Annotated in this window: 55 protein-coding genes (2 of these 55 cut by a window edge); all 55 read left to right on the forward strand. The window is 29.5% G+C overall.

Going from position 1 to position 57671, the window contains the following annotated elements; genetic code table 11:
• Positions 1 to 769: the 3' portion of a nucleotide sugar dehydrogenase gene (locus DMA14_RS09115; RefSeq protein ID WP_111424390.1), read on the forward strand. It extends 521 nt beyond the left edge of the window; 769 of the gene's 1290 nt are visible here — the last part of the coding sequence; its start codon lies off the left edge, out of view; the stop codon is at positions 767 to 769.
• Between the two features lie 32 nt (positions 770 to 801).
• On the forward strand, positions 802 to 1809 hold the full coding sequence (locus DMA14_RS09120) for a mannose-1-phosphate guanylyltransferase (protein WP_111424391.1): 1008 nt from the start codon (positions 802 to 804) through the stop codon (positions 1807 to 1809).
• A 16-nt stretch (positions 1810 to 1825) separates the two neighbouring features.
• Positions 1826 to 2872: a dTDP-glucose 4,6-dehydratase gene (rfbB, locus tag DMA14_RS09125; RefSeq protein ID WP_111424392.1), complete on the forward strand. Its 1047-nt coding sequence runs from the start codon at positions 1826 to 1828 to the stop codon at positions 2870 to 2872.
• Between the two features lie 49 nt (positions 2873 to 2921).
• A complete protein-coding gene (locus DMA14_RS09130) occupies positions 2922 to 5399 on the forward strand; it encodes an SLBB domain-containing protein (RefSeq protein ID WP_111424393.1) in 2478 nt (825 codons plus the stop codon).
• Positions 5400 to 5404: 5 nt separating this feature from the next.
• Positions 5405 to 6469, forward strand: coding sequence for a Wzz/FepE/Etk N-terminal domain-containing protein (locus DMA14_RS09135; protein ID WP_111424394.1), 1065 nt, complete (start codon positions 5405 to 5407; stop codon positions 6467 to 6469).
• 37 nt (positions 6470 to 6506) lie between these two features.
• Positions 6507 to 7337 (forward strand): NAD-dependent epimerase/dehydratase family protein, encoded by an 831-nt coding sequence (locus DMA14_RS09140; RefSeq protein ID WP_157957692.1) that lies wholly within the window; start codon positions 6507 to 6509, stop codon positions 7335 to 7337.
• Positions 7319 to 8293, forward strand: coding sequence for an ATP-grasp domain-containing protein (locus DMA14_RS09145; protein WP_111424396.1), 975 nt, complete (start codon positions 7319 to 7321; stop codon positions 8291 to 8293). Before DMA14_RS09140 ends, DMA14_RS09145 begins: the two co-directional genes overlap by 19 nt.
• Before the next feature lie 3 nt (positions 8294 to 8296).
• Positions 8297 to 8935: an HAD family hydrolase gene (locus DMA14_RS09150; RefSeq protein WP_111424397.1), complete on the forward strand. Its 639-nt coding sequence runs from the start codon at positions 8297 to 8299 to the stop codon at positions 8933 to 8935.
• The gene (locus tag DMA14_RS09155; RefSeq protein WP_111424398.1) at positions 8932 to 9561 is read left to right on the forward strand and encodes an acetyltransferase; all 630 of its coding nucleotides are present in this window, start codon (positions 8932 to 8934) and stop codon (positions 9559 to 9561) included. The genes DMA14_RS09150 and DMA14_RS09155 overlap by 4 nt, the downstream gene beginning before the upstream one ends.
• 97 nt (positions 9562 to 9658) lie before the next feature.
• Entirely contained in the window at positions 9659 to 10795 is a 1137-nt protein-coding gene (gene rffA, locus DMA14_RS09160; RefSeq protein ID WP_111424399.1) for a dTDP-4-amino-4,6-dideoxygalactose transaminase, read from the forward strand.
• The gene (locus DMA14_RS09165; protein ID WP_111424400.1) at positions 10788 to 12146 is read left to right on the forward strand and encodes a lipopolysaccharide biosynthesis protein; all 1359 of its coding nucleotides are present in this window, start codon (positions 10788 to 10790) and stop codon (positions 12144 to 12146) included. Before rffA ends, DMA14_RS09165 begins: the two co-directional genes overlap by 8 nt.
• On the forward strand, positions 12121 to 13431 hold the full coding sequence (locus DMA14_RS09170) for a glycosyltransferase (protein WP_111424401.1): 1311 nt from the start codon (positions 12121 to 12123) through the stop codon (positions 13429 to 13431). Before DMA14_RS09165 ends, DMA14_RS09170 begins: the two co-directional genes overlap by 26 nt.
• Positions 13432 to 13503: 72 nt before the next feature.
• Entirely contained in the window at positions 13504 to 14121 is a 618-nt protein-coding gene (locus DMA14_RS09175) for a DapH/DapD/GlmU-related protein (RefSeq protein ID WP_111424402.1), read from the forward strand.
• Between the two features lie 2 nt (positions 14122 to 14123).
• A complete protein-coding gene (locus DMA14_RS09180; RefSeq protein ID WP_111424403.1) occupies positions 14124 to 15227 on the forward strand; it encodes a glycosyltransferase WbsX family protein in 1104 nt (367 codons plus the stop codon).
• Positions 15228 to 15229: 2 nt separating this feature from the next.
• On the forward strand, positions 15230 to 16216 hold the full coding sequence (locus DMA14_RS09185) for a glycosyltransferase family 2 protein (RefSeq protein WP_111424404.1): 987 nt from the start codon (positions 15230 to 15232) through the stop codon (positions 16214 to 16216).
• Between the two features lie 17 nt (positions 16217 to 16233).
• The gene (locus DMA14_RS09190; RefSeq protein ID WP_111424405.1) at positions 16234 to 17595 is read left to right on the forward strand and encodes an O-antigen polymerase; all 1362 of its coding nucleotides are present in this window, start codon (positions 16234 to 16236) and stop codon (positions 17593 to 17595) included.
• Positions 17592 to 18668, forward strand: a complete 1077-nt coding sequence (locus tag DMA14_RS09195) for a glycosyltransferase family 4 protein (RefSeq protein ID WP_111424406.1) — start codon at positions 17592 to 17594, stop codon at positions 18666 to 18668. Before DMA14_RS09190 ends, DMA14_RS09195 begins: the two co-directional genes overlap by 4 nt.
• A gap of 38 nt (positions 18669 to 18706) precedes the next feature.
• A complete protein-coding gene (locus DMA14_RS09200; protein ID WP_111424407.1) occupies positions 18707 to 19783 on the forward strand; it encodes an acyltransferase family protein in 1077 nt (358 codons plus the stop codon).
• A gap of 117 nt (positions 19784 to 19900) precedes the next feature.
• Positions 19901 to 21034 carry a glycosyltransferase family 4 protein gene (locus DMA14_RS09205; RefSeq protein ID WP_111424408.1) on the forward strand — a complete coding sequence of 378 codons (1134 nt, stop codon included), beginning with the start codon at positions 19901 to 19903 and terminating at the stop codon, positions 21032 to 21034.
• 127 nt (positions 21035 to 21161) lie between these two features.
• Positions 21162 to 21920 (forward strand): glycosyltransferase, encoded by a 759-nt coding sequence (locus tag DMA14_RS09210; RefSeq protein WP_262510325.1) that lies wholly within the window; start codon positions 21162 to 21164, stop codon positions 21918 to 21920.
• A gap of 3 nt (positions 21921 to 21923) precedes the next feature.
• The gene (locus tag DMA14_RS09215; RefSeq protein ID WP_111424410.1) at positions 21924 to 22814 is read left to right on the forward strand and encodes an NAD-dependent epimerase/dehydratase family protein; all 891 of its coding nucleotides are present in this window, start codon (positions 21924 to 21926) and stop codon (positions 22812 to 22814) included.
• Positions 22815 to 22856: 42 nt separating this feature from the next.
• Positions 22857 to 23822, forward strand: a complete 966-nt coding sequence (locus tag DMA14_RS09220) for an MraY family glycosyltransferase (protein WP_111424411.1) — start codon at positions 22857 to 22859, stop codon at positions 23820 to 23822.
• Positions 23819 to 24244: a cupin domain-containing protein gene (locus tag DMA14_RS09225; RefSeq protein ID WP_111424412.1), complete on the forward strand. Its 426-nt coding sequence runs from the start codon at positions 23819 to 23821 to the stop codon at positions 24242 to 24244. Before DMA14_RS09220 ends, DMA14_RS09225 begins: the two co-directional genes overlap by 4 nt.
• A complete protein-coding gene (locus tag DMA14_RS09230; RefSeq protein ID WP_111424413.1) occupies positions 24237 to 25382 on the forward strand; it encodes a DegT/DnrJ/EryC1/StrS family aminotransferase in 1146 nt (381 codons plus the stop codon). Before DMA14_RS09225 ends, DMA14_RS09230 begins: the two co-directional genes overlap by 8 nt.
• Before the next feature lie 21 nt (positions 25383 to 25403).
• Positions 25404 to 25952: a dTDP-4-dehydrorhamnose 3,5-epimerase gene (gene rfbC, locus DMA14_RS09235; protein WP_111424414.1), complete on the forward strand. Its 549-nt coding sequence runs from the start codon at positions 25404 to 25406 to the stop codon at positions 25950 to 25952.
• Positions 25952 to 26797: a dTDP-4-dehydrorhamnose reductase gene (gene rfbD / locus DMA14_RS09240; RefSeq protein ID WP_111424415.1), complete on the forward strand. Its 846-nt coding sequence runs from the start codon at positions 25952 to 25954 to the stop codon at positions 26795 to 26797. The genes rfbC and rfbD overlap by 1 nt, the downstream gene beginning before the upstream one ends.
• 47 nt (positions 26798 to 26844) lie before the next feature.
• Complete coding sequence (gene rfbA / locus DMA14_RS09245) at positions 26845 to 27729, forward strand: glucose-1-phosphate thymidylyltransferase RfbA (protein WP_111424416.1); 885 nt, start codon at positions 26845 to 26847, stop codon at positions 27727 to 27729.
• Positions 27730 to 27837: 108 nt separating this feature from the next.
• On the forward strand, positions 27838 to 29781 hold the full coding sequence (locus DMA14_RS09250; RefSeq protein WP_394336013.1) for a polysaccharide biosynthesis protein: 1944 nt from the start codon (positions 27838 to 27840) through the stop codon (positions 29779 to 29781).
• A gap of 192 nt (positions 29782 to 29973) precedes the next feature.
• Positions 29974 to 30819, forward strand: coding sequence for an ABC transporter permease (locus DMA14_RS09255; protein ID WP_111424418.1), 846 nt, complete (start codon positions 29974 to 29976; stop codon positions 30817 to 30819).
• 2 nt (positions 30820 to 30821) lie between these two features.
• Positions 30822 to 32006, forward strand: coding sequence for an ABC transporter ATP-binding protein (locus DMA14_RS09260; RefSeq protein ID WP_111424419.1), 1185 nt, complete (start codon positions 30822 to 30824; stop codon positions 32004 to 32006).
• A gap of 5 nt (positions 32007 to 32011) precedes the next feature.
• Positions 32012 to 33436: a class I SAM-dependent methyltransferase gene (locus DMA14_RS09265; RefSeq protein WP_111424420.1), complete on the forward strand. Its 1425-nt coding sequence runs from the start codon at positions 32012 to 32014 to the stop codon at positions 33434 to 33436.
• Positions 33426 to 34490 (forward strand): polysialyltransferase family glycosyltransferase, encoded by a 1065-nt coding sequence (locus tag DMA14_RS09270; protein WP_157957694.1) that lies wholly within the window; start codon positions 33426 to 33428, stop codon positions 34488 to 34490. The genes DMA14_RS09265 and DMA14_RS09270 overlap by 11 nt, the downstream gene beginning before the upstream one ends.
• A 3-nt stretch (positions 34491 to 34493) precedes the next feature.
• Positions 34494 to 35627, forward strand: coding sequence for a glycosyltransferase (locus DMA14_RS09275; protein WP_111424422.1), 1134 nt, complete (start codon positions 34494 to 34496; stop codon positions 35625 to 35627).
• Positions 35628 to 35639: 12 nt separating this feature from the next.
• On the forward strand, positions 35640 to 36614 hold the full coding sequence (locus DMA14_RS09280) for a glycosyltransferase family A protein (RefSeq protein ID WP_111424423.1): 975 nt from the start codon (positions 35640 to 35642) through the stop codon (positions 36612 to 36614).
• A complete protein-coding gene (locus DMA14_RS09285) occupies positions 36614 to 37471 on the forward strand; it encodes a glycosyltransferase (RefSeq protein ID WP_111424424.1) in 858 nt (285 codons plus the stop codon). Before DMA14_RS09280 ends, DMA14_RS09285 begins: the two co-directional genes overlap by 1 nt.
• Positions 37459 to 38373, forward strand: coding sequence for a glycosyltransferase family 2 protein (locus DMA14_RS09290; protein WP_111424425.1), 915 nt, complete (start codon positions 37459 to 37461; stop codon positions 38371 to 38373). Before DMA14_RS09285 ends, DMA14_RS09290 begins: the two co-directional genes overlap by 13 nt.
• Positions 38370 to 39353, forward strand: coding sequence for a glycosyltransferase family 2 protein (locus DMA14_RS09295; protein ID WP_111424426.1), 984 nt, complete (start codon positions 38370 to 38372; stop codon positions 39351 to 39353). Before DMA14_RS09290 ends, DMA14_RS09295 begins: the two co-directional genes overlap by 4 nt.
• 320 nt (positions 39354 to 39673) lie before the next feature.
• Positions 39674 to 40537, forward strand: coding sequence for a glycosyltransferase family 4 protein (locus DMA14_RS09300; RefSeq protein WP_203418276.1), 864 nt, complete (start codon positions 39674 to 39676; stop codon positions 40535 to 40537).
• Positions 40538 to 40542: 5 nt separating this feature from the next.
• Entirely contained in the window at positions 40543 to 41391 is an 849-nt protein-coding gene (locus DMA14_RS09305) for a glycosyltransferase family 2 protein (RefSeq protein ID WP_111424428.1), read from the forward strand.
• Positions 41388 to 42254: a glycosyltransferase family 2 protein gene (locus tag DMA14_RS09310; RefSeq protein ID WP_157957696.1), complete on the forward strand. Its 867-nt coding sequence runs from the start codon at positions 41388 to 41390 to the stop codon at positions 42252 to 42254. The genes DMA14_RS09305 and DMA14_RS09310 overlap by 4 nt, the downstream gene beginning before the upstream one ends.
• A gap of 102 nt (positions 42255 to 42356) precedes the next feature.
• On the forward strand, positions 42357 to 43241 hold the full coding sequence (locus DMA14_RS09315; protein WP_157957697.1) for an FkbM family methyltransferase: 885 nt from the start codon (positions 42357 to 42359) through the stop codon (positions 43239 to 43241).
• A gap of 3 nt (positions 43242 to 43244) precedes the next feature.
• On the forward strand, positions 43245 to 44186 hold the full coding sequence (locus tag DMA14_RS09320) for a beta-1,6-N-acetylglucosaminyltransferase (protein ID WP_111424431.1): 942 nt from the start codon (positions 43245 to 43247) through the stop codon (positions 44184 to 44186).
• 2 nt (positions 44187 to 44188) lie between these two features.
• Positions 44189 to 45202 carry a glycosyltransferase family A protein gene (locus DMA14_RS09325; RefSeq protein ID WP_111424432.1) on the forward strand — a complete coding sequence of 338 codons (1014 nt, stop codon included), beginning with the start codon at positions 44189 to 44191 and terminating at the stop codon, positions 45200 to 45202.
• Between the two features lies 1 nt (position 45203).
• Positions 45204 to 45836, forward strand: coding sequence for a CatB-related O-acetyltransferase (locus DMA14_RS09330; protein ID WP_111424433.1), 633 nt, complete (start codon positions 45204 to 45206; stop codon positions 45834 to 45836).
• Complete coding sequence (locus tag DMA14_RS09335) at positions 45829 to 46494, forward strand: acylneuraminate cytidylyltransferase family protein (protein WP_111424434.1); 666 nt, start codon at positions 45829 to 45831, stop codon at positions 46492 to 46494. The genes DMA14_RS09330 and DMA14_RS09335 overlap by 8 nt, the downstream gene beginning before the upstream one ends.
• A gap of 22 nt (positions 46495 to 46516) precedes the next feature.
• Complete coding sequence (locus DMA14_RS09340; protein WP_111424435.1) at positions 46517 to 47557, forward strand: N-acetylneuraminate synthase family protein; 1041 nt, start codon at positions 46517 to 46519, stop codon at positions 47555 to 47557.
• Positions 47550 to 48683: a UDP-N-acetylglucosamine 2-epimerase gene (gene neuC / locus DMA14_RS09345; protein ID WP_111424650.1), complete on the forward strand. Its 1134-nt coding sequence runs from the start codon at positions 47550 to 47552 to the stop codon at positions 48681 to 48683. Before DMA14_RS09340 ends, neuC begins: the two co-directional genes overlap by 8 nt.
• Before the next feature lie 35 nt (positions 48684 to 48718).
• Entirely contained in the window at positions 48719 to 50152 is a 1434-nt protein-coding gene (locus DMA14_RS09350; RefSeq protein WP_111424436.1) for an MBOAT family O-acyltransferase, read from the forward strand.
• The gene (locus tag DMA14_RS09355; RefSeq protein WP_111424437.1) at positions 50152 to 51036 is read left to right on the forward strand and encodes a hypothetical protein; all 885 of its coding nucleotides are present in this window, start codon (positions 50152 to 50154) and stop codon (positions 51034 to 51036) included. The genes DMA14_RS09350 and DMA14_RS09355 overlap by 1 nt, the downstream gene beginning before the upstream one ends.
• Before the next feature lies 1 nt (position 51037).
• Positions 51038 to 52438 (forward strand): MGDG synthase family glycosyltransferase, encoded by a 1401-nt coding sequence (locus tag DMA14_RS09360; protein WP_111424438.1) that lies wholly within the window; start codon positions 51038 to 51040, stop codon positions 52436 to 52438.
• Positions 52420 to 53577: a glycosyltransferase family 4 protein gene (locus DMA14_RS09365; RefSeq protein ID WP_111424439.1), complete on the forward strand. Its 1158-nt coding sequence runs from the start codon at positions 52420 to 52422 to the stop codon at positions 53575 to 53577. Before DMA14_RS09360 ends, DMA14_RS09365 begins: the two co-directional genes overlap by 19 nt.
• 13 nt (positions 53578 to 53590) lie before the next feature.
• Positions 53591 to 54145, forward strand: coding sequence for a serine O-acetyltransferase (locus tag DMA14_RS09370; protein WP_111424440.1), 555 nt, complete (start codon positions 53591 to 53593; stop codon positions 54143 to 54145).
• A gap of 194 nt (positions 54146 to 54339) precedes the next feature.
• Complete coding sequence (locus DMA14_RS09375) at positions 54340 to 55263, forward strand: glycosyltransferase (protein WP_317047250.1); 924 nt, start codon at positions 54340 to 54342, stop codon at positions 55261 to 55263.
• A complete protein-coding gene (locus tag DMA14_RS09380) occupies positions 55260 to 56369 on the forward strand; it encodes a glycosyltransferase family 4 protein (RefSeq protein WP_111424651.1) in 1110 nt (369 codons plus the stop codon). Before DMA14_RS09375 ends, DMA14_RS09380 begins: the two co-directional genes overlap by 4 nt.
• Positions 56366 to 57671: the 5' portion of an O-antigen ligase family protein gene (locus DMA14_RS09385; protein ID WP_111424442.1), read on the forward strand. The gene runs 35 nt beyond the window's last position; the window shows 1306 of its 1341 coding nt (coding positions 1–1306); the start codon lies at positions 56366 to 56368; its stop codon lies off the right edge, out of view. The genes DMA14_RS09380 and DMA14_RS09385 overlap by 4 nt, the downstream gene beginning before the upstream one ends.

Consider the following 57671-nt stretch of genomic DNA (forward strand, 5'->3'; position numbering starts at 1 on the left):
AAAAATCCTAAAAGTTACTTCTGGTTCAACCCCAGAAATTGGATTAAAAGTTGATGCTTTATACAAATCAGTAATTACAGCAGGAACACATTTAGCACCTACTATAAAAGTTGCAGAAGCCGCTAAAGTTATTGAAAATTCTCAAAGAGATATTAATATTGCTTTTGTTAATGAATTAGCAAAGATCTTCAATCTAATGAATATTGATACGCAAGAAGTGTTAACGGCGGCGGCGACAAAATGGAATTTTTTGCCTTTTAAACCTGGTCTTGTTGGAGGGCATTGTATAGGGGTAGATCCTTACTACTTGGCACAAAGAGCACAAGAGTTTGGGTATCATCCTGAAATAATTTTAGCAGGGAGACGTTTGAATGACAGTATGGGGGAATATGTAGCTTCGCAAATAGTGAAGCTAATGATTAAAAAAGGTATTTCTGTTAATGGAGCTGAGCTTTTGATGCTTGGAATTACTTTCAAAGAAAATTGCCCAGACGTAAGAAACACTAAAATTGTTGATGTTGTAAAGGCATTAAGAGAATACGGGATCTTGGTTACCATATTTGATCCACTTGCAAATACAGATGATGTAAAAAAAGAATATAATTTAGTAACATTTAACTCTATTCCAAATAATAAATTTGATGCAATAGTTTTAGGAGTTTCTCATGCTGAATTTCTAGAATTGGATTTTTCAAATTTTAAAAAAGAAAACGGTTTAATTTATGATGTAAAAGGAGTTTTAGGATCTTTAGCAGATAATAGGCTTTAGGAATAATTCTCCTTTTATTTATTTACAAATGTATGAATTCATATAAGAATATTACTCATGTTATACTTACAGGAGGAGTTGGAAGCCGTTTATGGCCACTTTCTCGTAAGAGTCGACCAAAACAATATCTTGAAATATTTGAAGGAAAATCATTATTTGAGATGACTGTTGAGCGAAATAGTCACTTAGCAAATAAAGTAATGGTTGTGGGGAATGTTGATAATTATCAATTAAGTGGTAAGGTGATGGACAAAACCAAAACATCTTATTTAAACCTTATTGAAGCAACACCAAGAAACACTGCCGCAGCTATAGCTTTCGCTGCATTCGCATCTGAACCAGATGATATTTTAATTATTACCCCATCGGATCATATTATAGATCAAATGGATAATTATAATCAAGCAATAAATGAAGCTGTAAATAAAGCTACTGAAGGATTTATAGTGACATTTGGTGTAATACCAACTAAACCAGAAACTGGTTATGGTTACATAGAAGCAAAAGGAGATAATGTAATTTCTTTCCGTGAAAAGCCAAACGAAACTACAGCAAAAGAATTTATTGCAAAAGGTAATTTCCTGTGGAATAGTGGAATGTTTTGTTTTAAAGCAAACGTCCTTTTAGAAGAGTTAAAGAAATTCCAGCCTGAAGTTTATGAAAAATCAAAAATAGTATGGGAAGAAAGTAAAGAAGGGTTTTTGGATTTAAATCTATCTATGCAAATTCCATCAATAAGTATAGATTACGCTGTTATGGAACGAAGTAAAAAGATTAAAGTTGTTCCTGCTTCTTTTTCTTGGTCGGATTTAGGGTCATTTGAATCCGTTTATGATTATTTATACTCAAAAGGCCATACAACAGATTCTAATGGTAATATGGTTATTGGATGTGATAAGCATACCACTTTCCTTGGTTTGAAAAATACTATTTTTGTTTATACAGAAACGGCTAATCTAATTTTGCAAAAAGAAAATTCGCAAGATGTGAAAGATATATATAACGAATTAGAAAAACAAAATTCAGATTTACTAAATTAATAAAAAGCATTTAAAAATGAAAAAAATTCTAATAACTGGCGGTGCTGGTTTTATAGGTTCTCATGTAGTAAGACGTTTTGTGAACAAATATCCAGAATATCAAATTTTCAACTTAGATGCATTAACATATGCAGGAAATCTTGAGAATATAAAAGATATTGAAAATAAAGAAAATTACACTTTCGTTAAAGGCGATATTGTTGATGAAAATTTTATTAATGAACTTTTTAAACTTCATGATTTTGATGGAGTTCTACATTTAGCAGCAGAATCGCATGTTGATCGTTCTATTGAAGATCCGCTTGCATTTGTTAAAACAAATGTTATTGGAACAATGAATTTGTTGAATGCAGCTAAAAATAGTTGGAAGAATAATTTTGAAGGAAAAAGATTTTACCATATAAGCACAGATGAGGTTTATGGTTCTCTAGGAGCCGAAGGCTTGTTTACTGAAAAGACTCCTTACGATCCGAATTCACCTTATTCAGCATCAAAAGCAAGTTCAGATCATTTTGTGAGAGCTTATGGAGAAACTTATGGATTGCCATACGTTTTGACTAACTGTTCAAATAATTATGGATCATATCACTTCCCAGAAAAATTAATTCCACTTTTTATAAATAACATTATAAATAACAAATCTCTTCCAGTTTACGGAGATGGAAATTATACCAGAGATTGGCTTTTTGTTGAAGATCATGCCATAGCTATAGACTTAGTTTTCCATGAAGGCAAAAATCACGAAACTTATAACATAGGTGGTTTTAACGAATGGAAAAACATTGATTTGGTTAAATTACTGTGTACAATAATGGATGGTAAATTAGAAAGAGAAAAAGGTACTTCTGAAAAGCTTATTACCTATGTAAAAGATAGACCAGGTCACGATTTACGTTATGCTATAGATGCTTCAAAAATTAATAAAGAACTAGGATGGAAACCTTCAGTTACTTTTGAAGAAGGTTTAGAAAAAACAATCAATTGGTATCTTAATAATCAAGAATGGCTTCAAAATGTTACTTCTGGTTCGTATAAAGATTATTACCAAAAACAATACTCGTAAATTAAAATATTTATAGTAAATATTTTTAAATAATTTTTCTTAAAATAATATGAAAAAGATTATATACGTTCTTACCCTATTTTTTACATTAATTACTTTTAATGCAACTGCACAAGATATAATAAAATCTAAAGATTTAAGCACAGTGAAAGTGGATTATTTATCGGATGATGATTTGGCAAAAATTAGTGCTCAGTTGAAAAGTAATAATGCAACTATTGATCAAGTTGAATCAATGGTACTTTCAAAAGGTATGAGTCAAACAGAGTTTAATAAACTCAGGATCAAGCTTAATGATTATGAAAGGAAAAATGCTAAAGGTGATGGAAAAAATAAAGGTAAGGATAGTAAATTAAAAGCAGGAGAGAAAACATCAGATTTTGGAAGGAAACAGGATGAAATAAAAAATGAGAAAGCAAAAGATTCTTTAAATGCATTAATTTTTGGGTCAGAATTATTTGATAATCCTACTTTAAATTTTGAGCCAGATTTGAATTTGGCTACTCCTATGAACTATATTCTTGGACCTGGTGATGAATTACAAGTAAGCGTTTATGGTGTTCAAGAATATAATGCGACTATACCTGTTAGTGTAGAAGGAAAAGTAAGTATTGATTATGTAGGACAAATATCTGTTTCTGGTATGTCTATTGAGGCTGCCACACAAAAGATTAGAGCGGCTATTGCTAAAGTTTATAGCACAGTTCGTTCAGGCCAATCCCAAGTAAGCATTAGCTTGGGAAAAATACGGACTATAAAAGTAACAATTGTTGGAGGAAAGCAACCAGGTAATTATTCAATTTCTTCGTTAGCAACTGTTTATAATGCTTTGCATTTAGCTGGTGGACCAGGAAAAAACGGCAGTTATAGAAATATTGAATTAATACGCAACAATAAGGTTTACAAAAATATTGATATTTATAGATTCTTAGTTAAAGGGGATCAATCCGATAATGTTTCTTTAAAGGAAAATGATGTAATTAGAATTCCTGCCTATAGTCAACGAGTTACGGTTGAAGGAGAAGTTAAGCGTCCAGGCATTTTTGAAATGAAAAAGGGTGAAAAGTTTTCTGACTTGTTAGCTTTTGCTTCTGGATTTAACGAATTTGCTTATACAGCTTCAGTAAATGTTTTGCAAAAGACTGGAAAAGAATTTAAAATCCACGATATAAATGAAAGTGAATACAATTCCTATCAACCTCAATCTGGTGATGTTTTTAGAGTTACCAAGATTCTAAATCGATTTGAAAATCGTATCAAAATTGAAGGAGCTGTTTTTAGACCAGATTATTATTCTTTTACCGAAGGAATGAGAATTTCAGATCTTATTATAAGGGCAGAAGGATTAAAGGAAGATGCTTATAGTAAACGAGCAAGAATTATTCGTTTAAAAACTGATTTGACAACAGAAATTGTTAATGTAGATTTAGGAGCTGCTTTATCAGGTGATTTAAATGCGGATATTGAATTAAAAAGAGAAGACATAGTTACAGTATATTCTATTTTAGATTTCAGAGAAGAGTATAAAGTTACCATAGATGGTGAGGTAAAAAATCCGGGTGAATATGAGTATTTTGAGAATCTTACTTTAAATGATCTGGTAGTTCAAGTAGGTGGACTGACGGGCTCTGCTTCAAAAAGAGTTGAGATCGCGAGAATGATCAAATCTGATGCAATTGATGATGCAGATCCTAAACGTGTAGAATTAGTTGAGCTTGAGATAACGGCAGATAATAATGAACAAATTAAAAATTTCATTTTAAAACCTTTTGATGTTATTAATATTCGTAGAATGGCAGTATATGAAAAACCCGAAATGGTTAAGGTAAGTGGAGCTGTAACCTATCCTGGAAAATATGTATTGGCAAACAAAAAAGAAAAAGTTTATAATGTTGTAATGAGGGCAGGGGGATTGACATCTATTGCTAATTTAGATGGAATGAAAATTAAACGACCAATAAAGGAAGAACAGATAGAACAATTAGAAAAAATAAATCTCAATTTAGATAAAAAGAGTAATCCTGAAGAAGAATCAAATCTAAAATCGAACGATACGCTTAAATCTAAATTATCAAAAAAACTAAGAGATGAATTAAAATACACGACTATTCCGGTTAATTGGGAAAAAATTGTAAAAGATAAAAATCATTATTCTAATGTAACATTATTTCCAGGAGATGAAATTGAAGTTGCTGTATACAATGAAGGTGTAAAAGTAACAGGTAACGTTTTATTGACTTCTGAAATCCCATATAGAAATGGAAAGGGATTTAAATATTATATTAATTCTGTTGGGGGTGTAGATAATAAGGGATGGAAGAGAAAAGCTTATATTATTTATCCTAATGGTAAAGCAGCTGTAACAACCTCATTTTTATTTTTTAGATCTTATCCAAAAGTAGAACCAGATTCTCAGATTGTCGTTCCCGAAAAACCTGAAAAGAAAAAGATGAGTGCTGGAGAATGGGCAGGGCTTGGAACTGCATTTGCTAGTTTAGCATTATTAATTGTAACCGCTTTTAAATAATTTTAATGGAAAATAGAAATACCGAAGGCGATGAGATGACATTGAGAGAATTAATCGATAAAATTATAAATTGGTACGATTATTTTCGCTCACAATGGAAGATTATTTTGGCAGCTGGAATAATTGGCGGTTTTTTGGGAATTGCTTATGCATTTGTTAAAAAACCTATTTATACAGCAAGTTTATCATTTGCGTTAGAAGATGAAAAAGGTGGAGGCGGTATCGGTGGGGCATTAGGTCTGGCCAGCTCATTTGGATTAGATTTAGGTGGTAGTGGCGGAGGAATTTTTAACGGAGCGAATCTTACGGAGCTATTTAAATCAAGATCTATGGTTGAGAAGACATTGCTTTCTCCAGTTAATTTAAAAGGCAAGACCATTTCTTTGGCAGAAATGTATATACAAAATAATTTTTGGAGGAAAGGATGGGAGAATGATCCGAAATTATCGAATATTCAATTTTTGCCTAATGCTGATCGTAAAGATTTTACAAGAGCACAAGATAGTATCATCGGAGCGATATATGGAAGCTTATTAAAAACTGATTTAGCTGTTGGACAAAGAGACAAAAAAATATCAATTATTACTATAGATGTTTCGTCAAAAGATGAGCTATTTGCAAAATTTTTTTGTGAAGAACTGGCAAAACAAGTTGGTAAATTTTATGTAGAAACCAAAAGTAGAAAAGCTAGAATGAACATGTCAATTTTAGAAAGACAGGTTGATTCAATTAGAATGGAACTAAATGGAGCAATTACTGGAGTAGCAATTGCCAATGATAATACTTTTAATTTGAATCCGGCATTAAATGTACGGAGATCTCCATCTGTACGCAGACAAGTTGACGTTCAGGCCAATACTGCAATATTAACTGAGCTGGTAAAACAATCAGAATTAGCAAAAGTTACATTGCGTAAAGAAACTCCATTAATACAAGTAATAGATAGGCCAATTCTTCCATTGGCTAAACAAAGAATCGGTAAAATAAAGGGATTTATTGTTGGGGGTGTAATAGTTGTTTTTTTTACGATTTGCTTTTTAGTTTTTAGAAGAATTTTAAAACTTTTATAAATAATAAGAGAACTATCAAATTTAAATAATACAGATTTTGAAAATTCTTATTACAGGAATTAAAGGTTTTTTAGGAAGTAATTTAGTAAACAAACTAAATGATTTTTCGATTGTTGGATTAGGAACTAAGGATGACTTTTCAAATAGCATTCCAGTATTTGGTCATTTAGATGATATTGATAACAATATTGATGTTGTAATACTCTGCCACGCTGCTGTTGCTTCAGGTAAAGTTGTTCTTTCTAATGACAAATTATATGAGGTGAATATTTCATTAACTGAAAAAATCATAAATAAATTTAAGAATTCACATATAATTTATATTTCTTCAACATCAGTTTATCATTTAAATGGAGAAATTCAGAATGAAAAATCGATTGTAAGTCCTCAATCAAGTTATGCATTATCAAAGTTTTGGGCAGAGAAAATTGTTTCGAATCATGAGAGAAACACAATTTTACGAATATCTTCTTTGTTTGGAATAGGAATGAAAGAAAACACATTGATTCCTAATTATATTAATCAAGCACTACAAAATGGCATCATTGAGGTGTGGGGAAATGGAGGAAGAGTTCAAAATTATATCCATGTAGAAGATGTTGTTACATATATAAAATTAATAATTAAAAATAGAGAAAAATTAAACGGTGAAGTACTTTTAGGTGTTTCCGAAGAGCATTATTCTAATTTAGATATTGCAAATATAGTTGCTGATTATTTGAAGGCTAAAATCCAATTCATAAAAGAAGATAATTCGATATCGTTCAAATATAATAATACTTATACACGCGATCTTCTAAATTGGACATCTGAAAGTAATATTGAGACGAGTTTACAAAGATACATTGAATGGAAAAAAAAATATTAGTAACTGGTATAGGAGGGAATGTTGGACAAGGTATTTTAAGAAATATCAAAGATTCTTTCCCAGAGATAATGCTGATTGGTGTTGATATAAATAGTTTTACAGCTGGAAATTATTTATGTAATAAGACTTTTCAGGTGCCATATTCTTATGAACAGAATTATATTTCTGCAATACAGGGCATTGTTGATTCAGAACATATTGATTTAATTATTCCTTCTACGGATTATGAAGTATATTATTTATCTCTTAATAAGCCAGTCTTAAATGCGACAGTTCTTGCAAGTGATGCCGAGATAGCTAAAATTTATTTAGACAAGTACGAAACATTTCTATATCATACTAAGAATGATATTCCTTTTGCCCAATCTTGGAAGCCTAAAGAATTCGATCATTCAGTAGATCAGATAATTGCAAAACCAAGAGAAGGCCGTGGATCTAGAGGCATCCTGATTAATCCAAGTAACCCAGAGGTATTGTCGGAAGAATATATGATTCAGGCGTTGCTTAAAGGTAAAGAAATCACTTCGGCAGTTTACGTCACTAAAGAGAACGTTCTTCATTCAGTGTTTACAATGGAGAGAGAATTAACTAATGGTACAACATCTAAATCAAAAGTCATATTTGAATATGATGACGAAATAAGAGTGATAGCCCAAAAAATGATTGATTTAGGAGGACTAAAAGGAAGTTTTAATATTCAATCTATTGTTACAGAAAATAGAGAAATTGTACCATTTGAAGTGAATTGTAGAATTTCTGGTACAAATTCAATTCGTCATAATTTAGGGTTTCAAGATGTTAAATATGGCGTTCAGGAATATTTATATAACGTGAAACCTGATGTAGCAAAACCAATTAAAGGTATCGCAACAAGAATTTTCTTAGATGTGGTTTATCCAGATGCATCTCATGAAAATGAACTTAATAATCTTTCGTCAAAACATATATTATATTAAGGAATGATAAAATACATTTTTTTGGATGTTTCTGGAACTATTTTATGGAAGCCTATGATTTATCAAAGGATAAACGAAACTTTGCTAAATTTTAATCATTCAGTTTCAATGGATGAGTTGAAATATAAGCACAAAGCGTTATCCGAAATTATACATTTTCCTGATAGGACTGATTCAGATTTTTATCGTTATTTTAATACTGAATTCTTAAGATTATTAGGAATTTTTCCAACGGAAGATCTAATTAATGCTATATTTAATAATTGTACTTATCTTCCATGGGAAAAATTTGATGATACTGACGTTTTAAATACAATTGATATTCCTATTGGTATAATTTCAAACTTTAATACTTCATTAAAGGAAAAATTAGAGCATTTTTTTGGTTCGATTTTTAAAGATGTTCTAGTATCTGAAGAATTAGGAATTGCAAAACCAAATATAGAATTTTATCAAAAAGCTTTGGAGAAAATTAATTGCCTTCCAAATGAGGTTTTATATGTTGGTGATTCAATGAAATTAGATATTGAACCTGCTAGTCAATTAGGAATGAAATGCTTATTGATTGATAGAGATAACTTTTATCAAAAGTCAATTTACAAAATCAATAATCTTAGTGAGGTTTTACAATATTTGAAATGAAAACGCTAGCTATAATTGGAAGTGGGGATTTAGGTCAGCAAATTGCTCATTATGCTATTTCTGATAATCACTACGGTAAAATCGTTTTTTTTGATGATTTTGCTACTGTGAGTGAAATTAATGGATATGAAATTCTTGGAAATTCAGATTCGATTGAAAAAGAATATTTGAAGAGAACTTTTGATGAATTGATTATAGGAATTGGATATAATCATTTATTAGTTCGTAAGACTTTGTTTGAAAGGTTTAATGGTATAATTCCATTTGGAAAAGTTATACATTCCTCATCATGGGTAGATAATACTGCAAAAATAGAAAATGGTTCTGTAATTTATCCTTGCTGCAGTATTGATGCCAACGTTATAATTGGAAATAATGTTATTATTAATATCAGTTCTGTTATTGCACATGATACAAAGATTGATAGTCATTGCTTTATTTCACCAAGAGTAGCTTTGGCAGGTTTCATACATATTAAGGAAATGTGTATAATTGGAATTAATTCAACAATTATAGACAATATTAATATTACATCTAATACAAGACTTGGAGGAGGGACTGTAGTTATCAAAAACATTGACGAACCGGGGTTGTATGTTGGTAACCCTCAAAGGTTTGTGAGGTGAGTTAAGACTCAAAAACTATCTCAAATTATATGATTCAATTCATTTTTTTACTATAACTATTTTAGTGAAAAATTATAAAATAAAAAACATCAAACACATGATTCCTTTTAATAAGCCATATCTAACGGGTAAAGAAACGCACTACATTTATGATGCTGTAAATTCAGGCAAAATATCTGGTAATGGAAAATATACGCAAAAATGTCAATCTTTTTTTGAATCTCATTATGGATTTAAAAAATGTCTATTAACGACATCATGTACTGATGCACTAGAAATGGCGGCAATATTGGCGAATATTAAAGAAGATGATGAAGTCATTGTCCCAAGTTTTACATTTGTTTCGACCGCGATTGCTTTTGTTCGTCAAGGTGCAAAAATTATTTTTGCTGATTCATATTCAGACAATCCAAACATTGATGCTGACAAAATAGAACAATTAATTACGCCAAAAACCAAAGCAATTGTTCCGGTTCATTATGCTGGTGTAGCATGTGATATGGATAAAATAATGGATTTAGCAAATAAATATAATTTGATTGTAATTGAAGATGCTGCACAAGCTATAGATAGTTTTTATATCGACAAAAATGGTGTAAAAAAAGCATTAGGTTCAATAGGTCATTTTGCAGCTTTTTCTTTCCACGAGACAAAAAATATAATTTCGGGAGAAGGGGGAATGCTTGTAGTAAATGATGACAAATATATTACTAGGTCTGAAATTATTTGGGAAAAAGGCACAAATAGAGCAGAGTTTTTTAGAGGTGAAGTAAATAAATATGGATGGGTAGATACTGGTTCGTCTTTTTTACCATCTGAAATTATAGCGGCTTTCCTTTGGGCCCAAATAGAAAATCTGCAAGATATTCAAAATAAGAGAATAAAGCTCTGGGAAACTTATTACAATGAGATTAAAAAGTTAGATAATAGTGCAATTAAATTGCCTGTAGTTCCTGACTATGCTACAAACAACGGACATATGTTTTATTTGTCTTGCAAAGATGGTGAGGTAAGGCATAAATTAATTAGTACTTTGAAGGAGAATGGATTTCATGCTGTCTTTCATTATTTATCTCTTCATTTAAGTGATTATTATGTGGATAAACATGATGGAAGAAGCCTGTCTAATTCAGACTATTTTACTGATTGTCTCGTTCGTTTACCTCTTTATTATGAGCTGACAGATAATAATGTAGAAAATATAGTAGCATCGATTAGAAGTAGTTTTGAATAAGATTAGCATAAAAAATATTAAAGGCTACTTTAATAACAACGATAGGAGTGAAAACATCAAGGCAAATGTAGTTGGATCAATTTTTTTAAAGGGGATAAGTATTTTTTTAAGTTTATTGGTCGTTCCTTTAACTATTAATTATATTTCGCCTTATCAATACGGTGTCTGGATTACAATTTCATCTATCATTGGATGGTTAAGCTTTTTTGATATTGGATTTGGAAATGGTTTAAAAAACAAATTTGTTGAGGCTATTACCACAGGAAAACTAAAATTAGCGCGAATTTATGTAAGTACAACTTATTCGATACTAGCCTTAATTATTTTATTGATTTGGGTATTATCAGTTTTAATTTCGAAGTTTGTTGACTGGCCCAAATTTTTAAATGTTAAAGGCGCAAATAACGAGGAGTTGTTCTATGTTATGTTGATTGTGCTTTCGACTTTTGCATTTCAATTTGTTTTAGGTTTAATAAATACAATTCTATCAGCTCTTCAAAAGCCTGTTATTACTTCATTAATTAATGTAATAAGTCAATTTTTGGTTTTAATAGGGATTTATGTTTTAAGTAAAACAAGTTCAGGATCTATTTTAAATCTTAGTTTGTTAAATGGAATAGTAAACACTTTAGTTCTTTTTATCTTTTCTATTTATTTATTTAAAACATCATTAAAAAATTACGTTCCATCATTAAAGTTTGTTCGGTTTAGATATGCAAAAGGATTACTGACTTTAGGATTGAATTTTTTTATTTTGCAAATTATTTCGATCATATATTATGAGACTAATAATATTATTATCACGAAGACATTAAGCCCACTTGATGTGACAGTGTACAATTTAGGATTTAAATATCTGTCAATTATAGGAATGTTTTTTAGCATAATTATTTCTCCTTTTTGGAGTGCCTTTATTGAAGCAAGGGTCCTAAACGATATTTCATGGATGAGATCAGTGACAAAAAAACTATATAAAATATTTGGCTTGTTTTTATTGGCAACACTAATTTTAGTTTTATGTAGTTCTTTTGTATATAATATTTGGTTTGGAAAGTCTGTTAATGTGCCATTTTTGATGACGATGTATTTGGGAATATGGCAAATTTTTAATATGTGGAATTCTTTACATTCGACTTTAATTTATGGATTTGGTAAAATTAAGTTACAGATTATAGCTTCTCTTTCTGTTGGAATTGTTAATATTCCATTAACTGTATTTTTTTGCCAAACATGGGGACTAAATGGAGTTGTAATTTCACAAATTATTTTAGCGATGTCGATCGCTTGGATTGGCCCTCTACAATTAAATCTACTATTTAATAAAAATGCAAAAAGAATCTGGAACAAATAAAAGTTCTAACGCCTTAATAATAACAAGTTTTCTTGATAATGGCAATTCATCTAAAATGATTTTGGATATCTCGAAATCATTAAGTAATAATTATAATATTGACGTTATTACAAAATACCCTTTTATTAGCAAGGATTTTAATGTTTATTCAGCGTATAATAAATATGAGAAATTAGGTCATGATTTTTCTGCTCGTGCTCATGCTCTATTGTTAAAATATAAATTGTTATCTGTACCTCATAAATTTGAATCCAAGGAAAATTTGCCATATTACTTTTTTGGATTAAATGATGAAAAACCACCTGTTAATACTAAAAGAATTGTAAATCGCATAAAAAAGAAATACGATTTTATTTTAGTGTTTTTTTGGCAAGGTCTCGTTACAAGTAAAACATTAAAGGATATCTACGATAAATTTGAAATTCCTTTTTTATTAGTTGCGGCAGATATGTTTCCTATGACAGGGGGATGTAGTTATTTTTGGGATTGCGAGCGTGTAAAGCAGTCTTGTGGTAAATGTCAGGGGATACTTTCATCAGATGAAAATGATGCTACTCGTAAAAATTTTCTTTACAAGAAAGATGTATTTGCCAATATTAAAAGTATTTTTTTAGGTAATAATTGGCAAAATAGATATGCTGCTGAGTCTGGATTATTTAAAAATATAGGGACGATTTATCCCATCGTTGACGAAAATGTGTTTCGACCAAGAGATAGAAAGACATTAAAAAAGGACTTTAACTATTCTGACAAAAAAGTATTGTTTTTTGGATCGCTTGGAGTTCATGATCCTCGGAAGGGATTTAAATTTCTTTTAGAGGCTTTAAAGTTGCTATACATAAAAAGACCAGATTTGGTTTCTAACATTGTTCTGGTTGTTGCAGGGAGTGGAGAAAAAGTTGAAGATCTTGATGAATTTAATATTGATTATACTGGCCATTTAACTTTTGATCAATTAGCAGAATATTACGCTTTAGCTGATCTATTCCTAAGTCCAAGTATACAAGATGCTGGTCCAATGATGCTAAATCAAGCTTTAATGTGTGGTACTCCAGCAGTGGCATTTAACATAGGAACTGCTTGTGATATAATTAATGAAGGGACTGGATACCTAGCAAAATTTAAAGACAGTGAGGATTTTTGTAATGGTATAATTAGTTTAATTACTAAAAGTCCAACAGAATTAGATGTGATTTCAAAGAATTGTAGATCAGAATCAATGACTAGATCTTCTTATGAAGGATTCAGCTCAGCCATCATAAACGCTTATCACATGATTGACTAAGTTAATATTTTGAACATATTTTTTAATTTTTTAAATAAAGTTTGCGATTTAAAATGAAAAAAATAATAATAAATGAAAAAAATAATAATTAATGGAATTGCCAATGTCAGCTTAATTTTATTTCCATTAAAATTCTTGGTCAAAATTAAAAATGTTTTTAACTCGATATATACTGCCAGAATTTTGAAAGGCTTGAAAGAAGCAAGCAACGGGAGCATTAAATATCCAATGTATCTTAAAGGAGGGGAGTATATTAAAATTGGAAACAATTTTGATTGTGATCAGAGGTTACGTTTAGATGCAATAGACAATTTTCTTGGAGAAAAGTTTTATCCAGAAATAATTATAGGTAATAATGTTTCAATTCAAAAAGATTGTCATATTGGAGCAATAAATAAAATTATTTTAGGCGACAATGTTTTATTAGCAAGTAAAGTATATATCAGTGATCATTCACATGGTGAAATTACAAAAGAGGCGTTGTTGCTACCGCCTTCAAAAAGGAAATTATATAGTAAAAGTCCCGTTATCATTGAAGATAATGTTTGGCTCGGTGAGAATGTAGTAGTTTTACCAGGAGTAACTATTGGAGAAAATACAGTTGTAGGAGCTAATGCAGTCGTTACAAAATCAATACCAAAAAATAGTGTCGTTGGAGGAAATCCGGCTAGAGTAATAAGAGAATTATAATCATGAAAAAAGAAGCAAGAGTTATAGCGTTATATTTGCCACAATATCATCCTATTCCAGAAAATGATAAATGGTGGGGTAAAGGTTTTACTGAATGGACTAATGTTGGAAAAGCAAAGGCTTTATTCAGAGGGCATTATCAACCTAGAATACCTGCTGATTTAGGGTATTATGATCTTAGAGTTTCTGAAACTCGCAAAGCTCAAGCTGATATGGCAAAACAATATGGCGTTGAAGGATTTTGTTACTGGCATTATTGGTTTGGAAATGGTAAAAGATTAATCGAAAGACCATTTAACGAAGTACTTGAATCAGGAGAACCTGACTTCCCATTTTGTCTTGCATGGGCAAATGAAACTTGGAAAGGCTTTGATCATGGTCTTAAGAACAGAAATGTATTAATAGAGCAACTTTATCCAGGTATTCACGATTACGAAGCTCATTTTTATGAAGTTTTGCCTGCTCTTAAAGATAAAAGATATATTACTGTACATGGAAAACCATTGTTTATGATATATAAACCTTTGGCTTCAGAAGAGATTAAGGTTTTTATGGAAACATGGAAAAAGCTGGCAAATGATAATGATTTGCCTGGGATATATTTTGTTGGACATCATAATGATTTGAGAAATAATTTAGAAGAAATTTTAAAAACTGGAGTTGATGCTGTAAATACTACGCGTTTAAATAATTATATTATTAATCATAGATCAATTTCTGAAAAGATTTTAAGCAGAATTAAAAGAATTTTTCTTGGAAATGCAGCTGCGTATGCAGTTCCGTACAAAATAATGTCTAAGTATTTTTTGGTGCCCGAGGAAGATAAACTTCCAAATGTATTTCCTAGTATAATTCCCGGATGGGACCATACTCCAAGAAGTGGTCATGAAGGTTTGGTAATGACAGATTCAACACCAAATTTATTTGAACTACATGTAAAGGAGACTGTCGATATAGTTGACGAAAAAGATTCTGAAAATAAAATTATTTTTATTAAATCATGGAATGAATGGGCAGAAGGAAATTATATGGAACCAGATTTAAAATGGGGTAAAAAATATCTTGAAGCGTTAAAAAGACAAATTGTTAAGGAAGAAATTAAATAATAATGAAGGTTTCGGTTATTATTCCGGTTTATAATGCTCAAAATTATCTGAAGAAATGCTTGGATAGTGTTTTAAATCAAACGCTTAAAGATATTGAAGTAATTTGCATCGATGATTGTTCTTCTGATGGATCGTATAATATTTTAAAGGATTATTCTTCTAAAGATAGTCGATTAAAATATTACAGAAATGACAAGAATATCGGTCAAGGATTAACTAGAAATCGAGGCTTGGATTTGGTACAAGGTGAGTTTGTTGCTTTTGTTGATTGCGATGACTGGATAGAACCTGAGATGTATGAAGTTCTTTATTCAAAAAATGATATTCAAAAATTTGATTTAGTTTGCTGTAATTTAGTTAGCAATTTTCCTAATGGTTTTAGCGGAATACCTCAAATGCCATCAAGAGATTTAATTACAAAAGATTTCCTTATAAATGAGGCATTATCGCCATCTATAGAATTCTTTTCTCCAAATTCTCCTTGCGATAAAATTTATAGAAAAGAGACTATTGATAAGTTTAACCTCAGGTTTGAAAGTGAGAGAAAATTTCTGTATGAAGATAAACTATTTAATTTAATGTTTTTATCCTCAAATCCATCCTTTTACTTTGAACCGAAAGTATTTTACCACTATATGATCAGATACGGAAGTACAATGACTTCTTACAAAGAAAATTTAGTTGAGAAATATTTCTATATGGAAGAAAGGATAGTTGAAGTTTTAAATAAAAATGGTTGTTTGCATGATGAACAAAGGATAAGATTGAAAAGAAGCTTATTTGAAATGACTTTTGTTTTTTCTTTAAATGCATTAGTTTATAATAAATCAATAGGTGGGAAACTATCAAGTTTCAGAGAATTAATAAATGATAAACGAGTATCATCTAATGCTAAGTTGTTTAAAATTGGTGATATTCCGAAGTCTAATTCAAGAATTAAGGGACTAGTTAAGGCAATGTGTTTCTTGATTTTGAAATATTGTAGATAAAATATTAAATTAGTTAAATGCAAGAATTTAAATTTAAAAAGCATTCCTTAATATTTGTTCTCTTACTTATAGAGTCTATTTGCTTATTCTTATTTGCGCCAGATTATTACCATTATGGTTTTAATTTGTTTTGTATGTGTCAGTATCTCTTTAGCTGTTTTTTGTTTTTAAAATTGAAAAAAAAACAAAACTACTTTGATTTTGATGTGATTTTTATGTTTTCCTTCTTTTTTGTTATGTTTTTCTATCCAGTATTTATGTTTCAGAGTGATCCCTTGAAATATTTTGCTTTTCAATATGAATTTAACGAAAATGTTATTTCACGATCAACAGCATTATCTTTACTGGGTATGCAATCTTACTTTTTAGGAAGTATTTCATTTCGGGAGAAGAAAATTAGTCAGCCAAGAACTAAACCCTATGATTATATTACAAGTTTAACTTTGATTTCTGCTATTTCCTTTTTTCTTTTCATTGTCTCAGGAGGTTATGCCAGTCTGAAAGGTGCTTATTCAGGAGAAGAAGTTCAATCTTCTGGTTTGGGATCTTATTTTAGAGCATTTACTACACCATTCCTGTATTGTGCGCTGGCATTGCAATTTGATTATTTGTATAAACTAAACAAAGATAAATTTGAAATAAAAGGATTGAAAAATATTTTAATAGTTTATACTATTTTTTTTTCAGTTTTAATGGTAATGACTGGAAGTAGGGCCAATATACTTCAAGTTATATTGATTTGTGGAGGTTTATATACTGCATATTACAAAAATATTAGTTTTGTAAAGTTTATTCCTTTGATGATTATTGGTATTTTAGGCATGTTTGCAATTAATATCGCTCGTGGAGGAGGAGAAATATCAGGGCTGGCAGATATTGTGATGGATCTTATTATTAATAACAGAAATACATACATGGCTGTTGATTATGTGGATGTGAACGGTATAACTTATGGTAAAACAATGTTTTCAGTTATCTTAGCTCCATTTCCATTTATGCAAAAAATTATATTTTCTATTTTTCATATAGATGTGTGGGATGCTTCTTCATCTGCATTAATCACAAAAATTTCACTTGGTGGAGAAAGTGAATTAGGGCTGGGAACTAATATTATAGCTGATCTTTATATGTCTTTTGGAATGATTGGTGTGATTGTTTTAATGTTTTTTTTAGGGAGATATATATCAAAATTTTTATATATGGCAAAGAATAATATTTATGCACTAATTGCTTATTCTGTTATGATGTCATATTCTGTATATATTGTAAGATCAGAGTTTTTTTTCGCAGGTAGAGATTTATTGTGGGGGATTTTCTTTTTTTTCTGCATTCATATATACAATAATAATAAGATTCAGAAAAAATTATCAAATAGATGAGAATTTCAATAATAATACCTGATATAACTAGAGCAGGAGGTACAGAAAGAGCAGTTGTAACGTTAGCCAATATGTTGTGTGTGAGATATTCTGAGATACATATTTTGAGTATGACAAAAACTGATGTTCAAAGTAGTTATTATCAAATAGATGAGAGGGTTTCAGTTTTTTTTTTAGATAATAAAGCACTACAATCTAAAGTTTTGCATAAAATAAAATGGTCCATCAATACAGTTTCTCAATTAAACAAGTATTTTAAAGAAAATAAAACGGATTTGATAATTTCAACTGGGCATAATTATAATTGGTTGTTGTACTTTATTAAAGTGAGCAAACATGTAAAAAAAATTGCATGTGAACATATTGTCTACTCTAGTATTCCGAGATTGTCACGATTCTTTATGAGACTGACTTATCCATTTTTAGATCAAATCGTAGTTTTATCAGATACCGCTGCTAAAAGTTTCAATAAATATTCTAAAGTTGCGGTAATTCCCAATGCCATTCCTTTTAAAACTGCACAAAAATCAGCACTTATTGAAAAACAAATTTTAATGGTTGGTAGATTAAGTCCAGAAAAAGGAATAGAACGACTAATACCTATTGCCTCTTTAATTAAGAAAAAAATCTCAAGCTGGAAGATAATTATATTAGGTGATGGCCCTGAAAGGAACTCAATTGAAGAACAAATAAAACAAGCAGATTTAAACGATTTTATTTTACTTAAAGGATCTGTAAAAGATGTACAAAGTTATTATTTAAGTAGCTCAATCTATATTATGACATCCCATTTTGAAGCATTTCCAATGGTTCTTTTAGAGGCGCAAAGTTTTGGTCTTCCAATAATTTCTTATAATTGCCCTGAAGGACCAGCTCAAATAGTTGATAATAATACTGGTTTTTTAATTGATAATGGAAATTTTAATGATTTTAGTGAAAAAATTTTAATGCTGATTGAAAATGAAGAGATGCGCAAGGAGATGGGGGAAAATGGTAAAAATAATGCAAATAAATTTTCGGAAGATAAAATTTTACTTCAATGGGAATCGCTTATCGATAAAATTACCGTATAAACTAATAAATAAAGGGGTGTTTTTCTAATGTAAATTTAATGAATATAGATAAATATTTAAGTGATAAACTCAAATTGATTTCTTTTGTATCAATGTTAATGGTAGTATTTCTTCATTCTTATAATTTAGGAACAGAAATAATAGAAAATCCGAACATTAAAAGAGGATATAATTTTTTTGTTCAATTTTTTATAAGCCAAGGTATAACTAGAATTGCAGTACCGATATTTTTTACAATTTCAGGTTATCTATTATTTATACGTCTAAATAATATAAACATATTTAAAGAATATATACCAATATTAAAAAAGAGATTTATTTCTTTAGCTGTTCCATATTTAATTTGGTCTTTTTCTTTTTTTATGTTTTTTTTACTACTACAAAAGTTACCTGGAATTGCTACTTTATTTAAGCAAAAACATATTGCAGATTACTCTATCTCAGAGACATTATCAGTAATTTTTATTAATCCTATTCCATTTCAATTATGGTTTATTAGAGATTTAATCTTACTTATTGTAATATTCCCATTACTGTATTGGGTATTGCAATTGTTCAAAGGACTAGCATTGTTGTTGTTTCTAATAAGTTGGTGGTTTGGATTTGATTTCATCGTTTTTTCTAATGAAGCATTATTGTTTTTTGCTTTTGGGTCTTTTTTAGGGATAAATAAATCAGATTTAAAAGTTGAAATAAATCAAATTACAACATGTTTTTTAATCAGTTTGTGGCTTTTAATCGTTTTATGTGAAACTCTACTAGTGTATAAATCTTTTAGCAATCTGTACATATTAAATTTCCTTCATAAATCTGGTATTTTAATTGGTGTTATTTCAGTGTGGTTTTTTTATGATTTTATTTTGAAGAATAAATATAGATTTTATTTTAAAAGTATACCATTTTTACATTTGTCATTCTTTATATATGCTTTTCATGAACCTTTGTTAGAAATTCTAAAAATCATTTTTTATAAAATTTTGGGCACAGAACAGACAGCAATGTTCTCTATATACATTGTAGCACCACTAATTGTAATAGCATTATGTATTTTAACTGGAGAGTTTCTAAAGAAAAAGGTTCCTTCTTTTTTTAAGATAATAACAGGTGGAAGGTAGTAAAAGAAGTAAAAAAGAGTAGCTAAGAAAAAATACTCAATAAGCGGTTTAAGTTAAATACTAAAATAATTGCTAGAAGTATTTTTAAAATAACTATATAGTTTGAATTCATAAAAGATGAAAATATTAATTGATTTTACACAAATACCTCTAAAAAAAGTTGGAGTTGGGGTATATGCCATGTCTCTGTTAAGAGAGATAAATAAGATAAGACCAGATCAGGAATATTATGTTGTTGTTTTAGGTGATGATGCTGAAGTGATAGAATTATTAAAGGAAAGTAAATTTTTTAAAATAATATATTTAAACAAAATCTTCAGAAAACTTATTTTTAGATTTGCTTTTGAACAATTATTTTTGCCATTATTAGCACTTAAAAACAAGATTGATGTAATTCATTCTCTACATTATAGTTTTCCTATATTACCAATTAAAGCAAAGAAGGTTGTTACATTACATGATATGACTTTCTTTCTTTATCCTGAATTTCACAAAAAATTAAATCTGTGGTTTTTTACAAAAATGATAAAAATGTCGATACGTCATTGTGAAAGAATTATTTGTGTTTCAGAAGCTACAAAAGCAGATGTTTTTAAAATACTAAATGTAAAAGAAAAATATAGAGATAAATTTGTGGTTGCACCTTTGGGGGCAGATTATAGGTTGCCAACACAATATGATAAAGAAAGTTTAAAAATTCTGAATAAACATAACTTGGCCCCAAATAAATTTTTGCTGTTCATTGGTACAATTGAACCAAGAAAAAATATTAAATCAATTCTTCTCGCGTATTCAAAACTTCCAAATGTTAACTCAGAATATTCACTAGTTATAGTTGGCAAAAAAGGATGGCATTATGATGAAGTTTATAAAACTCTTGACGAGTTACAACTGGGAAATAAAATCATTTTTACTGATTTTGTAACTGAAAATGAAAAAAATGTTTTATTAAGTAATTGTTATCTCTTTTTATATCCTTCTTTTTATGAAGGATTTGGCATTCCAGTTTTAGAAGCAATGTCTTTTGGTATTCCAACTATTACAAGTAATATTTCGTCAATGCCTGAGGTTGCCGGCGATGCCGCAATTTTGATAAATCCACATAGAGTGGAAGAGATAAGTAGCGCAATTAATCTTCTAGTGCATGATGCATCACTGTATAAGTCTATGCAGGATAAGTCTTTAGTGCAAGCGAAAAAATTTACATGGAATAAAATGGCATTAGACACAATTAAATGTTATATTCAATAATTAATGATTAGACTGTCATTTTTATGCTAAAGGAGCAAAAAGTGTTTAAATTTAGTAATGTTGTTTTAATAGTAACTACAGACAAACAGTAAAATTGAAAAATATAAAAATTACTTCTTGTATTGTTTTGTACAAAAATGATATAAAAATGTTGCAAGAGACAATAGGCTCTTTTCTAGAAACAGAATTGAATGTAAAATTATACTTAGTAGACAATTCTCCAACAGATGATTTGAAAATTCTAATGACTGATTCTAGGATAGAATATATTCATAATCCCTCTAATCCAGGTTTTGGAGCTTCTCATAATGTCGCGATTCAGAAAGCAAATGACTTTCAGTCGGATTATCATTTAGTGCTTAATCCAGATATATATTTTAAACAAGGTACATTAGAGAATCTTTGCGAGTTTATGGACTCTAATTTAGAAGTTGGACATGTTATGCCTAAAATTACTTATCCGAACGGAGAGTTCCAATATTTATGTAAAACTAATCCAACTTTTTTTGATCTATTTGCAAGGGGATTTATGCCTTCTTTGCTTAAAAGAATTTTTCAAAAGAGAATGGATAAGTATGAATACAAAGATTATAATTACAATGAAATTATATTCGATATACCTTACTTGTCGGGCTGCTTTATGTTTCTAAGAAGTAGTATTTTGAAAAAAGTAGGTTTTTTTGATGATAAAATCTTTATGTATTTGGAGGATGCAGATCTAACAAGAAGATTTTTAGAGGTTTCTAGAACAGCATACTACCCTCAAGCCCATGTTTATCATCATTTCGCAAAACTTACTCATAAGAAATTAAAGTTTAAATGGATAACTGTTCAAAGTGCTTTTATCTATTTTAATAAATGGGGATGGTTAAAAAGTATTTATTAGATTATGAAGATATTATTAACTGGAGCAAATGGTTTCCTAGGAAAATCAATTATAAACGAATTATCACAAGATAATAATCATATTTTTTGTTTATCGAGAACTTCTGGGGATTATGCAGTCGAACTGGAAAAAGAAATACCTGTTTTTAAAGAAAGCTTTGATTTAATAATTCATGCGGCTGGAAAAGCACATAGTGTTCCAAAAAGTGAAGAAGAAAAAAAAAAGTTTCGTGATATAAATGTAAGGGGTACTGCTAATCTTTTATTAGGATTAGAAAAGGTCAATCAACCCAAACAGTTTGTTTTTATTAGTTCAGTCTCTGTTTATGGACAAGAATTTGGTATAGATATAAAGGAAGATTTTCCATTGGCAGCAAAAGATCCTTATGGGAGGAGTAAAATTGAAGCAGAAAAAATCATTACAGATTGGTGTAAAGCTAATAATATTATTTGCACAATCTTACGTTTACCATTATTAGTAGGTAAAAATCCTCCCGGTAATTTAGGAGCGATGATTAAAGCTATTAAAGGTGGATATTATTTTAATATTGCTAATGGGAAAGCACGAAAAAGTATGGTGTCAATTAAGGATGTGGCTTCATTTATAAGTGTCGTAGCGCCAACGGGGGGTATATTTAACTTAACGGACGGAATTCATCCTAGTTTTTTTGAGCTAAGCTATGCTATTTCGAAAAAGAAAAGTTTTAGTTTGCCATTAATTCTAGCAAAAATAATGGGTAAAATTGGAGATTTGGTAGGTGATAAGTCTCCAATAACTTCGTCAAAAGTAAAAAAGATTACTACTGATTTAACTTTCGATGATTCAAAAGCACGCAAGCTACTAAATTGGAAACCAGAACCAGTTCTGAATTATCTTAAAAATGAAACTTTTTAAGCTAGAATAAGAAAATATAAAAATTTGATGTAAAAAGAGATAATGGAATACACAATTTTAGGAATTATTTTAATGATTATAATGTTACTTTATTTTAAAGTAGCAGATCGTTTTAATATAATTGACAAACCCAATCAAAGGAGTTCGCATACAGAGGTAACTTTAAGAGGAGGAGGAATTATTTTCTGGTTTGCAGCTTTACTTTATTTTGTTCAGCATATCCAACCTATCTTTTTTTTCTTTACGGGAATAACATTAGTGAGTTTGGTCAGTTTTTGGGATGATATTCAAAGTTTATCCAATAAGATAAGAATTTCGATTCATTTTCTTTCCATCACATTGATTTTTTTTGACTTGGAACTATTCAGTTTATTCCCAATTTGGGTTATTGCAATAGCTTATGTTTTAGCGATTGGATTAATAAATGCTTATAACTTCATGGATGGAATTAATGGCATCACGGGATTGTACACCTTAGTAGTTATGAGTTCACTTTTATATGTGAATACTAAAATTCAGCTTTTTACCGATGGAACTTTTATAAAATATGCAATGATTGCAAGTTTAGTTTTTTTATTTTTTAATTATAGAAAAAAGGCTAAATGCTTTGCAGGTGATATAGGTAGTATTGCCATCGCATTTTGGATAATTTATTTAGTTTTAAAACTTATTCTGGTTACGAATTCACTTATTTGGCTCTTGTTTTTAGCAGTGTATGGTGTTGATGCGATTTGTACTATAATCCATCGTTTATATTTAAGGCAAAATATTTTTGAAGCACATCGTTTGCATTTGTATCAGATTTTGAGCAATGAATATAAAATTCAACACAGACTAGTGTCTTTGTATTATGCATTAGTTCAAGTTGCAATTTCGGGACTAGTTATATTTCTTTATCAGAAAGTACAAGATATAATTTTGTTTGTGATTGTAATTCTTCCTTTGCTCCTGATTTATTCATCAAAGTTTTATTTACTAAGCAAAAATAATTTAAGAGTTAAGGCATGATTCCTAACACAATTCAAGGTGGAAATTTTTCAGATCACCGAGGTACTATTTCATATGTAAATGATTTTACTTTTAAAGACATTGAAAGATTTTATATTATTAGTAATTCTGATGAAAATCCAATTCGTGCCTGGCAAGGACATAAATTAGATGCTAAAAATTTTTATTGTTTGAGCGGTTCTTTTAATATTCATTTTGTAAAGGTGGATAATTGGGAAAATCCATCAAGAGATTTAAAAATTGAAACAATAACTGTTTCTGAAACGGATAGTAAAATAGTTCATATTCCAGCAGGTTATGCTAATGCAATAGAATCCTTAGAAACTAATTCAAAATTGATATCTTTCTCTACTTTACCATTGACAAAGGTCAGTGAGGATGATGTTCGTTATCCTTCAGATTATTGGCTTTTAAATGGATAAAAAAAAGATCTACTTATCATTGTCACAACAAAGTGGTTTTGAAAATGAATATATTCAAAAAGCACTAGAAACAAATTGGATAACTTCTGGTGGACCAAATGTAGATGAATTCGAAAATGAACTTCAAAATTATTACGAAGATGAATCATCTGTAACGGCATTAAATTCCGGAACCTCTGCGATTCATTTGGCGCTTATTTTATTAGGAGTTAAAGCGGGTGATGAAGTAATTTGTCAATCTATGACATTTTCAGCATCAGCTAATCCTATTCTTTACCAAGGTGCAATTCCTGTTTTTATTGATAGCGAGGTTGAAACTTGGAATATATGTCCAGATAATCTGGAAGTTGCAATAAAAGACAGAATTAAAAAAGGTAAAAAACCAAAAGCGATAATTGCTGTTCATTTATATGGTACTCCATATAAAATTGATGAAGTTCATGCAATTGCAGATAAATATGGAATTCCTATTATCGAGGATAGCGCTGAAGCTCTTGGGAGTAGTTATAAAGGTAAAAAATGTGGAAGCTTTGGAAACTTTGGAGTTTTATCTTTTAATGGAAACAAAATTATTACAACTTCAAGCGGAGGGGCATTAATTTCTAATTCTAAAGAGACAAAAGAAAAAGCAATTTTTTATGCAACTCAGTCAAAAGATAATGCAGTTCATTATCAGCATAGCGAAATTGGTTACAATTATAGAATGAGTAATATTTGTGCAGGCATCGGTCTTGGACAAATTAAAAGCTTGAATAGTAATATTGAATCAAGAATTATAAATCATAACTTTTATAAAAGCATTTTTAACTCAATAGATGGGGTTAAGCTTTTTGAAGTTTCGAATGAAGATTTTTTTTCAAATTACTGGTTAAATTCAATTTTGATTGAGCCAGATTTTAGTAATAGTAAAAATCGAGAAAGTTTAAGATTGGCGTTAGAAAAAGCAAATATTGAAAGCCGACCACTTTGGAAACCTATGCATTTGCAACCAATTTTCGAAAAATATCCATATTATGGAAATAAAATCGCGGAGCAATTGTTTGAAAAAGGATTATGTTTGCCATCTGGGACAAATCTACTAATTGAAGATAAAGATAGAATTAAAGAAGCGATCACAACTTTCTTTAAAAATAATTGAATATAAAGAATATATTATAAAATGAAAATCGAAGAAACATTTATAAAAGACTTAGTAATTGTAGAGCCAACAGTATTTGGAGATGAAAGAGGTTACTTTTTTGAATCTTATAGTAAATCCAAATTTGAAGATTTAGGAATTAATATTGAATTTGTTCAAGACAATCAGTCATTTTCAAAAAAAGGAACTTTAAGAGGATTGCATTACCAAAATCCTCCTTTCGCACAGACAAAGTTAGTTCGTGTTTTAGAAGGTGAAATTATTGATGTTGCAGTAGATTTAAGAAAAGATTCACCAACTTATGGTAAAGCATTTAGTGTTTTACTATCCGCAGAGAACAAAAAACAATTACTAGTGCCTCAAGGATTTGCTCACGGATTCTCAGTTATTAGTGAAACGGCTTCGGTAATGTATAAATGTGATCAATTTTATAACAAAGCTTCTGAAGGAGGAATCAAATATGATGATCCTTCTTTGAATATTGATTGGGGAATGAATCTCGAGGAGGCTATTGTTTCTGAAAAAGATCAAATTTTACCATTTATTGAAAACTGTAATAGTTTATTTTAATGAAGAAAATTCTAGTAACTGGCGCAACAGGACAATTAGGATCTGAACTTTCAGTTTTAGCGCCTTTATATAATCAATATGAATGGGTATTTGCAGATAGAACTCAAATTACATTAGATAATTTAGAAATGCTTCAATCTCAATTAGAAATAATTTGCCCTGATATTATATGTAATTGTGGAGCTTACACTGCTGTTGATAAAGCTGAATCAGAAAAAGATTTAGCTTTTAAAGTAAATCATTTGGCAGTAGAGTTAATAGCAAAATATGCTAAAGAAAATAATGTAAAATTAATTCATGTTTCGACAGATTATGTTTTCGATGGGGATTCATCTATCGCCTTGAATGAAGAAGCTAAAACTAATCCAATAAATGTTTATGGAGAAAGCAAATTGGCTGGTGAAATTGCTTGTTTGAAAGAAAACCCAGAATCAATTATAATTAGAACGTCATGGGTTTATAGCAAATTTGGAAATAATTTTGTTAAAACTATGCAGCGACTAATGCAGGAAAGAGATGAAATTAATGTTGTGAATGATCAGATAGGTTCACCAACCTATGCCGCTGATTTGGCACAAGCAATGATTGATATCATCGAATTTCCAAAATGGGTTTCAGGAATTTATAATTATTCGAATGAAGGTGAGATTAGTTGGCATGAATTTGCATTAAGTATTAAAGAACTTGGAAATTATAACTGTAAAATTGGAGGAATTCCATCTTCATCTTATCCAACTCCGGCAAAAAGGCCCAATTATTCATTATTAAATAAGGAAAAAATAAAAGCAGTTTATAATTTGAATATTCCAGATTATAAGAAAAGTTTAAAAAAAATGTTTAATTAAAAATCTAAGACTAGAATTTTTGAAATTGGAAATCTAAAATTACAATTATGAAAGGAATTATATTAGCTGGAGGTTCTGGCACAAGATTACATCCATTGACATTGGCTGTTAGCAAACAATTAATGCCGGTTTACGATAAACCTATGATTTATTATCCGTTATCAACATTAATGATGGCTGGAATAAATGAGATTTTAATTATATCTACGCCTCATGATTTGCCTCATTTTAAGAAACTCTTGGGAGATGGAAGTGCAATTGGCTGTAAGTTTAGTTATGCAGAACAACCAAATCCGAATGGACTAGCTCAGGCTTTTGTAATTGGAGCTGAGTTTATAGGTAATGACAAAGTAGCTTTAGTTTTAGGAGATAATATTTTTTTTGGAACCAATATGCAACAACTTTTAAAAGACAATGCTGATCCTGAAGGAGGAGTTGTTTTTGCCTACCATGTTTCGGATCCTGAAAGATATGGAGTAGTTGAATTTGATGAAAACAAAAATGCCATTTCTATTGAAGAGAAGCCATTGGAGCCAAAATCTAATTATGCAGTTCCAGGACTTTATTTCTACGATAACTCTGTTGTTGAAATTGCCAAAAATATTAAGCCTAGCTCCCGTGGTGAATATGAAATTACAGATGTAAATAAAGTGTATCTTGAAAAAGGAAAATTAAAAGTAGGTATCTTAAGTAGAGGAACAGCTTGGCTGGATACAGGAACTTTTAATAGTTTAATGCAAGCAGGGCAATTTGTACAGGTTCTTGAAGAAAGGCAAGGTTTAAAAGTAGGTTGTATTGAAGAAATAGCATGGAGACAAGGATTTATTAACGATGCTCAACTTGAAGAATTGGCCCAACCGCTACTTAAATCAGGTTACGGAACCTATCTTTTAGAATTTTTAAAACAAAAGAAAAAGGGTGTTAAAGTTTAATTTGCGCTACCAACTAATTATTTTAAACCGTTAATTTGTATTTTTGTATAAAGTTCAAATTTTACTGACTTAAAAAATGCTAAATTGAATACAGAAAAACCAAATAATATGACGTCCTTGTTGTATAAAACTTTTTCCCCAAGAAATCTAAGGGCAAATATCAATAATTTGAGTTACCTGCCAAGGTGGATTATTATTGCTATTGACGTAATGGTTCTGTTTTTTTCTTTTTCTTTTACTTATTTGCTTTTTGATGGAACTGCAATAGGATATATTATAACATCTCATGATTTTTATTTTGTAGCTAGTTTAATAACTGTCAATATATTTTTCTTTTGGCTTTTTAGAACATACTCGGGAATTATTAGACATTCGTCGTATATAGATGCAATAAAATTGCTTTTTTCACAAATGTCAGTTTTAGTTTTTTTTCTTTTTATAAATCTTGTATTTGAGTTGTATACAGGCCATAAAGCTTTTTTAAATACGGCTCTATTTATAAATTTAGTTTTATCTTTTTGTGGGCTGTTTTTATATCGTGTAATTGTAAAGCAAACTTTTGAGATGTATTTTTCAGAAAAAGCTACTACCAAACTTGTAAGAACAGTTATTTATGGTACAGATGCAAATGCAATTTCAGTAGCAAATGCCTTAAAATTTGAAACGCCTTCTCGATTTAAAATAGTTGGTTTTGTAGATAAAAATAATCAGAATGCGTCTAAACGTATGCTTGATTTGCCTATTTTGATTTTAAGAAAGAAGCTTCCTGCATTAATGCGCTCTGTTGCTGCAGAGGGAGTAATTATAGCGGATAAAAGTTTAACTAAAGATGAACAGCTTATTATTGTTGATCAATGTCTAGAATTTAATTATAGAGTATATACTGTTCCGTTGATTTCTGATTGGGAAAATCAAAAAGAGATCTCTCAGAAAGTAAAAAACATTCAAATTGAAGATTTATTAGAAAGAAAACCGATAGTTCTAGATAGTAAGTCAATTTCTAAACAATTAAAGGATAAGACAATTTTAATTACTGGAGCAGCAGGATCGATAGGTAGTGAAATTGTTAGGCAGGTTCTGAATTTCAATCCAAAAAATGTTATTGTTTTAGATCATGCTGAGACACCTTTACATAATTTATGTCTAGAAACTCAGGCAATGAATTTCAGTACGAAAATTGTAGCTGTAATTGCAGATGTCAGAAGTAAGAAAGCGCTTGAAAAAGTCTTCAAAAGTTATAATCCACATGTTGTTTTTCACGCTGCCGCATATAAGCATGTACCTTTGATGGAAGAAAATCCTTCTCAGGCAATTCAGACTAACATAAAGGGCACTAAAAATCTTGCTGATTTAGCTTGCAAGTATCATGTAAAGAAATTTGTAATGGTTTCGACAGATAAAGCCGTAAATCCTAGTAATGTAATGGGGGCAAGTAAGCGTATCGCTGAAAAATATGTGCAGTCTTTATTTTTAAAAAATCAAAGGGAAAATGTTGAAGGTGGTACAAAATTCATTACAACTCGTTTTGGAAATGTTCTAGGATCAAATGGATCTGTGGTACCTTTGTTTACTAAACAAATTGCAGAAGGAGGACCAGTAACAATTACACATCAGGATATTATACGTTATTTTATGACAATTCCAGAAGCTTGTCAGCTTGTATTAGAAGCGGGAGCAATGGGGAATGGTGGCGAAATCTATATTTTTGATATGGGTAAACCAGTTAGAATTATTGATTTAGCTCGAAAAATGATTAAGTTGGCTGGCTTTATACCAGATAAAGAAATTAAGATAAAAATAGTTGGTCTAAGGCCTGGCGAAAAGCTTTATGAAGAATTATTAAATGATACTTCTAAGACTCTTCCAACATATCATAACAAGATTATGATTGCTCAAGAAATTCAAGATGAGTATGAAACTCTTCATAATGATGTTGACGAATTAATTGGTATCGCTGATTTCTATGAGAATGATGATATTGTAGCTAAAATGAAAAAAATAGTTCCAGAATTTAAAAGTATGAATTCTACTTTTGAAGTCTTAGACAAGTAGTTAAAATATAAAATGTTTTAATTTTATACAAAAGGTGTTTGCATAAAAACACCTTTTTATATTTAAAATAATTTTTAAAAGAAAAAAAATCCTATTAATTTGAATCAAGTAGTTCATACATAGATTATAATATACTAAAGTATATTTGAAAAATGTTAAAGGGCTTATGTAATTAAATTTTCCCCAATTTTAATGGAATTAAAAACCACAGTTTATCAAAAAGAGAATAATACTAAAATCGGTAAACTTTTAAAAAATAGCCTTAATGATATCTTCACATCTCGTTTTTTAGCAAAGCAATTGGCAATTCGAGACATTAAGTCACAATATAGACAATCCTTTTTAGGAATTATTTGGGCATTTATTACTCCGCTAACAACTGCTTTAGTATGGATTATTTTAAGCAAAACAGGAACGGTAACTTTAACAGATACTGGAATTCCATATCCTGTATATGTTTTTTCGGGTACTTTACTATGGTCTATATTGACAGAATCAATTAATGCCCCAATGGTAAATACTAATGCAGCAAGGGGAATGCTTTCTAAAATTAATTTTCCGAAGGAAGCATTAATTCTTTCAGGAGTTTATAAATTAATTTCGAATAGTCTTGTAAAAATAGCTCTGTTGTTGTTTTTTTTATTGCTGTATGGAGTTGGATTTCATTTTTCAATTTTTTTATTTCCTTTTGCATTTTTAGGAATTATTTTTATAGGGACAACAATTGGTTTATTTATTAGTCCATTGGGAATGCTTTATAATGATATTGGAAAAATTGTAAATCTAGGACTTGGTTTTTTGATGTATGCAACTCCAGTCATCTATGTAATTCCAAAAGATGGTTTCCTTAAAACTGCAATGGAAATTAACCCATTAACACCGCTAATTTTAATAACAAGAAATTTAATGACAGGACAAAGTCTAGATTACCTAATGTATTATTTTATAGTATCAATAGGATGTATACCAATATTTTTGTTAGGATTAGTCTTTTATAGAATTTCGATCCCCATAATAGTTGAACGTATGAGTGCTTAATTATGCAAGAAAATGAAGTATTAATAAAAGTAGAGGGGCTTTCTAAAAAATTTTGTAAAGATCTAAAAACTAGCCTTTGGTATGGTGTTAAAGATTTGTACAATAGTGTTTTAAGGAGGGATTCTTCTGATTCTTTACGAAAGAATGAATTTTGGGCAGTCAAGGATATTAGTTTTGAACTTCGTCGAGGAGAATGTTTAGGACTTATAGGGCATAATGGAGCAGGGAAATCAACTTTGTTGAAAATGCTGAATGGACTTATAAATCCTGATCAAGGAAAAGTTACTATCAAAGGTCGTGTTGGAGCTTTAATAGAACTAGGTGCAGGTTTTAATCCTATTTTAACAGGTAGAGAAAATATCTATAATAATGGTGCTGTTTTAGGTTTTTCTAAAAGTGAAATAGATTCTAAGGTTGAAGATATTATTGATTTTGCAGAAGTTCGTGAGTTTATTGACATGCCAGTTCAGAATTACAGTAGTGGAATGAAGGTGCGTTTAGGTTTTGCTATTGCAGCCCAGATGGAACCTGATGTTCTAATTATTGATGAGGTTTTAGCAGTTGGAGATTTAGCTTTTAGAATGAAATGTTACACGCATTTAATGAAAGTCATGAGCAAAAATGTTGCTATAATTTTGGTTTCACATAGTGTTGTAGATATAATGCGTCTATGTAGTGTTGTTGCTACTTTAGAAAAAGGTAAATCTATTTTCCAAGGTAATGTTGAAAAAGGAGTAAGCATCTATAATAATCTAGCAAATAAAGAAAGCAAGGACAGTTCTATTATTAGTGCAAAAATTTTATCTGATGATGAGGAAAATGATTTTTACACAGGTGACGACATAAATTTTCAAGTTGATATTAATAGTGAGTTCTATATTGAGAAAGCCCGTATTTTGTTTCATTTAGAATATTCAAATATTAGGTTATCGTCAATTTCATCAAAGTATTCAGAATTTAATTTTGATATTAAGCCTGGTCTAAATTCATTTAATTTTCAGATTAAAAACACACCTTTATTGGTCGGTGGATATTTAGGAAGATTTGAATTGTATGGAGAATCTCTGAAAGATTATATTGCATCAGCAAATTTTGTTTCTTTTAATATAGTTGGACCAAAAGTCGATTATTCAGGTTTCGGCATATGTCACACAATTAAACTGGAACACGAATTCACATTTATATAAATAGTATGAAAGTAGTTATCTGTTCACTTCCGGGATCGGAAGTTTATTTATTATCAAATTTTTTATTTGAACTCAATCTCAAAAGTTCTAGTTATGTTGTTGACAATGATTCTTTTCATTTTTCAAATAACGTAAATGCTTTAGACAAAAGCCATTTTGAAGTAGACAAAGCTATTGGGCAAATTAATGATAATGAATTTTTGATAGGGCATTTTGGAGTTGATGTGAATAAAAATATAGGAGAATTCAAAAGAATTTTTTTATACAGAAATATTAAATTTAGTTTGATTTCTTTTTGTTTTTTGGTTGATAAACTAAAGATCTGGAAGAGTAATAAGGCATTAGAGAATAATGATTCAAATGAAAAGGAATATGCTTTTAATTTTTTACAACAAAATAAAGATTCTTTAGTTAATTTGTACAGTAAAATTGTCCCTTGGATAAATGAAGAAGGAATTTTGAAAATTAATTTTGATGAATTAAATGGAGAATTTGGAAGGGAGATTCAGATAAAAGAATTTAAAAAAATTGCACAGTATCTTAATTTTGATTTATCTGATTTAGATATAGAACTAAAAATATCAAACGCACTTAATAAAAGCAGTATATTTAAAGTTAATTTTGACAATCAAGAAGATTATTATTTAACTAAAGATTTTCTTAAACTTTATAAAAAAGGATTTAAAAAATTAAATAAAATTCTGGGTTATGAGAGAACTTCTGATATTTTGAAGAAATTTAAATTAACAAATAGTTTGTCATTTTATGATAAATATTGGAAATTAAACAAAAGAAAAGTTTCCACTTGGAGCTATGGAATTAATATTGTAGATAATTTGATTTCAAATTACGATTTTAAGAATGTATTAGATGCAGGTTGCGGTAGTGGAGATGTTGTAAGGCATTTACTTTCCAAAGGGTACAATGCTAGAGGCATAGAGTTATCAGGTTCCGTTTTAAAGGATTTTGCAAACGATTTATTGAAAAAAGGAATTGTTCAACAAGGCTCACTTATGAAATTACCGTTCAAAGATGATGAATTTGATGTGATATTTTCAAGTGAAGTTTTAGAACACATTGATGAAAAGGATATTCCTAAAGTTATAGAAGAGTTTTCACGAGTTTGTAGTGGAGTTGTTTTTCTTACAATAAGCTTAAGACCTAGTAGTAATTTTAATAAGTATCATATAAATTTAAAACCAAGAGTATGGTGGGAGAATGTTTTTTTGCAACATTCTTTTGTTAAAGATACTGATACTATAAAAAAATTGCAGAAAATTAAATTGAATTCTACTGTAAAAGAAATAATGGAGATTGGACCAACTTTTAGTCATATTCATGAAATGGATTGGTTTGTAAACAATCCACCATATGATTTGGATGGAGAATTGGAACCATGGTATTTTATTTTTAGAAAAAATGCCAAATAAAATATCTATTATAACTTCAGGCGGAAGTCAGCTGATAATTCAATTAGCGACTTTAAAAAGTGAAGTTAAAATTGTAGATCAAAGAATTATTATCCTATATAACGGTGTATTTAGAGAAAGCTTAGACCAATTCTTTAAAGAAGTTGCAATTTTTTATAATTGCGAATATATAGGTCAGATTAATTTTGATTTTTTACCAGAACAGACTTCTATAAAAAAGCTTTTAAAAGAGTTTATGAAAAAAAGGAGATACAGTTTTGATAAAGAAATAATTAACAGGTTTCCTATTCTTAAAAGTTTACATAAAGCCGATTTATTGATTATCCCAATTCGAGTGAAAATGTTTTCTGATATTGTGCTTTTAAGTTTTTTAAAGCCAAAAAAAATACTTTATTCAATTGATGGAGTTATTGATGTACTCCCGGAGAGAAGTTTTGGAAAATTCAGATTTCCTTATTTAAAAAACTATCTAAAAAAATTACCGATTAATTCATCAGTTTTTTCACCTAGCTATTTAATAAAAGACGCAAATAGAATTGGAGTATATAAAGAAATTGATCTAAAGAATACTATAATTGAGTTATCTTCTCTACCACTCATTACTAGTTTTAAAAACAAGTATTTAGTAGAGAATGTTAATTATGTAATTTTTTCCCAACATTACAGTTTAAGTGAAGATGTTTTGTTTGATAATGAAATTGAGTATTATAAAAGAATAATTCTTTGGATTTGTTATTTAAATAAGGATAACAAAATACTTTTCAAACCGCATCCAAGAGATACTAAACAAAAAATAGAGTCTATTAAAAATTTAAACATTGGAAATTTGGTAGTCATTGAAGAATATTTTCAAGCTGTTCCAATCGAATTTTTTATTGAGGAGTTTAACAAAATGAATTCTGTATTTATAACAGGAAATTCGAGTGCACCTCTATGTTTTGAAAATAATGATAAAATTATTTCGATATTTTCTAAACAATTATTGTCTGAAAACTTAAACTCGAAGATTGTTGAATTTGCGCAATCTAATAATTTAAAATTAAGTGAAATTTAATTTATGAAAAAAATACTTTTCATATCTCATGAAGCCACAAGAACTGGTGCACCGTTGATTTTATTAAATTTAATAAAATGGCTGGGAAATAATGATAGAAATATTCAGTTTGATGTACTGTTATTAAATGGCGGAAATATTTCAGATGACTTTAAAAAAGTATGCCATAATGTGTATATATATTCGAATGCCGAAAAAACGCTAAGATTTAGCGAAATTTTCAAGGAAAAACTAAAATCTAAATTTCGAATTAAAAAAGTCAATAAAGATGTTCTTTTTTTTAATGAAATTGCATTAAAGAATTATGATATAATTTATGCAAACAGTATAGCTTCAATTCCATTTGGGGTGAGAATAAAACATTATTGTAAAGGCGCTAAACTAATAGCTCATATCCATGAATTGCCAACTATAATTAAATTACATCTCCCTCAATTTGGGAATTATATAAAAGATGTTGATCAATATATTGCAGTTTCTCAGCTTGTGGCAGATAATTTGGTTGACAATTATACTATAGATAGAAATCTGATAGATATAATTTATGAGTTTGGGGTAATTAATGAGCAAAACGTTGAAAAAGACAATAAAGTTTTTACGGTTGGCGCCGCAGGAACAACTCATTGGAGAAAAGGGGATGATATTTTTATTCAGATTGCAAGTTATATCAATAAAAATTATCCAAATGCAAAAATAGAATTTGTTTGGGTGGGGAGCACCTTACACAATAGATTGATAATAGAATCAGATCTCGAAAAATTGGGTTTAATGGACAAAGTGAGATTTGTAGGAGAACAAGGAGATCCTATTCAGTTTTATAAAAATTTTGATGTATTTCTATTAACTTCAAGAGAGGATCCTTTTCCTTTGGTTTGTATTGAAACAGCAACTTTGGGCATACCAATTATTTGTTTTGAAAAAGCATCAGGGACAACTGAAGTTATTAATAAAGGAGGTGGTTTTGTAGTGCCCTATTTAGATATTCAGGAAATGTCTGAAAAAGTAATGCTATATTATGATAACTCAAAAAAGCGTGATGAAGATGGAAGGAAGGCAAAAGAACTTTTTAATCAATTTTCGATTGATAAAATAGCGCCTTTGTTATATGAGACAATTAGGAAACAATTAAATAATTAAGAGTAATTAATTATGCTTGTAAGTATTATTGTTCCAAATTATAATCATGAAAAATACCTAGTTCAGAGATTAGAAAGTATTTTTGACCAAACCTATTCGAATTACGAAGTTATTTTATTAGATGATTGTAGTCAGGACAATAGCCGTGAAATTTTATCCCAATATGCAAAAAAAGAAAAAGTTTCACATTGTCTATTTAATGAAGTAAATTCAGGTAATACATTTAAACAATGGGCAAAAGGAATAGCTCTAGCAAAAGGAGATTTGATTTGGATTGCAGAGACTGATGATTATTGTGAAAATACTTTTTTGGAAAAATTAGTTTATCCTTTTCAAAAAGACCCTGAGCTTGTTTTGGTATATTCTCAGTCTAATAGCGTTAATGAATTTGGGGAAAAAACTGGAAACTGGATATCGCATACAGATGATCTAGATGCAAAATTATTTTTGAACGATTTTTCGATGAATGCAAATAAATTTATTGAAGAATTTCTTATTTGCAAAAATGTAATTCCTAATGCCAGCGCAGTTTTATTAAAAAAAGAAAATATTCTAATAGACGAACATTTCGATATTGCACCAGAATTTAAATATTGTGGCGACTGGATGTTTTACTTTAAATTTATTATTAATAAAAAGGTTGGTTTTATAAGTCAGCCACTCAATAACTTCCGATATCATTCTACAAGCGTAATTGCAAAAGCCTTACAATCAGAGAAGCGAATAGCAATTATTGATATTGATTTTGAAATGAGAAGTGTTCTCATGGATTATTTGAAGAAAAACAAAGTAGCTAACTATAGTGTTATAAGAGATAAAAACATTTTTTTTAAAAGAAATTTTCTTTACGAAAAAGCTTTTCTATTAGTTAGATCTGGAAAAAAAATCAAAGGTTACTTCTTATTATTAACCGTATTAGATCTTTTTTTTTCGCAGTATAAATTAAGGAAAAATATAATGATCAAAACTAAAAGATTATTTTCCTGATGATATCAATAATAATTTGTTCGCGAAAACCTCAAATTCAACTTGCACTTTTAGAAAATATATCTGAAACAATTGGATGTGTTTATGAGTTGATTGTAATTGATAATTCAGAGAATAAACATTCAATATTTGAGGCTTACAACCAAGGGATTAAACAAAGTAAAGGTAATTACTGGTGTTTTATCCATGATGATATTTTGTTTCATAGCAAAGATTGGGGAAAAATGATTATCCAAATCTTTGAAGAAAACCAAGTTATAGGTTTAATAGGAATTGCTGGAGCAAAAGTAAAAACAAAAATGCCTTCAGCATGGTGGGACTGCCCAGATACTTTTAAGGTTTTAAATATAATACAACACCTAAATCCTGAAAAAAAAGAATACTGGAATAGCGGTTGGAAAGATCACCATATCGAAGAAGTAGTAACAATTGATGGAGTGTTTATGGCTGCGAGGCGTGATGATGCGATTCAATTTTCAAGAGAATTAAAAGATTTTCATAATTACGATTTAAATTTATGCTTTGAATATTTAAAGCTGAATTATAAAATAGTTGTTTCAAAAAATATACTTTTGGAGCATTTTTCGCTAGGAAAACTTAATAAATCTTGGTATTTGTCAGCACTAAAATTTCATCAAATTTACAATCAAAATTTACCAGTTACTACAGGTTTAATAGATGGTTTTAATCTTAGAAAAGCTGAATTTGATAATGGAGCTAAATTTTTAATTTCGGCCACCGAATATATTAATGTTAAAGCCTTTTTTAAGCTTTGGATGAAACTGATTATTATAAAACCAAAATCAAAACGACATTTTACTTTTTTTAAATTACTCATAAAAAAATGCTTGCTATAGTAATTCCATATTATAAGCTAAGGTTTTTTGAGTCTACATTGCAATCTCTTGTAATGCAGACTGATAAACGATTCAAAGTTTATATTGGTGATGACGCAAGTCCTGAAAATCCAGCTGAAATCTTAAAAGAATATGAGGATAAATTGAATTTTGTCTATCATAGATTTGAAACTAATTTAGGAAGTGTGTCTCTAACTCAACAGTGGGAAAGGTGTATCCAATTAATGCATGATGAAAAGTGGCTGATGATTTTAGGAGATGATGACCAGCTCGGAGAAAATGTTGTTGAATTGTTTAATAATGCACAATATGGTTTTAGAGATGAAACTATAAATGTAATTCGATTTGCATCTCAGGTTATTGATGAGAGAGGAAATAGAAATTCTATACTTTATAACCATCCCGAGTATGAACTCGCAACAGATTCTTTCTTAAGAAAATGGAGAAATGATACACGAAGTTCTCTTTCTGAATATATTTTCAGAAAAGCTTCTTTTCAAAAATATGGATTTGTAAATTTTCCTCTAGCCTGGTATTCTGACGATATGGCTTGGATAGAATTCGCATCAAAAGGTTCAATTTTATCTATAAATCAAGGAATCGTTTTTTTTAGATATTCTGAGTATAATATTTCTGGTAAAACAGATAATTTGGATCTCAAAGAAATCTCAAAATTGTTGTTTTATGAAAGAATTGCGAGATATAGACTTAATTATTTTGCTAAATCACAAAGGGTTTTATTATTGACGACATTTGAAGCCGTTTTAAAGAAACGTCAGATGTTTACTTTTGGATATTTTCTTTTTTTTTGTAAAAAGTATCTAGCGAACGGTGAATTTATTTCATTGAGGAAGTTTTTTAAAAGACAAATCATTTACGTAGTAAAAGGGCAAAAAACATGATTTCAGTAGTTATTCCTGTTTTTAACAGGGAAGATTTGATAAGGGAAACTTTAAATTCATTATTATCGCAAACCAGTAAAGAGTGGGAATGTATTCTAGTCGACGACGGTTCTACAGATAATACAGAAGCGATTATACAAGAATTTGTGCAGAATGATAATCGTTTTCGTTTTTATAAACGTCCGGTTAATAGTTTGAAAGGACCATCTTCATGTCGCAATATAGGATTAAGCTTTTCAAAAGGTGAATTCATTATGTTTCTGGATTCAGATGATTTGTTGCTTGAATTTTGTATTGAAGAAAGATTAAAAGCATTTGAATTTTATGCTGATTATGATTTTTTGGTTTTTAATATGGATATTTTTTCAGAAAAATTACCGTGTATTAACAGAACGGAAATTTTAGAAAGGCCATTTGAAAATTGGATAAATAATTTTATGACTTTGGCAGGATCTTGGCAAACTACTGCCCCATTATATAAAACTTGGTATATAAAAGAAATTGGAGGTTTTGCAGAACAAATTGAAATTTTTGAAGATTTTGAAATTGCGGTAAACGCATTGTTTAATTCTAAAAAGTTTAAAATTTTTAAAAATATTGATTATTTATACCGCAATGATGAGAGCTATTTTTTAAAGCATGTGGATCTCAACTATGAGAAAAAAGTAGTTGCATCTTTTGTAAAGTTATTAGAATTGTATGATGTAAAAATACTTTCAAAAGTTAATTCTACAATTGAAAGAGAAGCATTAAAAAACAATTCGATTATTTCTTATTACGCAATTTTTGATCGATATATTGTGAAGAATGTAGGAGTTTTTAAAAAAGAGAACAAAAAAATAATACGTTTTTTTTATAGGCAAAATTATATCGGGAAATTTAAATATTTTAAATGGATTATTGTTCAAAAGATATTATTCAGATTTTATAAAATTAAAGGTTTAGGCTTATATAGATTAATTAATTTTCTAATGAAATAATGACCAAATCTAATTCCATAAAAAACTTTTTTTTAAAGGTTTTGGCTCTTTTTAAAGTATGTAGCTTTATCCTTTTTGAATCAAGAAAAATTAAAAAAGCCGAAGTGGTTTTTTTCTTTCCATTTTATCACACAGGAGGTGCTGAAAAAATTCATCTGAATATTGTAAAGGCTTTAGCCAATTCAAATAATTGCATATTTTTCACAGGTAATTCTTCCTCAAATAATTTTAAATCACAATTTGATTTGTATTCAAACTCTTATACTATTTGTGATTTCCTTTATAGAAATTTTATTGTAAAAAGAATCTTCAGAAGAATCTTGATAAGAAAACTAAACAGTAGTAAAAAACTAAAGACAGTTTTTGGAAGCAATTGTTTTTTTTTCTACGAAATCCTTGTTGATATTGATGATTCTGTACAAAAAATTGATTTGACACATGCTTTTTCTAAACCTGATTATGGAATAGAATTGTCAAGTTTGCCATTTGTAAAGTATCTCCACAGAAGAGTTGTTATTAATGAAAAAACATTCAAAGATTTTGAGGAGCTTTATACGAATAATAATCTCATGCAGTTTTATAACAGAATTATAAAAATTGAAAATGGTATAAGTATTCTCAAAACTCCAATTATGCAAAAAGACCCAGCAGTTTTCAATGTTGGATTTGTTGGCAGATGGTCAAAAGAGAAAAGACCAGAATTATTTATCGAAATTGCTAAAGCAGTAAAAAGTAATTTCTCCGAAATTCAGTTTTTTATGGCTGGTAGTGGAATGGATAGTTACCAAAAAATAATTGAAGATGCAGGAATTACTTATAAAGGGGAAATTTTTGATGAAGTTGTTTTAAACGAATTTTATGAAAGTCTTCATCTAATTTTGATTACGTCATATAGAGAAGGATTTCCTGTAGTTATTATGGAAGCTATGGCAAAAGGAGTCGTTCCTATTGTGACCGAGGTCGGAGGATTAAATGAGCATATAAAAGAGAAAAATGGAATTCTAATTGATAATAGTCAGACGGAAGAAAAACTTATTGAAGATTTTGTTTATAAAATTTTAGATCTTAATATGAATCGAGAAAAACTTGAGATGTTCTCTCATAACGCTGCCTCTTACGCACAAAAAGAATTTAATATCGAAAAATTTAATAAACAGTATCAACAATTATTATTGGTTATCTAGAAAAAATGAGTTTAAATGTACCTTTAGTCACAGTTGTAATTCCGTGTTATAATGATAAGAATTATATACAGGAAACAGTGAAATCTGTAATGGATCAGAGTTTTAAGGACTTTGAAGTAATTATTGTTGACGATGGCTCAGATTTCGAAACAAAGAAAGTCTTAGCAACAATCAAACATGAAAAAATAGTATTAATTACTCAAGAAAATCAAGGATTAAGTGCTGCAAGAAATGCAGGAATTAATTCGGCTAACGGCTCTTATATCTTAACAATTGATTCAGACGATACTTTTCATGAATTATTTCTAGAAAAGGCGGTTGAAATTTTAAATAATGATCAAACAATAAGTGCAGTTTCAAGTTATTGTAACATATTTGCGAATGAAAATCAGGTTATATCTCTTCATGCTTCTATTGGAGGAAGTGTTGAAGATTTTTTGTTTGAAAACAATTGTGTTTCATTTGCTCTCTTTAGAAGAAAATGCTGGCTAGAAATAGGAGGCTATGATGAGCAAATGAAAAATGGATTTGAAGATTGGGAATTTTGGATTCGTCTTACAAAAAACTGTGGGAACATATATATAATACCTGAATATTTATTTAATTATAGACGGAAAGAGGTTTCAATGTCTAAAAACTCGAAAATGCATCATAGAGAAACAAATCTCAATTACATTTTCAAGAAACATATTGAACTTTACCGTGAAAATTTTTCTGAGACAATAGATGTTTTGACTTCTTTGGCACAACGAAATAAAAAAAATGAATTAAAATATAAGAATTCTTTAGAATTTAGAATCGGAACATTTGTTTTAGCTCCTATTAGATGGTTAAGAAAAATAGTGAAAAAATGAAAGAAGCGCCATTAGTTTCGGTTATTATAACTACTTATAATCGTGAAAAGTACCTTCATGAATCAATTTTAAGCGTTAGTAATCAAACGTATGAGAATATTGAGATTTTGGTTATTGATGATGGTTGCAATATCAATTATGCCGAATCGATCTGTAATAATTTTTCAAATTGTAATTATTATTACAAGGAGAATGGAGGATTGTCTTCGGCAAGAAATTATGGAGTTGATTTGGCTAATGGCGAATACATCGCTTTTCTTGATGATGATGATTTTTGGGAAAGCTCAAAAATTGAAAAACAAGTAAAAATATTATTGGAAAACCCTTCTATTGATTGTGTTCATAGTTCTGTAGCCGTTGTAGATGAAAATGGGAAGTTTATAGGAAAATATTATGGTGCAGCAGAAAACAAAATAAAAAAACGTTCAGGATATGTTTTTTGGAATGCATTAGGCGTATGGGTTGTAAAATCACCTACGCCTTTAATTAGAAAAAAAGTCTTTCAGTCTGATTTAGTATTTGATGAAAGTATTAAAGTTGGTGAAGATATAGATTTTTATCAGCGTATGTTTTACAGACACAAAGTATATTATATAAATGAACCTTTGGCTTTTTATAGAGAATACGATCATCCAGATCGACTTTCATTACAACAAAAAAAATATCTTGGTATAGAAAAGAAGATGTATCATAATTTTAAAAGAATGAAGATTAAAAATCCATTTATACTCTATTATATTAAAGTGAGACTTCTAAAAAGCCATATTAATAGAAATAATATGATTTTTGAAAATAATCCAATAAATGTTAGTGATATGGGCGTATGGCTTAGAACAAATTATTTTATAAAAAAGTATTTTTAAAATTTAAAGTAATAAAAAAAATGGCTATATCAATAACTTTATTTTTGTTTAGAAACGTTTATTTGTCAAATTACTAAATACTACCAACAAAAGGAAATGAGAATGATTAAAGTTCTTAAGGATTTGAACAGACTTGATTTTAATAATGCAATGCATTGTTTATTATATAAGTTTAAAAAAGCGCTTAAAATTGACCTGACGAAAAATGAAAAATATTTATCAATTTACTATAATTATTTAGTGAAATATAATGGTATTTTACTTGAAGAAAATGACAAATATTATATTACAAATTTTAAACGATTATCTTCTGTTTTAAAACTTAGAAAAAAACCATCAAGTGATTTTGATGTTTTTCACCAAGTTATGGAGGAACAAGAATATCTTCCAGTTGTAAATCTTTATAAAGAATATTTTCATGATGCTCAAGGCTACGATCTTAACATTATAGATTTAGGAAGTAATATTGGTTTGACTTCTGTTTTTTTTACAGAACATTTTCAAAGAGGACGTATTGTTTTAGTAGAACCAAATTTAGAGAATTTCGAAGTTTTGAGTTTTAATTTAAAAGAAAAGGAGAATTTTGAATTTTTTAAAATTATGGGAGCTGTTTGGTCTTCAAATTCGAAAGTAAAAATCGTAAGTGATTTTAGAGATAAAGCAGATTGGGCTTTTCGAGTAGAGGAATCTAACGATCTCAATTCTATTCAAGCTTACACTATAAATGATCTTGCAACCAAAAATAATTTTGAGCATATTGATATACTTAAGATCGATATTGAAGGTGCTGAAAAACAAATTTTTAACACTCTTGTTTCTGATTTAGAGTTTTTAAAGAAAACTAAATGTATTGCGATTGAAATTCATGATGAGTTTGATTGCAGAAAGGAAATTTGCAAAATTCTTGATGATTATGGATTTGAAATTATTAATGAAGGGGAGTTGACAATAGGTATTAATACATATTTAGTTAATAAGAAATCATAATTTATGCAGTTAAATTTCATAATATTAGCTCACAAATGCCCAGAGCAAGTAAGACGATTAATTCAAAAATTGGAGGCCCCGGATTGCTTCTTTTACATACATGTCGATAAAAATGTCTCGATAGATCCATTTATAAAAGAAATGGCCAACATCCAAAATGTAAACTTTGTAAAGCAAAGGGAAGAAGGAATATGGGGACATATCGGAATAGTCCAAGCAACCATAAATTCTATGAAACAGATAGTCTCTGATGTGAAAGCGGGGCATTGTATTTTATTAAGTGGACAGGATTATCCATTGAAATCGAATTCTGATATAAAAACGTACTTTAAAAATCATCCAAATAGTGAATTTATAGATGTTTTTCCACTTCCATATAAAAATTGGTCAAAGGATAGGATCGAAAAATACAAATTTAATTTATCTAATAGAAAGGAAGACTTTTTGCAAATTGGGTCAGTTTTTGAAAATGATTTCTTTACCCAAAAAACTTTAAAAAAAATCTACAGATTGATTAAAGCAGGACAGTATGATTTTGTTTGTAAAATTTTGAAAAGGAGAAAATATCCTAGTTATATTTTACCATACGGGGGAAGTCAATGGTGGGCTTTGACAATTGATACAGTAAAAAAGATTACTGAATTTATTGACAACAATCCTGGATTTGTAAAATATCACACCTACTCGTTGCTGCCAGACGAGATGTTTTTTCAGTCGATTGTTATGTATCTAGCTGAAAAAAATCAGGAAATGAATCTCATGTCGTTTCTAACTTATGCTAACTGGGAAAGGAAAAATTGTGATTTGCCAGTTACTTTTACCTCTAACGATTTTGAAGAATTAAGTTCTCAACCAAATTCTAAGTTATTCGCAAGAAAATTTGATATTGCAATTGATGAAGGGATCTTAGATAAAATAGATATTTATCATTCTCAAATGAATTAAAAATGCGAGTAGGTTTTAATCCAAATAAAGATAAGCGCCAAAAAAAAAATGATTTCTTTCATCAAATCATAGTTCCTGTCTATATACCGAATCATGAGGGATATTTTAGAGATAGTTTTAAAATACTTAAATATTGCTTGGAATCACTTTTCAAAACGAGTCATAATAAGACTTATTTTACTATAGTAAATAATGGAAGTTGTCAGGAAGTGGTAGATTATTTAGAAGAGCTAAGAAAAGAAAATAAAATTCATGAAGTTGTTCATACCACCGCAATAGGAAAGTTGAATGCTATTCTTAAAGGATTAGTGGGGCATAAATTTGATTTAATTACAATTACGGATGCAGATGTGTTGTTTTTAAATAATTGGCAAAAAGCGACATATGAAGTATTTGATGCTTTTAAAAAAGCGGGGGCAGTGGGAAGTACGCCTTCTTCTAAAGTTTTAAAGCAATATACGAGTAATGTAATAATTGAGAATATTTTCTCTTCAGACTTGAAATTTACTAAAGTTTTAAATCCTGATGCAATGAAGAAGTTTGCCAATAGTATTGGAAACGCCAATTTTTATAATGATAATCACTTAAAAAAAAATCTAACCATTAGTTCTCAAAATATTAGAGCAATTATAGGGGCGGGACATTTTGTCGCAACATATCGTGGACAAATTTTCGAGCATTTAAAAACGAAATACACTTCTTATTCTTTAGGAGGAGATAGTGAAACATATATTTTAGACCAGCCAGTTGAAGAAAAAGGATATTGGAGGTTGACAACAGAGGCGAACTACACCTACCATATGGGCAATGTTTTTGAGGAATGGATGAATGATTTTTACGTTTTACTTGTTCAAGAAGCAGATGAAATTAATGTGCCAATTAATTCTGCTTACAAGCCGAAAACATATTTTGATAGATTTACAAAATCACTTTTTAAGATTATGATTAAAAAAACTTTTTGGAAATTATTCTTGAGATATAAAGGACTGACAAAAAAAGAGGCTCAAAACTATTAGTATGAGAAATTTCATTAAAAAAATATTGTTGTATTTTTTAAACACTGTAGAGAATAAAGAAAATGTTGTGCTCTCAGGTTTTTCTCGCGGAATCCAAAACGTGACATTTAAAGGAAAAAATGCAGTTCCCGATCGATGCAATTTCTCCGGAAGTATTGAAATAGGTTATGGAACTACATTGGGATATAATAATTTTTTCGGAGGAGATATTACAATAGGCAAGTATTGTCAGATTGGGGCAGATGTAGCAATTCATAGTTCAAATCATCCAATTCATTATTTGTCGACTTATATTAATAAAAACTTATTTGATGGGGAACTAAACTCTTTAAAAGAGAATAAAAAAGTTGTTATTGGCAATGATGTCTGGATTGGGCACAATGTTATAATAGTAGGAAACGTTACTATTGGAAATGGAGCTATTTTAGCAGCTGGTTCTGTAATCACAAAAGATGTATTACCTTATTCAATTGTTGGAGGTGTGCCAGCAAAAATAATTAAAAAGAGATTTTCTGAGAATGTTATCCAAGAAATTGAAGAATTACAATGGTGGAATTATTCAGAATCTGAAATAAAAAAAATAAAACCTTTGTTTTTTAAAGATTTTGAAAATAAAAATAGCATATATGAATAAGACAATTGCTATAATTCCTGCACGAGGAGGTTCTAAAAGAATACCACAAAAAAACATTAAACTTTTAGGTGATCTGCCGCTTATTGTTCATTCCATTATTTATGCAAAAGAAAACAAAGCAATAATTGATGAGGTTTATGTTTCTACAGATGATCCTGAAATCAAAAAAGTAGCTCTGCAATTTGGGGTAAAAGTAATCGATCGTCCAGAATCAATTTCAGGAGATTTGGAACCAACCGCTTCTGCTTTAAAACATGTTTTAGAAAATATAGATTCTAAAGAAATTGAAAATGTAGTTTTATTGCAGCCAACAAATCCATTGCGTCCAGACAATCTACTTCGAGAAGCTTTTGAAAAATTCCAGATGGAAAACAGAGACAGTTTATTTACAGTTTCAAGAAATCATCAAAAATTTGGAAAAATTAGTGATAACAAATTTATTCCGTTCAATTATACTTTCGGGCAAAGAAGCCAAGATCTAGAACCGCTTTATTTTGAAAATGGGTTACTTTACATTACAAAAAAAGCTTTAATACTGAATGATATAATTATTTCAGAAAATGCATTACCATTCGAAGTAAATCATATTTTTGCACAAGTTGATATCGATACGCAAGATGATTTAGATTATGCGAAATACCTATGTCAAAAGAAATAAAAATCCCAAATCTTAGAAATTAATGAATCCATTTATAGAAATCGCAGGTCGTAAAATTGGACCTGATTTTCCTCCTTTAGTTATAGCCGAAATTGGTATTAATCACGAAGGTTCTTTGCAAGTAGCCAAAGAAATGGTCGATGCTGCTCACAGAGCAGGTGTTGAGGTGGTAAAACATCAAACTCATATTGTTGAAGATGAAATGTCAGGAGCTGCTAAAAAAGTAATTCCAGGAAATGCAGATGTTTCAATCTATGAAATAATGGAAAGATGCTCTTTAAATGAAGATGAAGAATTGGAATTAAAGAATTATGTAGAGAGCAAAGGAATGATTTTTATTTCTACTCCATTCTCAAGAGCAGCAGCCGAGAGACTAAAGAAGTTTGATATTCCAGCTTATAAAATTGGTTCAGGAGAGTGTAATAACTATCCTTTATTAGAGCATATTGCATCTTTTGGAAAGCCTGTAATTCTTAGCACTGGGATGAATACAATTGAAAGTATTCAAAAAGCAGTTGCTATTTTCGACAAATATAATGTCCCTGTCGCTTTATTACACACAACTAATCTTTATCCTACTCCAATTCACTTAGTACGTTTTGGAGCAATGGTAGAATTGCACGAAGCTTTTCCTGATAAAGTCTTTGGTTTAAGTGACCATACCTTAAATAATAATGCTTGTTTAGGAGCAGTTGCTCTTGGTGCAAGTATTTTAGAGAGACATTTTACGGATCATATGCAGAGACAAGGGCCAGATATTATATGTAGTATGGATGAACATGCATGTGCTGAGCTTATTACTTCAAGTGCTGAAATTGCTTTAATGAGAGGCGGAACCAAAAAACCAGCTCTTGAAGAACAAGTTACCATTGATTTTGCTTTTGCTACAGTTTGTGCTATTAGATCTATTAAAAAAGGAGAAGCTCTATCTAAAGAAAATATTTGGGTAAAGAGACCAGGTACAGGCAAAATTTTAGCAGAACATTTTAATGGCATTATTGGAAAAATTGCAGTAAGAGATATTGAAAATGATGAACAATTAGATTTTATTGATTTTGAGTAATTCTCTTAAAAAAATACTTTTCTTAACAGGTACCCGCGCTGATTTTGGTAAAATAAAATCATTAATTCAGACACTTGAAAAAGAACAAGAATTTGAGGTTTTTGTTTTCGTAACCGGAATGCATCTTCAAGAAGTATATGGTTATACATTGATAGAAATTGAGCGTTGCAATTTTAAAAATGTGTTTACATTTGAAAATCATACGCACGAAACTACAATGGATTTGACATTAGCAAAAACCATTGAGGGACTTTCTAATTATTGTAAAGAAATAACGCCGGATATGATTGTTGTACATGGTGACCGTGTTGAAACGTTGGCAGGTGCTATTGTAGGATCGTTAAATAATATTTTGGTAGCTCATATTGAGGGAGGAGAAATTTCGGGAACAGTAGATGAGCTTATTCGCCATAGCGTAAGTAAGTTAAGTCACATCCATTTTGTTTCTAATAAAGAAGCGGCAAAAAGATTGCTTCAAATGGGAGAGGTAAAAGAATCTATATTTACAATAGGTTCTCCAGATATAGATATTATGTTTTCGGAAAATCTGCCTTCTTTAGAAATAGCACAAAATTACTACGGAATTTCATTTGTTGAATATGCAATTGTGATGTTTCATCCTGTAACTACAGAATTTGCTTCGATGAAAAAATATGCAGCCAATTTTGTTGATAGTTTATTGAACGATAGTCACAATTATATTGTCATTTATCCCAATAATGATTTAGGAAGTCAATATATCCTCGATGAATTTAAAAGATTGGAAGAGAATAAAAGATTTAGGATTTTTCCTTCGCTTCGATTTGAATATTTTTTAACATTATTAAAAAACAGTCAGTTTATTATTGGCAACAGCAGTGCTGGAATAAGAGAAGCTCCATATTACGGAATTCCAATTATAAATATTGGAACACGTCAACAAAATAGAGCAGTTCACGCTGATATTATAAATGTTGATTATTCGAAAGAAAATATAGTTGACGCACTTTCGAAAATAGATTCTCATAAAATTGACATTTCAGATAATGATTTTGGTACAGGAAATAGTAGCGAATTATTTTTGCAATCATTAAAGAAAAACGATATTTGGCATCTTAACCATCAAAAACAATTTAGAGATATATAAATATCTGATTTTATCAATAGCACTTTAAAATATTTATGTTTTTTAATTCCATAGCATTTGCTATTTTTCTGCCAATCGTTTTCTTTTTGTATTGGTTTGTTTTCAACAAAAATAAAAGCACACAAAATGCATTATTAATTGTTGCGAGTTATTATTTCTACTCTTGTTGGGATTGGAGATTTTTGTTTTTATTAGTCTTTTCAACTTTTTTAGATTATTACACAGGAATTCAAATTGAAAAAGGGAAATCTCAGAAAAGCCGAAAATTTTGGTTCTGGCTCAGTATTACAGTTAATCTGGGTTTTTTAGGGGTATTTAAATATTATAATTTCTTTGCTTCTTCTTTTGCCGAATTATTGACTTCGGCTGGATTTAAGGCAAGTCCTCTTTTATTAAATGTTATTCTTCCTGTCGGGATTTCATTTTATACTTTCCATGGACTTTCATATGTCATTGACATTTATTTTAAAAGAATAAAGGCAGAATATAATTTTGTGGATTATTCTTTATTTGTAAGCTATTTTCCACTTCTTGTTGCTGGGCCTATAGAAAGAGCAACGCATTTATTGCCTCAGGTTAAAGTAAAAAGAGAATTCGATTTTCAGACAGCTAAAGAAGGTGTTTATCAGATCATTTGGGGATTAGTCAAAAAAGTAATTATCGCTGATACATGTGCACCTTATGCCAATGCTATTTTTGATAATTATACTTCTATGAATTCTTTCTCACTTATCTTAGGAGCAATTTACTTCGCTTTTCAGATTTATGGAGATTTCTCAGGATATTCAGATATTGCTTTAGGAGTTTCAAAATTATTCGGTTTAGATTTGTTGCGAAATTTTAATTATCCCTATTTTTCGAGAGATATTGCCGAGTTTTGGCGCCGTTGGCATATTTCGCTTTCGTCATGGTTTCGAGACTACTTATATATACCATTGGGAGGAAGCAAAGGTGGGCTTTGGATGAAAATTAGAAACACCTTTATAATCTTTGTAGTCAGTGGTTTTTGGCACGGAGCTAATTGGACTTACATTGCTTGGGGATTTATAAATGCAGTCTACTTTCTACCTTTACTTTTATCAAATAGCAATCGAAACAATATGGACACGATCCAATTGAAATTCAATTTTGATTCGATAAAAGTATTTGCCAGTATATTATACACCTTCGTATTAACTTGTATTGCTTGGGTCTTTTTTAGAGCAAGAACAATTACTGATGCGGTTTCATATTTGAAACGCATCCTAACAAGTAAAGATTTCGGTTTTCAGTATCTCGACAATGAACGATATAGCTATGAATTATTACTTATGATTGGAATATTTGTTTTGATAGAATGGAATAATCGCACTAAAGTAGAACCGCTTTCAGGAAAAATGAGCATGTTAAAAACAGCTTTAGCAATTTTAGCAATTATGGCTTTTGGAACTTTTTCAGATTATAAAGAATTTATATACTTTCAATTCTAATGAAGAGATTTTTAATTTATACAGCGAAGATTGTTTTAATAACTGTGTTAATAGCATTTCTTTTGGACGGTATCTATACTTATGCCTTTATGCAATCTAACGAAAGAGGAAAAATCGAACAGGTTTTTAATTCGAAAGCTAAAAAATATGATGTTGTTATTTTAGGATCTTCAAGAGCAAATAACCATTTTGTAGCTCAAATGTTTGAAGATAAAGGATTAAAAACATTTAATTATGGAATGAGTGGGGGGCACTTGTTTGAAGCCTCTCTAATGTTAAAATTAATGATTGAAAGAAAATATGAAATAAAAAATGTTATCCTCGAGGCTGACTTAAATCTTTCTAACGATCATCAAGCGGAAGGAATTTCTGCAAGATTCTTGCCATACATTCATAACTCAGAAATTATAAAAGATCATTTCTCTAATGAATCAGACTTTAATGAGCTGTATTATGTTCCTTTTTATAGATATATAAAATATGACAGTAAGATTGGATTTAGGGAATTTTTTTTCATTTCTGTTGGCAAAAAAACAAATGCACAAGATAATTTAGGATATTATCCTCTTCAAAAACATAAAAATGGCAATATGAAAAATAATATTGTCAATTTGACCCCACTAAATCGTAACAAATATTACGAAGAAATTAAAAATATTTGTAAAGAACATCATATAAATTTTATTCCAGTAATGACTCCGATTTGTGAAAATACTGTTGGAATGAATTATTTTGATAAGGTTAAAAAAATATATCCAGAGATTCATAACTATGAAAATGTAGTTGTTGAAGATAAATACTTTTCGTCTTGTGGCCATATGAGTGATGCTGGAGCCAAGATTTTTACAGCAAGGATATTAAGAGATTTTTTTACCAAAAAATAGAATGAAAAAAGATAAGGTTTTATTATTGTTTCCAGATGGTGTTGGTATAAGGAATTATCTTTATTCAAATGTATTTAAAGATTTTAATGCAGATTTAATTCTCTTTCATAATTTCGATTCAGAAACTATAAAAGCAATTGAAGAGAATACTTTAATCAATGAAGATATTGTAATTCCTTATTATAAAGAATCTGTCAAAGAAAAATTTCTTCGAGAATTGATATGTCTTTCAAGGTTATATTATAATGACTCTAAGGTTAATAATCAAACATTATTGACCAATTGGAATTGGAAGCAAAAATCATTTTCTAAAAAGATTTTTTACAAATTAATTCAGATTTTAGCACCATACTGTAAAAATTACTCTAGAATTTTAAAACTGGAGGAAAAATATCAAAAAGCCATTTGTCGGAATGCATTTTATAAAGAGGTTAAAGAAATTTTACAAGAAACCAAACCTTCAATTGTTTTTTGTTCTCATCAAAGAGCATTAAAGGCGGCTACAGTATTTAGTGCTGCAACTGACTTAAATATTCCAACAGCAACAGTTATTTATTCTTGGGATAATTTGCCTAAGGCACGTATGGCATTACGAGCAGATCACTATATGGTTTGGTCAAATTATATGAAAAAAGAACTGACTTTGTATTATCCCGAAATAAAACCAGAGCAGATTCATGTAACTGGAACTCCTCAGTTTGAATTTTATAATGATTCGGAGAATATAATTGATAAAAAAGGTTTTTATGAAAAGTACAATCTAGACCCCAATAAAAAAATTATATGTTTCTCAGGCGATGATACAAAAACATCTCCAGATGATCCATCTTATTTAAATGATATTGCAGAAGAAATTACCAAAGCTAATCTGCAAAACGAATATCAGATATTATTAAGAAGATGTCCAGTAGATTTGTCAGGTAGATTCGATAAGGTATTAGATCGGTATAAAGATTTAATTAAGGAAGCTTCTCCTTTATGGTACTTCACTCCATCAAAAGAATGGAATCTTGTTTATCCATCGATTGATGATGTCAAATTATTAGTTAGTACTGCATTTTACTCAGATATTGTTGTAAATGTAGGTTCGACAATGGGGTTTGATTTTGCTATGTTTAATAAACCTTGTGTGTTTATTAATTATGATCAGGAAAATAAAACCGTAAATGATTGGTCTGTAAAGACAATTTATAATTATCAACATTTCAAAAGTATGCCAGATTCTGACGCAGTTATTTGGTTAAACAGTAAAGAGGAAATAGTAGATAAGCTTACATTTTCCAAAAAATGCACTGAAAGTATGCTAAGATGGAAAGATATTGTTTTAGAAGATTATAATAATTCTTCTGATAAAATACAAAAGATAATTAAAACAAGTTCAAAATGCACATCTGTTTCTTAACAAATGAATATCCAAAAGAAGGGTTCCCACATGGAGGAATTGGAAGTTTTGTTAAGACTTTGGCTATTGCATTAGTAAAAAAAGGAATTAAAGTTTCTGTTGTAGGAACTAATTATACGTTAAAAAGCGAAACTGAAAATATTGATGGGGTAAACGTATATCGATTAAAACCAAATAAAATAAAGGGATTATCTTGGTATTTCAATTCTAAAGCAATCAATTCAAAACTCCGAGAAATTCATAATGAGAATCCTATTCATATTATTGAATCTTCCGAACTTGGACTCGCATTCATTTCCAAAATAAAATCTGTAAAATATATTATTAGACTTCACGGCGGACATCATTTTTTTGCCGAAAGTGAAAAAAGAAAGATTAATAAATGGAAAGGCTTTCAGGAAAAAAGATCATTTAAGAAAAGCGATGGCTTTATAGCTGTTTCTCAATATGTAAAAAAACATACAGAGAAGTATTTAAGCTTTAATAAGAAGTCTATATCTTACATAAGCAATCCTATTGATACAGACTTTTTTAAACCAATCGAAAGTAAACATGAAAGAGAGAACAAAATTGTTTTTGCTGGCACAGTTTGCGAAAAAAAAGGAATACGTCAATTGATTCAATCTTTTCCATATGTAAAAAAAGAGTTCCCAAATGTAACTCTTGAAATTTATGGTAGAGATTGGTTTTTCCCTGATGGGAGCTCTTATATTGAAATGCTTAAAAAAAATGAAATTCCGTATTTAGGCAAATTAGCGGAAGATATTCATTTTCATGGAGCTATTTCTTATGAGGATATACCGAAAGCATATTCTGAAGCTTCTGTTTGCATTTTTCCATCACATATGGAAACGCAAGGTTTGGTAGCTCCAGAAGCAATGGCTATGGAGAAAGCAGTTGTATTTACTAAATATGGTCCTGGACCTGAAGCAATCAAAGATTTTATTACGGGACTATTATGTGATCCATATAATCCTGAAGACATTGCTAAAAAAATTGTTTGGGTGCTTTCTAACAAAGAAGAAGCAAAAATAATAGGAGAAAAAGCGCGCGATTTTGTATGTGGAAAATATGAATTGAATGTAATTGTATGTCAAAATATTGATTTTTTTGAATCTTTGATAAATTTTTCGAATTAAAGAAATTAAAGTTATGAATGTATTCCAACTCATAAAATCTGATTACAGGAAGTATAAAAATTATGGAGGAAGTTTTTTTGGGATTGTATTTTTTACACAAGGTTTTTGGGCTGTTTTTCAATATAGAATTGCCCATTTTATTTTCGAAAAAATAAAGTGGCAACCATTTAGATTTTTATTCACTTTTATGGCGTTGATAGGTCAAAAAACTATTGAAATTATAACGGGAATCTCTATTCCAGCTTCTGCAAAAATTGGACATTCTTTTTATATTGGACATTTTGGTGGAATAATTATTAACGCTTACGCAGTAATTGGGAATAATTGTAATATTTCACAAGGTGTTACAATAGGAGTTTCTGGACGAGGAACAAATAGAGGAGTGCCTGTAATTGGTAATGAAGTTTATATCGGTGCAAATGCTGTTGTTTCAGGGAAGATTGCGATAGGAAATAGGGTTGTAATAGGAGCGTGCTCACTTGTGAATACTCCCATAGAAGATAACTCAGTAGTGTTGGGTGTTCCAGCTATAGTCATATCTAAGAATGGTTCTAAAGGCTATATTTAATGAAACTATTAGTTATTTCAGGAGCTCCGTTTATATTTAAAGGTAAAAAAAGTTTTGCTTACAGTCCTTATGTAAAAGAATTAGTCGTTTGGGAAAAATATGTTGATGATATTTTGTTTTGCTGTCCAGTTTGGAAAAATGAAAATGGACTTCTAGTAGAAGAAATTCCTTTTTCATTTCGAAAACATTATAAATTGATTGATTTTAATTTAAATAGTTTTTCGAATATTATTAAAAGTTTTTTTTCAACTTTTTTTAATATGTTGGTTATCATTAAAGCTGTGCATAATGCGGATCACATCCATTTAAGGTGTCCAGGAAATGTGGGATTGTTAGGATGTATAGTTCAAATACTTTATCCCTCGAAAAAAAAGACAGCAAAGTATGCAGGAAATTGGGATCCAAAGAGCAAACAGCCACTGACATACAGAATGCAAAAATGGATTTTAAACAATACATTTTTAACTAGGAATATGCAGGTTTTGGTCTATGGAGAATGGGAAAATCAGTCAAAAAATATTAAATCATTTTTTACCGCGACGTATTCTGATTCTGAAAAAGAAGCTATAGTGAAAGATAATAAAAGTGCCGAAAATACTTTTGTTTTTGTTGGGACTTTGGTTTCGGGTAAAAATCCAATGTATGCTGTAAAACTAGTTGAGCAGTTAATTAAAAATAATAATAAGGCGGTGCTTCATGTTTTTGGGGAAGGAATTGAAAGAGCTAGTTTAGAAAATTATATAAAAAAGAATCAACTTGAAAAGTTTGTTTTTTTGCACGGAAATCAAAACAAAGAAACTCTTAAAGAATTTTATAAAAAAAGTCATTTTGTGATATTACCTTCCAAAAGTGAAGGCTGGCCAAAGGCAATTGCTGAAGGAATGTTTTGGGGGTGTATTCCAATTGCTACCAAAGTTTCTTGTATCCCTTTTATGCTAAATTATGGGAAAAGAGGGATTTTGTCAAATATGAATTTAGAAGAAGATTTAATTCAAATACAGAATTTATTATCGAATGAAGATTGTTTTTTTGAAAAAAGTGAATTAGCTCTTAAATGGTCTCAAAATTATACAATGGAGGTATTCCAAAAAGAAATAAAAAAAATGACGTTAAAATGAGAGTAGTGCAAATAATAGACTCTTTAGAACCTGGAGGGGCTGAGAGAATGGCAGTGAATTATGCTAATGCACTATCAAAAAAAATAGAATTTTCGGGTCTAGTGTCAACACGAAAAGAAGGGCCCCTTTTAGAACAAATAGATAAAGGAGTTTCTTTTTTGTTTTTAAGAAAAAATAGAAAAATCGATTTTAGATCTGTTTTAAAACTTCAAAAATATATAAAAAAGAATAAAATAGATGTTATTCATGCTCATAGTTCTTCTTTTTTTACAGCAATACTGATAAAATTGATTTTGCCCAAAATTGCGATTATCTGGCACGATCATTATGGAGTTTCTCAAGATTTGTCAGCAAGAAAAAATTTAAGTTTAAAAATGGGATCGCTTTTTTTTGCAGGAATCATTTCGGTAAACATGGATTTAAAAAATTGGGCAAATAGTTATTTGTTTTGTTCAAATATTATTTATTTACCAAATTTCATTGATGAATCGCTAAAAACTGATGCAAAATTAAGCTTGAAGGGTAGTGACAATAAGAGGATTGTTTGCGTAGCTAATTTACGTCCGCAGAAAAATCATGAATTATTAATTGAGTCGGCAAATTTAATAAAGGAAAAGTGTCCAGATTGGACTTTTCATGTTTTTGGGAAGGATTTTGAGGATGATTATTCTAAGAAGCTTAGAAAACTTGTAGATGATTTAAAATTGCAAAAAAACATTTTCTTTTATGGAACAACAAATAATGTTTCATCTGCTCTTCAACAATCAAATATTGCAGTGCTGCCGTCACTATCGGAAGGTCTCCCATTGGCAGTATTAGAATATGGGCTTCACAAACTACCTGTTATAAGTACCAATGTAGGGCAGATCTCAAATGTGATTACGTCAAATAAAGAGGGAATAATAATAGAATCTAAAAACCTTAAACAATTGGTAGTAGCAATTGAAAAGCTAATTTTAGATCAAAAATATAGAGAGGAGTTAGGTTTGGCTTTGTATAATAAGATTAAATCCAATTTTAGTGAAGAAAGAATAATTGAAGACTACTTTTTATGGTTGAATTCCTTTATTCCTGATGTTCTTACAATAGAAAAAATCACAAAATGAAAAATAAGTCAATATCATATACCTTTCTCGTTTTGATTCATGTAATCTTAGGATTGGTTATTTTTATTTTGCCATTTTTATCAAAAATTTATGCACTGTTAATGCCTATTGTAGGGCTTTCCATTGTCATTCGGAATCAGAATAAAAATAACGAAGTAATTTTTGTAGCCGCATACCTTGTTGGAATTGAGGTTTTTCTGCGGATGACTGGAGGTAATTTTAATAATGAATATATAAAATTTCTCGTGATTTTTTTCATGATAATTGGTATGTTCTACAACAACTTCTCAATAAGGTCATTTTTATATATTGTTTTTTTGTTGTTCTTAATTCCTGGGATTTTAATTCTGATTTTTGCTGAGCACCTTGATTTTGATATTAAAAAAGCTATAGCTTTTAACTTGTCAGGGTCGCTTTGTTTAGCGATTACTTCTATGTATATGTATAAAAAGAAGATTTTATTTTCAAATTTGCAGAACATATTAATTGCAATTGGACTGCCAATTGTCTCGACAGTTGTTTATTTATTTTTATATAATCCTAGTGTAAGAGATGTAGTAACAGGAACTCAATCTAATTTTGAAACTTCAGGAGGATTTGGTCCTAATCAAGTATCTACAATTTTAGGATTAGGAATGTTTATTTTTTTTTCGCAATTGGTCCTTTTTTCAAAATCTAAAAAAGAAATAATATTAAATGCTATTTTATTAATATTTGTAAGTTACAGAGGTATTGCGACTTTTTCTAGAGGTGGAGTTATTACAGGGGTTGTCATGATTCTATGTATGCTACTAGTTTTTTTTTCTTTTTCAAATGAAAGGGGGAGGAGAAAAATCGCTTTAGTTTCTTTATTAGCAGGAATTTTAGGAATTGGAATATTCTCTTATTCTTCTTTACAAACTTATGGGCTTATTGAAAAGAGATATGCAAATCAAGATGCTAAAGGAAGGATAAAAAAAGATCGATTAGGAGGAAGAGAGGCTGTTATTGATACAGATTTAAAATTATTTCTGGACAACCCTATTTTAGGTATTGGAGTAGGAATGGGTAAAGAAAACAGAAAAGAATCACTTGGACAAGCAGTAGCTGCTCATAACGAAATTTCACGTTTGCTTAGTGAACATGGATTATTTGGTATATTTAGTTTTCTTATTTTACTTTTCACACCTTTTGCTCTTTATGTAAATAATAGAGAACATATATATTTTTTCTCTTTTTTCCTTTTTTGGTTATTAACAATAAATCATGCAGCATTAAGAATTGCAGCCCCTGCATTTGTATATGCACTATGCCTTCTTTCTA

The sequence above is a fragment of the Flavobacterium sharifuzzamanii genome (genome assembly GCF_003254585.1).
In the GTDB taxonomy this organism is placed as follows: domain Bacteria; phylum Bacteroidota; class Bacteroidia; order Flavobacteriales; family Flavobacteriaceae; genus Flavobacterium; species Flavobacterium sharifuzzamanii.

Excerpts from the sequence above, each read along its gene's own strand:
- DMA14_RS09175 (WP_111424402.1), top strand. The coding sequence starts at position 13,504 with ATGAAAAAAATAATAATTAATGGAATTGCCAATGTCAGCTTAATTTTA.
- DMA14_RS09315 (WP_157957697.1), top strand. The coding sequence starts at position 42,357 with ATGATTAAAGTTCTTAAGGATTTGAACAGACTTGATTTTAATAATGCA.
- DMA14_RS09135 (WP_111424394.1), top strand. The coding sequence starts at position 5,405 with ATGGAAAATAGAAATACCGAAGGCGATGAGATGACATTGAGAGAATTA.
- DMA14_RS09280 (WP_111424423.1), top strand. The coding sequence starts at position 35,640 with ATGCTTGTAAGTATTATTGTTCCAAATTATAATCATGAAAAATACCTA.
- DMA14_RS09265 (WP_111424420.1), top strand. The coding sequence starts at position 32,012 with ATGAAAGTAGTTATCTGTTCACTTCCGGGATCGGAAGTTTATTTATTA.
- DMA14_RS09190 (WP_111424405.1), top strand. The coding sequence starts at position 16,234 with ATGCAAGAATTTAAATTTAAAAAGCATTCCTTAATATTTGTTCTCTTA.
- DMA14_RS09370 (WP_111424440.1), top strand. The coding sequence starts at position 53,591 with ATGAATGTATTCCAACTCATAAAATCTGATTACAGGAAGTATAAAAAT.
- DMA14_RS09320 (WP_111424431.1), top strand. The coding sequence starts at position 43,245 with ATGCAGTTAAATTTCATAATATTAGCTCACAAATGCCCAGAGCAAGTA.
- rfbA (WP_111424416.1), top strand. The coding sequence starts at position 26,845 with ATGAAAGGAATTATATTAGCTGGAGGTTCTGGCACAAGATTACATCCA.
- DMA14_RS09180 (WP_111424403.1), top strand. The coding sequence starts at position 14,124 with ATGAAAAAAGAAGCAAGAGTTATAGCGTTATATTTGCCACAATATCAT.
- DMA14_RS09295 (WP_111424426.1), top strand. The coding sequence starts at position 38,370 with ATGATTTCAGTAGTTATTCCTGTTTTTAACAGGGAAGATTTGATAAGG.
- DMA14_RS09130 (WP_111424393.1), top strand. The coding sequence starts at position 2,922 with ATGAAAAAGATTATATACGTTCTTACCCTATTTTTTACATTAATTACT.
- DMA14_RS09350 (WP_111424436.1), top strand. The coding sequence starts at position 48,719 with ATGTTTTTTAATTCCATAGCATTTGCTATTTTTCTGCCAATCGTTTTC.
- DMA14_RS09220 (WP_111424411.1), top strand. The coding sequence starts at position 22,857 with ATGGAATACACAATTTTAGGAATTATTTTAATGATTATAATGTTACTT.
- DMA14_RS09200 (WP_111424407.1), top strand. The coding sequence starts at position 18,707 with ATGAATATAGATAAATATTTAAGTGATAAACTCAAATTGATTTCTTTT.
- rfbB (WP_111424392.1), top strand. The coding sequence starts at position 1,826 with ATGAAAAAAATTCTAATAACTGGCGGTGCTGGTTTTATAGGTTCTCAT.
- DMA14_RS09285 (WP_111424424.1), top strand. The coding sequence starts at position 36,614 with ATGATATCAATAATAATTTGTTCGCGAAAACCTCAAATTCAACTTGCA.
- DMA14_RS09155 (WP_111424398.1), top strand. The coding sequence starts at position 8,932 with ATGAAAACGCTAGCTATAATTGGAAGTGGGGATTTAGGTCAGCAAATT.
- DMA14_RS09270 (WP_157957694.1), top strand. The coding sequence starts at position 33,426 with ATGCCAAATAAAATATCTATTATAACTTCAGGCGGAAGTCAGCTGATA.
- DMA14_RS09380 (WP_111424651.1), top strand. The coding sequence starts at position 55,260 with ATGAGAGTAGTGCAAATAATAGACTCTTTAGAACCTGGAGGGGCTGAG.
- DMA14_RS09150 (WP_111424397.1), top strand. The coding sequence starts at position 8,297 with ATGATAAAATACATTTTTTTGGATGTTTCTGGAACTATTTTATGGAAG.
- DMA14_RS09225 (WP_111424412.1), top strand. The coding sequence starts at position 23,819 with ATGATTCCTAACACAATTCAAGGTGGAAATTTTTCAGATCACCGAGGT.
- DMA14_RS09255 (WP_111424418.1), top strand. The coding sequence starts at position 29,974 with ATGGAATTAAAAACCACAGTTTATCAAAAAGAGAATAATACTAAAATC.
- DMA14_RS09335 (WP_111424434.1), top strand. The coding sequence starts at position 45,829 with ATGAATAAGACAATTGCTATAATTCCTGCACGAGGAGGTTCTAAAAGA.
- DMA14_RS09185 (WP_111424404.1), top strand. The coding sequence starts at position 15,230 with ATGAAGGTTTCGGTTATTATTCCGGTTTATAATGCTCAAAATTATCTG.
- DMA14_RS09360 (WP_111424438.1), top strand. The coding sequence starts at position 51,038 with ATGAAAAAAGATAAGGTTTTATTATTGTTTCCAGATGGTGTTGGTATA.
- DMA14_RS09230 (WP_111424413.1), top strand. The coding sequence starts at position 24,237 with ATGGATAAAAAAAAGATCTACTTATCATTGTCACAACAAAGTGGTTTT.
- DMA14_RS09340 (WP_111424435.1), top strand. The coding sequence starts at position 46,517 with ATGAATCCATTTATAGAAATCGCAGGTCGTAAAATTGGACCTGATTTT.
- DMA14_RS09250 (WP_394336013.1), top strand. The coding sequence starts at position 27,838 with ATGACGTCCTTGTTGTATAAAACTTTTTCCCCAAGAAATCTAAGGGCA.
- rfbD (WP_111424415.1), top strand. The coding sequence starts at position 25,952 with ATGAAGAAAATTCTAGTAACTGGCGCAACAGGACAATTAGGATCTGAA.
- DMA14_RS09205 (WP_111424408.1), top strand. The coding sequence starts at position 19,901 with ATGAAAATATTAATTGATTTTACACAAATACCTCTAAAAAAAGTTGGA.
- DMA14_RS09290 (WP_111424425.1), top strand. The coding sequence starts at position 37,459 with ATGCTTGCTATAGTAATTCCATATTATAAGCTAAGGTTTTTTGAGTCT.
- DMA14_RS09215 (WP_111424410.1), top strand. The coding sequence starts at position 21,924 with ATGAAGATATTATTAACTGGAGCAAATGGTTTCCTAGGAAAATCAATT.
- DMA14_RS09275 (WP_111424422.1), top strand. The coding sequence starts at position 34,494 with ATGAAAAAAATACTTTTCATATCTCATGAAGCCACAAGAACTGGTGCA.
- DMA14_RS09365 (WP_111424439.1), top strand. The coding sequence starts at position 52,420 with ATGCACATCTGTTTCTTAACAAATGAATATCCAAAAGAAGGGTTCCCA.
- DMA14_RS09170 (WP_111424401.1), top strand. The coding sequence starts at position 12,121 with ATGCAAAAAGAATCTGGAACAAATAAAAGTTCTAACGCCTTAATAATA.
- DMA14_RS09355 (WP_111424437.1), top strand. The coding sequence starts at position 50,152 with ATGAAGAGATTTTTAATTTATACAGCGAAGATTGTTTTAATAACTGTG.
- DMA14_RS09325 (WP_111424432.1), top strand. The coding sequence starts at position 44,189 with ATGCGAGTAGGTTTTAATCCAAATAAAGATAAGCGCCAAAAAAAAAAT.
- DMA14_RS09120 (WP_111424391.1), top strand. The coding sequence starts at position 802 with ATGAATTCATATAAGAATATTACTCATGTTATACTTACAGGAGGAGTT.
- DMA14_RS09305 (WP_111424428.1), top strand. The coding sequence starts at position 40,543 with ATGAGTTTAAATGTACCTTTAGTCACAGTTGTAATTCCGTGTTATAAT.
- DMA14_RS09260 (WP_111424419.1), top strand. The coding sequence starts at position 30,822 with ATGCAAGAAAATGAAGTATTAATAAAAGTAGAGGGGCTTTCTAAAAAA.
- DMA14_RS09330 (WP_111424433.1), top strand. The coding sequence starts at position 45,204 with ATGAGAAATTTCATTAAAAAAATATTGTTGTATTTTTTAAACACTGTA.
- DMA14_RS09195 (WP_111424406.1), top strand. The coding sequence starts at position 17,592 with ATGAGAATTTCAATAATAATACCTGATATAACTAGAGCAGGAGGTACA.
- rffA (WP_111424399.1), top strand. The coding sequence starts at position 9,659 with ATGATTCCTTTTAATAAGCCATATCTAACGGGTAAAGAAACGCACTAC.
- DMA14_RS09310 (WP_157957696.1), top strand. The coding sequence starts at position 41,388 with ATGAAAGAAGCGCCATTAGTTTCGGTTATTATAACTACTTATAATCGT.
- rfbC (WP_111424414.1), top strand. The coding sequence starts at position 25,404 with ATGAAAATCGAAGAAACATTTATAAAAGACTTAGTAATTGTAGAGCCA.
- DMA14_RS09145 (WP_111424396.1), top strand. The coding sequence starts at position 7,319 with ATGGAAAAAAAAATATTAGTAACTGGTATAGGAGGGAATGTTGGACAA.